General features: G+C 54.4%; 44 protein-coding genes and 1 pseudogene (2 of these 45 running past the window's edge). 19 read left to right on the top strand and 26 right to left on the bottom strand.

Going from position 1 to position 57,671, the window contains the following annotated elements; genetic code table 11:
* The 4 genes from ACUY4Q_RS19390 to ACUY4Q_RS19375 all read right to left on the bottom strand — a co-directional run.
* Positions 1 to 81: the beginning of a (R)-mandelonitrile lyase gene (locus ACUY4Q_RS19390; protein WP_038423563.1), read on the bottom strand. 396 nt of this gene lie to the left of the window's left edge; only the first 81 of its 477 coding nucleotides appear in the window; its start codon is at positions 79 to 81; its stop codon lies beyond the left edge, outside the window.
* Between the two features lie 65 nt (positions 82 to 146).
* Positions 147 to 1,604: a heavy metal sensor histidine kinase gene (locus ACUY4Q_RS19385; RefSeq protein WP_458044331.1), complete on the bottom strand. Its 1,458-nt coding sequence runs from the start codon at positions 1,602 to 1,604 to the stop codon at positions 147 to 149.
* 15 nt (positions 1,605 to 1,619) lie between these two features.
* On the bottom strand, positions 1,620 to 2,300 hold the full coding sequence (locus ACUY4Q_RS19380; protein ID WP_458044330.1) for a heavy metal response regulator transcription factor: 681 nt from the start codon (positions 2,298 to 2,300) through the stop codon (positions 1,620 to 1,622).
* Positions 2,301 to 2,314: 14 nt separating this feature from the next.
* The gene (locus ACUY4Q_RS19375) at positions 2,315 to 3,481 is read right to left on the bottom strand and encodes an aldo/keto reductase (RefSeq protein WP_458044329.1); all 1,167 of its coding nucleotides are present in this window, start codon (positions 3,479 to 3,481) and stop codon (positions 2,315 to 2,317) included.
* 249 nt (positions 3,482 to 3,730) lie between these two features.
* Here ACUY4Q_RS19375 and ACUY4Q_RS19370 point away from each other — a divergent pair, with 249 nt between their 5' ends.
* Positions 3,731 to 4,780, top strand: a complete 1,050-nt coding sequence (locus tag ACUY4Q_RS19370) for an alpha/beta hydrolase (RefSeq protein ID WP_458044328.1) — start codon at positions 3,731 to 3,733, stop codon at positions 4,778 to 4,780.
* Positions 4,781 to 5,039: 259 nt separating this feature from the next.
* Positions 5,040 to 5,720 carry a nitroreductase gene (locus tag ACUY4Q_RS19365; RefSeq protein WP_458044327.1) on the top strand — a complete coding sequence of 227 codons (681 nt, stop codon included), beginning with the start codon at positions 5,040 to 5,042 and terminating at the stop codon, positions 5,718 to 5,720.
* 7 nt (positions 5,721 to 5,727) lie between these two features.
* Here ACUY4Q_RS19365 and ACUY4Q_RS19360 read toward each other — a convergent pair whose 3' ends face one another.
* Positions 5,728 to 6,930, bottom strand: coding sequence for a multidrug effflux MFS transporter (locus ACUY4Q_RS19360; RefSeq protein WP_458044326.1), 1,203 nt, complete (start codon positions 6,928 to 6,930; stop codon positions 5,728 to 5,730).
* Positions 6,931 to 7,864: 934 nt separating this feature from the next.
* Positions 7,865 to 8,245 (bottom strand): hypothetical protein, encoded by a 381-nt coding sequence (locus ACUY4Q_RS19355; RefSeq protein ID WP_458044325.1) that lies wholly within the window; start codon positions 8,243 to 8,245, stop codon positions 7,865 to 7,867.
* Between the two features lie 534 nt (positions 8,246 to 8,779).
* Between ACUY4Q_RS19355 and ACUY4Q_RS19350 the strand changes: the two genes are divergently transcribed.
* The gene (locus tag ACUY4Q_RS19350; protein WP_458044324.1) at positions 8,780 to 10,450 is read left to right on the top strand and encodes a DnaJ-like cysteine-rich domain-containing protein; all 1,671 of its coding nucleotides are present in this window, start codon (positions 8,780 to 8,782) and stop codon (positions 10,448 to 10,450) included.
* Positions 10,451 to 10,606: 156 nt separating this feature from the next.
* Here the strand turns inward: ACUY4Q_RS19350 and ACUY4Q_RS19345 are convergent.
* A pseudogene (locus ACUY4Q_RS19345) lies at positions 10,607 to 10,807 on the bottom strand (type VI secretion system protein TssA); the annotation flags it as partial.
* 838 nt (positions 10,808 to 11,645) lie between these two features.
* Here ACUY4Q_RS19345 and ACUY4Q_RS19340 point away from each other — a divergent pair.
* From ACUY4Q_RS19340 to ACUY4Q_RS19310, 7 genes are all read left to right on the top strand, one after another.
* The gene (locus tag ACUY4Q_RS19340) at positions 11,646 to 12,047 is read left to right on the top strand and encodes a hypothetical protein (protein WP_458044323.1); all 402 of its coding nucleotides are present in this window, start codon (positions 11,646 to 11,648) and stop codon (positions 12,045 to 12,047) included.
* Between the two features lie 246 nt (positions 12,048 to 12,293).
* A complete protein-coding gene (locus ACUY4Q_RS19335; protein WP_458044322.1) occupies positions 12,294 to 12,851 on the top strand; it encodes a histidine phosphatase family protein in 558 nt (185 codons plus the stop codon).
* A gap of 852 nt (positions 12,852 to 13,703) precedes the next feature.
* Complete coding sequence (locus tag ACUY4Q_RS19330) at positions 13,704 to 14,891, top strand: TolC family protein (RefSeq protein WP_458044321.1); 1,188 nt, start codon at positions 13,704 to 13,706, stop codon at positions 14,889 to 14,891.
* The gene (locus ACUY4Q_RS19325) at positions 14,891 to 17,116 is read left to right on the top strand and encodes an ATP-binding cassette domain-containing protein (protein ID WP_458044320.1); all 2,226 of its coding nucleotides are present in this window, start codon (positions 14,891 to 14,893) and stop codon (positions 17,114 to 17,116) included. Before ACUY4Q_RS19330 ends, ACUY4Q_RS19325 begins: the two co-directional genes overlap by 1 nt.
* Positions 17,106 to 18,356 carry a beta-barrel domain-containing protein gene (locus ACUY4Q_RS19320; protein WP_458044319.1) on the top strand — a complete coding sequence of 417 codons (1,251 nt, stop codon included), beginning with the start codon at positions 17,106 to 17,108 and terminating at the stop codon, positions 18,354 to 18,356. Before ACUY4Q_RS19325 ends, ACUY4Q_RS19320 begins: the two co-directional genes overlap by 11 nt.
* Positions 18,357 to 18,416: 60 nt before the next feature.
* On the top strand, positions 18,417 to 28,439 hold the full coding sequence (locus ACUY4Q_RS19315; protein WP_458044318.1) for a beta strand repeat-containing protein: 10,023 nt from the start codon (positions 18,417 to 18,419) through the stop codon (positions 28,437 to 28,439).
* Positions 28,436 to 31,126: a sulfotransferase gene (locus ACUY4Q_RS19310; protein ID WP_458044317.1), complete on the top strand. Its 2,691-nt coding sequence runs from the start codon at positions 28,436 to 28,438 to the stop codon at positions 31,124 to 31,126. The genes ACUY4Q_RS19315 and ACUY4Q_RS19310 overlap by 4 nt, the downstream gene beginning before the upstream one ends.
* 155 nt (positions 31,127 to 31,281) lie before the next feature.
* On the opposite strand, the gene ACUY4Q_RS19305 is transcribed toward ACUY4Q_RS19310, so the two are convergent.
* From ACUY4Q_RS19305 to ACUY4Q_RS19290, 4 genes are all read right to left on the bottom strand, one after another.
* Positions 31,282 to 31,503, bottom strand: a complete 222-nt coding sequence (locus tag ACUY4Q_RS19305) for an acyl carrier protein (protein WP_458044316.1) — start codon at positions 31,501 to 31,503, stop codon at positions 31,282 to 31,284.
* Positions 31,504 to 31,520: 17 nt separating this feature from the next.
* On the bottom strand, positions 31,521 to 32,954 hold the full coding sequence (locus tag ACUY4Q_RS19300; RefSeq protein WP_458044315.1) for an AMP-binding protein: 1,434 nt from the start codon (positions 32,952 to 32,954) through the stop codon (positions 31,521 to 31,523).
* Positions 32,951 to 34,069 (bottom strand): membrane-bound O-acyltransferase family protein, encoded by a 1,119-nt coding sequence (locus ACUY4Q_RS19295; protein WP_458047393.1) that lies wholly within the window; start codon positions 34,067 to 34,069, stop codon positions 32,951 to 32,953. The genes ACUY4Q_RS19300 and ACUY4Q_RS19295 overlap by 4 nt, the downstream gene beginning before the upstream one ends.
* 128 nt (positions 34,070 to 34,197) lie before the next feature.
* A complete protein-coding gene (locus ACUY4Q_RS19290; protein WP_458044314.1) occupies positions 34,198 to 35,334 on the bottom strand; it encodes a D-alanyl-lipoteichoic acid biosynthesis protein DltD in 1,137 nt (378 codons plus the stop codon).
* A gap of 756 nt (positions 35,335 to 36,090) precedes the next feature.
* On the opposite strand from ACUY4Q_RS19290, the gene ACUY4Q_RS19285 reads away from it, so the two are divergent.
* Genes ACUY4Q_RS19285 through ACUY4Q_RS19270 form a run of 4 tightly spaced genes read left to right on the top strand, consistent with a single transcriptional unit; the run spans position 36,091 to position 39,117 of the window.
* Positions 36,091 to 36,651 (top strand): peroxiredoxin, encoded by a 561-nt coding sequence (locus ACUY4Q_RS19285; RefSeq protein ID WP_458044313.1) that lies wholly within the window; start codon positions 36,091 to 36,093, stop codon positions 36,649 to 36,651.
* A gap of 41 nt (positions 36,652 to 36,692) precedes the next feature.
* Positions 36,693 to 37,916 (top strand): protein-disulfide reductase DsbD family protein, encoded by a 1,224-nt coding sequence (locus ACUY4Q_RS19280; protein WP_458044312.1) that lies wholly within the window; start codon positions 36,693 to 36,695, stop codon positions 37,914 to 37,916.
* Between the two features lie 21 nt (positions 37,917 to 37,937).
* Positions 37,938 to 38,495 (top strand): sigma-70 family RNA polymerase sigma factor, encoded by a 558-nt coding sequence (locus ACUY4Q_RS19275; RefSeq protein WP_458044311.1) that lies wholly within the window; start codon positions 37,938 to 37,940, stop codon positions 38,493 to 38,495.
* Positions 38,482 to 39,117 carry a DUF1109 domain-containing protein gene (locus tag ACUY4Q_RS19270; protein ID WP_458044310.1) on the top strand — a complete coding sequence of 212 codons (636 nt, stop codon included), beginning with the start codon at positions 38,482 to 38,484 and terminating at the stop codon, positions 39,115 to 39,117. Before ACUY4Q_RS19275 ends, ACUY4Q_RS19270 begins: the two co-directional genes overlap by 14 nt.
* Positions 39,118 to 39,135: 18 nt before the next feature.
* Here the strand turns inward: ACUY4Q_RS19270 and ACUY4Q_RS19265 are convergent, their stop codons facing one another.
* On the bottom strand, positions 39,136 to 39,657 hold the full coding sequence (locus ACUY4Q_RS19265; protein WP_458044309.1) for a hypothetical protein: 522 nt from the start codon (positions 39,655 to 39,657) through the stop codon (positions 39,136 to 39,138).
* A gap of 132 nt (positions 39,658 to 39,789) precedes the next feature.
* A complete protein-coding gene (locus tag ACUY4Q_RS19260; protein WP_458044308.1) occupies positions 39,790 to 40,446 on the bottom strand; it encodes a hypothetical protein in 657 nt (218 codons plus the stop codon).
* Between the two features lie 272 nt (positions 40,447 to 40,718).
* Here ACUY4Q_RS19260 and ACUY4Q_RS19255 point away from each other — a divergent pair, with 272 nt between their 5' ends.
* A complete protein-coding gene (locus ACUY4Q_RS19255) occupies positions 40,719 to 41,018 on the top strand; it encodes a hypothetical protein (protein ID WP_458044307.1) in 300 nt (99 codons plus the stop codon).
* 161 nt (positions 41,019 to 41,179) lie between these two features.
* Positions 41,180 to 41,392, top strand: coding sequence for a hypothetical protein (locus ACUY4Q_RS19250; RefSeq protein ID WP_458044306.1), 213 nt, complete (start codon positions 41,180 to 41,182; stop codon positions 41,390 to 41,392).
* Between the two features lie 96 nt (positions 41,393 to 41,488).
* On the opposite strand, the gene ACUY4Q_RS19245 is transcribed toward ACUY4Q_RS19250, so the two are convergent.
* Positions 41,489 to 41,734 carry a biofilm development regulator YmgB/AriR family protein gene (locus ACUY4Q_RS19245; RefSeq protein ID WP_458044305.1) on the bottom strand — a complete coding sequence of 82 codons (246 nt, stop codon included), beginning with the start codon at positions 41,732 to 41,734 and terminating at the stop codon, positions 41,489 to 41,491.
* A gap of 423 nt (positions 41,735 to 42,157) precedes the next feature.
* Here ACUY4Q_RS19245 and ACUY4Q_RS19240 point away from each other — a divergent pair, with 423 nt between their 5' ends.
* On the top strand, positions 42,158 to 43,201 hold the full coding sequence (locus ACUY4Q_RS19240) for a sialidase family protein (protein ID WP_458044304.1): 1,044 nt from the start codon (positions 42,158 to 42,160) through the stop codon (positions 43,199 to 43,201).
* 111 nt (positions 43,202 to 43,312) lie between these two features.
* Positions 43,313 to 44,671 carry an MFS transporter gene (locus tag ACUY4Q_RS19235; protein ID WP_458044303.1) on the top strand — a complete coding sequence of 453 codons (1,359 nt, stop codon included), beginning with the start codon at positions 43,313 to 43,315 and terminating at the stop codon, positions 44,669 to 44,671.
* 147 nt (positions 44,672 to 44,818) lie between these two features.
* Here the strand turns inward: ACUY4Q_RS19235 and ACUY4Q_RS19230 are convergent, their stop codons facing one another.
* Both ACUY4Q_RS19230 and ACUY4Q_RS19225 read right to left on the bottom strand, forming a co-directional pair.
* Positions 44,819 to 45,655 (bottom strand): glycosyltransferase family 8 protein, encoded by an 837-nt coding sequence (locus ACUY4Q_RS19230; RefSeq protein ID WP_458044302.1) that lies wholly within the window; start codon positions 45,653 to 45,655, stop codon positions 44,819 to 44,821.
* A complete protein-coding gene (locus ACUY4Q_RS19225) occupies positions 45,652 to 47,034 on the bottom strand; it encodes a D-arabinono-1,4-lactone oxidase (RefSeq protein ID WP_458044301.1) in 1,383 nt (460 codons plus the stop codon). The genes ACUY4Q_RS19230 and ACUY4Q_RS19225 overlap by 4 nt, the downstream gene beginning before the upstream one ends.
* A 418-nt stretch (positions 47,035 to 47,452) precedes the next feature.
* Between ACUY4Q_RS19225 and ACUY4Q_RS19220 the strand changes: the two genes are divergently transcribed.
* A complete protein-coding gene (locus ACUY4Q_RS19220; RefSeq protein ID WP_458044300.1) occupies positions 47,453 to 48,481 on the top strand; it encodes a LacI family DNA-binding transcriptional regulator in 1,029 nt (342 codons plus the stop codon).
* 67 nt (positions 48,482 to 48,548) lie between these two features.
* On the opposite strand, the gene ACUY4Q_RS19215 is transcribed toward ACUY4Q_RS19220, so the two are convergent.
* From ACUY4Q_RS19215 to ACUY4Q_RS19170, 10 genes are all read right to left on the bottom strand, one after another.
* Positions 48,549 to 49,316: an HpcH/HpaI aldolase family protein gene (locus ACUY4Q_RS19215; RefSeq protein WP_458044299.1), complete on the bottom strand. Its 768-nt coding sequence runs from the start codon at positions 49,314 to 49,316 to the stop codon at positions 48,549 to 48,551.
* Between the two features lie 39 nt (positions 49,317 to 49,355).
* The gene (locus ACUY4Q_RS19210; protein WP_458044298.1) at positions 49,356 to 50,057 is read right to left on the bottom strand and encodes a 2-keto-4-pentenoate hydratase; all 702 of its coding nucleotides are present in this window, start codon (positions 50,055 to 50,057) and stop codon (positions 49,356 to 49,358) included.
* A 177-nt stretch (positions 50,058 to 50,234) separates the two neighbouring features.
* On the bottom strand, positions 50,235 to 51,197 hold the full coding sequence (locus tag ACUY4Q_RS19205) for a D-2-hydroxyacid dehydrogenase (protein ID WP_458044297.1): 963 nt from the start codon (positions 51,195 to 51,197) through the stop codon (positions 50,235 to 50,237).
* Positions 51,198 to 51,267: 70 nt separating this feature from the next.
* Complete coding sequence (gene tcuC, locus ACUY4Q_RS19200; protein ID WP_458044296.1) at positions 51,268 to 52,578, bottom strand: tricarballylate/proton symporter TcuC; 1,311 nt, start codon at positions 52,576 to 52,578, stop codon at positions 51,268 to 51,270.
* A 135-nt stretch (positions 52,579 to 52,713) separates the two neighbouring features.
* On the bottom strand, positions 52,714 to 53,985 hold the full coding sequence (gene eno, locus ACUY4Q_RS19195; protein WP_458044295.1) for a phosphopyruvate hydratase: 1,272 nt from the start codon (positions 53,983 to 53,985) through the stop codon (positions 52,714 to 52,716).
* Positions 53,982 to 55,010 (bottom strand): phosphotransferase, encoded by a 1,029-nt coding sequence (locus ACUY4Q_RS19190; RefSeq protein WP_458044294.1) that lies wholly within the window; start codon positions 55,008 to 55,010, stop codon positions 53,982 to 53,984. Before ACUY4Q_RS19190 ends, eno begins: the two co-directional genes overlap by 4 nt.
* Before the next feature lie 478 nt (positions 55,011 to 55,488).
* Positions 55,489 to 55,929 (bottom strand): DUF421 domain-containing protein, encoded by a 441-nt coding sequence (locus ACUY4Q_RS19185; protein ID WP_458044293.1) that lies wholly within the window; start codon positions 55,927 to 55,929, stop codon positions 55,489 to 55,491.
* Positions 55,930 to 55,939: 10 nt separating this feature from the next.
* Positions 55,940 to 56,449, bottom strand: a complete 510-nt coding sequence (locus ACUY4Q_RS19180) for a hypothetical protein (RefSeq protein WP_458044292.1) — start codon at positions 56,447 to 56,449, stop codon at positions 55,940 to 55,942.
* Positions 56,450 to 56,538: 89 nt separating this feature from the next.
* Positions 56,539 to 57,318 carry an ethanolamine ammonia-lyase subunit EutC gene (gene eutC / locus ACUY4Q_RS19175; RefSeq protein WP_458044291.1) on the bottom strand — a complete coding sequence of 260 codons (780 nt, stop codon included), beginning with the start codon at positions 57,316 to 57,318 and terminating at the stop codon, positions 56,539 to 56,541.
* A protein-coding gene (locus tag ACUY4Q_RS19170) for an ethanolamine ammonia-lyase subunit EutB (protein ID WP_458044290.1) crosses the window boundary here: on the bottom strand, positions 57,315 to 57,671 show its end. 1,032 nt of this gene lie beyond the right edge of the window; 357 of the gene's 1,389 nt are visible here — the last part of the coding sequence; the start codon falls outside the window, past its right edge; its stop codon occupies positions 57,315 to 57,317. Before ACUY4Q_RS19170 ends, eutC begins: the two co-directional genes overlap by 4 nt.

Below are 57,671 nucleotides of genomic sequence, written 5' to 3'. Positions count from 1 at the left end.
GACAGCGGGATTTTGCTCCGCTGCCCAGGATGAAAATGTAATAGGCAGTAACAGCCCGAGGTAACGTAAATGTCCGATCATGCAAAGCGTCCTTATCAATGAAGAGGGGGATTGCCTGCGATGATTTTATCGAGGGGGTAATGACGTCAGGCTGACGCCCCCCTGACAATTCTGTCAGTTAACCCGGGTTCCGGCTCAGCGCCGGAGTGAGCATTGCCCGCCGCTTTATCCGCTTGTATCGCAAAGGTGAGGCCAAATGTATTGATGCCACCTTCACTACGCGCAAAGACATCTCCCCGGTGCATAATGGCGACGGCACGCACGATCGACAGGCCCAGTCCATGATGGGTATCACTCCTGGCTCGGGAGGTATCAACGCGATAGAACCGCTCGAAAAGTCGGTGTAAGTGCTCTGGTGTTATCGGATCGCCCGGGTTTGAAACTTCAACACAGGCTTGATGACCGGTTTCGCTTAACCGCACCGTAATCGTGCTGTTGGAGGGTGAGTGTCTTGCGCTATTTTCCAGTAAATTAGCCAGTGAGCGGTGGAACAGTCGTCGGTCGATGTGCGCGGTGACATCGCCCTGAACATCCAGAGAGAGCAGTTTCTCAGCAAAAGAGGGTTCCACATACTCCGCTGTTTTCAGGGTTTCTTCCCGCAGGGAGACCTGCGTAAGCTGGGATGCATGTTCACCCGCATGGGCATGGGAAAGGAACAGCATGTCGTTAACGATAGACGTCATGCGTTCAAGTTCTTCCAGATTGGAGCCCAGTAACTCTTCCAGTTCATCCTGCGAGCGTCGGCGCGAAAGCCCCAGCTGCGTCTGGCCAATCAGGTTAGTCAGCGGAGTCCGGAGTTCATGCGCAACATCGGCGTTAAAGCTGTCGAGCTGACGCCAGGCGATTTCCTGACGTTCTAACACGCCATTAAATGATGACGCCAGTTGCTGCAGTTCTTCTGGCAAAGCGCGGGTATTCAGGCGCTGGCCATGGTCACCCGGTGCAAGATGCCGGGCTTGTTTACTGAGCGCGCCAACGGGACGAAGACCGATCCTTGAAACGACGTATCCCAGTAAGGCGACAATCACGACGCCCAGTGCGGTAATGATCAGTAATGTACGCGTGAACGCATCGAGTGTGCCCATGTACGGCGTGGAGTCGATGGCAACCACATAGCGCAGCTCAGGCCTTTCACCGTTGGCGGGGATGGTTTTGACTAACAGGAACAGCGAGCAGGCACCTTCTGATGCACCTGGCACTTTATTGAAGCCTTCCTGTAGAGAAGACCACTGAACACCCACCGGGGGTGTTCCCCCCATGCTAAAGCGTGGGTTATCGCTCACTATCCAGTAGCGAACGCGCTCACCTTCAGAATTGGTTAATACGGTAAATTTATTGGCCAGCGTCGACCAGCCGTCAGCCGAGGTTCGTGCAGTGATCCACGGACTCATTAATGATTCCCGGAACAACAGCTCGTTGTGCATCTGCTTTTGCAAAGAATCATGCAAGGAGCTTCTGAGCAGGATACCGATAACAGAGACAATCAGCAGCGCGGATAAGGCAAACATCAGCGCCAGATGAACGGAGATGGAACGCTTAGGCATGCTTATCCCCTTCATTTATTCTGACCGGGCTTCAAGAACATACCCCATGCCACGAACGGTATGCAGCAGTTTGATATCGAACGGGGCATCCACTTTGGCCCGAAGTCGTTTAATGGCCACTTCAACCACGTTGGCATCGCTGTCAAAATTCATGTCCCATATCTGCTCCGCAATCATCATTTTTGACAGGATCTCCCCCTGATGCCGGGCCAGAAGGCTCAGCAAGGAAAACTCTTTCGCGGTCAGCTCCAGTCGCGTTCCGGCGCGAAATACGCGGCGAGCCAGTAAGTCGAGATGCAGATCGTGAATTTGCAGTTGGGTGATGTCTGCGCCATCCGTAGCGCGGCGACGTACCAGTGCCTGAATACGCGCCACCAGCTCAATAAGGGAAAAGGGCTTGGGGAGATAATCATCTGCGCCAAGACGCAGTCCTTTAACGCGCTCGTCGACCGAGCCGCGAGCCGAGAGCATCAGCACCGGGGTCTGTTTGACTGCCCGCACACCCTCAAGTACCCGGTAGCCGTCCATCCCCGGCAGCATCACATCCAGTATTATCGCGTCGTAGTCGAACTCCAGCGCGTAATGAAGACCTTCAGCGCCATCTGCAGAGACATCTACCGTAAACCCGGACTCACCCAGCGCACGGGAGAGATAGGTTGACGTTTTTTCTTCATCTTCGACTAACAACAGGCGCATAACGGGACTTCCTCTTAACTTTTCATTGGTGCTTCAACATCGGAATAAACCTGCACGGCATCCGGCAGACGTTGCCCCTGGATAGTGATCGCATCCAGTGAGCGGGTGAGCTCGGTCATCTCAGCGGAAGTCAGCGATACGCCGGTAGCCGCTGTGTTTTGCAGCATATGGTCTTTATTGGTGGTGCCAGGGATGGGAACAATCCAGGGTTTACGCGCCAGGAGCCATGCCAGCGCAATCTGTCCCGGTGCGGCATTTTTTCGTATTGCCCAGGATTTCAGTAGCTCAACCAGCTGTAAGTTGTGTGGCAAGTTTTGAGGCGAGAAACGCGTTTCTGTCGCGCGGAAATCACCGGCAGCGAACCGGGTACTCTCATCAATCCAGCCCGTTAAAAACTGCACACCGAGTGGACTCCATGGCACAAACCCAATGCCCAGCTCTTCACACACCGGCAGTACCTGCTTTTCAGGGCCGCGCCAGAGCATGGAGTATTCACTTTGTACGGCGGTAACGGGTAATGCCGCATGAGCGCGTCTCAACGTGTTGATGCCCATTTCAGACAAACCCCAGTGCAGGACTTTTCCTTGATCCATTAAATCCTTAACCATACCGGCGACATCTTCGATCGGGATCTGTGGATCAACCCGGTGCTGATACAGTAAATCGATACGATCGGTACGCAGGCGTTTGAGCATATTGTCGACGACCTGTCGGATATGCTCAGGTCTGCTGTTAAGGCCCGGCAGACGCTTACCCGTCTGTTGGTCAATGTTCCAGCCAAACTTGGTGGCGATAACGATTTTGTCCCTGAACGGGGCGACGCCTTCTCCGAGAATTTTTTCGACTTCAAACGGGCCGTAGGCTTCAGCAGCGTCAAAGAGCGTTACCCCTTCATCAAATGCCCGGTGGATAACATTGATCATCTCGGGACGCCAGGGAACGGAGGTGTCGTATTTACGACTCATGTTCTGCACGCCCAGACCGACGGCAGAAACTTCCAGCTTCCCGAGTTTACGCTTGCCCGGAGCAGCATTGCGTTGGCTGGGTTGTCTGGATGAATCGACCTGAGAGGATTGGCTCGCCGCTGATATGTGCGGAATCAGCGAGGCGGCGGCAATTCCGGCCCCGGCGACTAATAGCTTGCGCCGCTCTGGCATTGTTGGGGCATCCTGGCTTTTCATTGATCGCTCCGTTTCTCAGAAAATTGAACATGAATCTCATTTAAGCGAGACCATTCTGCCTTTGGATTGCCAACATAAAGCTGACGGCTACCTGACAGCGCTGTCAGAAATGCTTTCCCATCCCAGCCTGTTTCCTGACAAAAATGTTATTTCCCTGTCACGATGCTGACAGCCCTCTCCGCCTAATCTGAGCCTGCAAATTTGATTCCGCGAGCCTGTATACCAGGCCGACATTCATCGGGAGAGATCATGAAATTCACGCTTATCAGTGCAATGCTACTCACGGCAATGGCTGGAGTGACCTCAGTCAATGCGGCTGATTACAAAAAAAATCCATTCACACTCGTCTATGACGGTGCCATCACCGAGAACGTCAAAGGCAAGGTCAACATTCATCCGGTAAAATACGATCTGCATGGCATCCAGATTGCTGCGAATGTTTATACCCCTGCTAACTACGATCCCGCCAAAAAATACCCTGCTGTAGTGGTGGCACATCCTAATGGCGGCGTAAAAGAACAGGTTGCCGGGTTGTATGCCCAGCGTCTCGCCGAACAGGGCTACATCACGATTACCGCCGACGCGGCTTATCAGGGTGCTAGCGGTGGGATGCCGCGCAGCGTGGATAAACCCGCTAATCGCATTGAGGCTATCCATGGCATGGCTGACTACATCAGCCAGTATCCCGGTGTAGATACCGCCCGCCTTGGTCTGCTGGGTATTTGCGGAGGCGGCGGGTATTCACTTGTTGCGGCTGAAACTGACAAGCGGTTCAAATCGATAGCAACCATCAGCATGTTTAATTCAGGCCTTGTGCGCCGCAACGGTATGCAGGATTCACAGCTGGATACTATCCAGCAGCGTCTTGAGCAGGCTTCTGACGCTCGTGCTCAGGAAGCAGCCGGAGGAGAAGTGCTTTACTCCGGCGATGCCAACCTGACTGATGAACAGATTGCTAAATTACCTTTTGCCTTGTATCGCCAGGGCTACGAGTACTACTGGAAAACCCACGCGCACCCGAACTCCACGTTTAAATACACCACCAGCAGTCTTCTGGATTTGATGAGCTTTGACGTAACGGACCATATCAATCTCATCAATAAACCGCTGCTGATGATTGCCGGTACAAAAGCGGATACGCTCTATATGACTGAAGACGCGTTCGCGAAAGCCACCGGTACGAAGGACAAAGAACTCTTCCTGATCGATGGCGCTACCCATATCGAGACGTATTGGGTGCCAAAATACGTTGATGAGGCTTTGCAAAAGTTAGACATCTTCTTCGATAAGAATATTTAGTTAGCCTCCAATGACACCCCAGCCGCGCAGGCTGGGGCGTGTCCATCAGCTGTAGCCACTTTCCGCTTGCGTGTTCACGCGATAGACCCAGATTAACGAAGTTGCGGTTAAAGATAATTACGCTGCTTAAATAGACGCTATGAATGGAATTCATAGACCTAATCTGGAACCGGGAATGAAAACGATGAGCCTGATGTGACAGGATTGTTCGGGAGAGAGTGAATCATTCACTTCAAATTACTTTCAGGCGGAGAAGCAAATGAGTACGCAAGAGCCAACATTTAGTGAGGTAGTAAAAAACAGATACTCGGCTAGAGCCTTTCTTCCATCTCACATCCCCAGCGATATCCTCAAAGACATTTTGCTCGAAGCGCAATGCGCACCATCCAACTGCAATACTCAACCCTGGTCCATGCATATCGTTGCAGGAGACAAACTTAGTGAATTAAGCCACGCACTGACGGAAGATCTGAGGGCGGGAAACTACAGCCTTGATTTTACGTTTGATAAAGAAGCTTATCCCGAGCCATTCAGGCAACGGGCTTCGGAACAGGGGCGCTCGTACTATCAGGCACTGGGCGTTGCGCGGGGGGATAACTTAAGTCGCTCAGAAGTGGTCGAGCGTAATGTGAGATTTTTCGGCGCGCCTCATGTTGCCCTGCTGTTCATTCCTGCTGTAGGGGACAACGTTCGCGTAGCCTCGGACGCCGGTATGTATGCCCAGACATTCCTGCTTTCCCTGGCAGCTCGCGGTTACGCAGGCGTTCCACAGGCAGTGCTGAGTTATTTTGCCCAAACGGTGCGTCGAATATTAAATGTTCCTGAAGGTTTCAGGCTGCTTTACGGTATTTCTTTTGGGAGCCCAGATAAAACGCATCCCTCCCTGAGTTACAGGGAAGGACGGGTATCTCTGGACGAAAGTGTCGTCTGGCATCAATAACGACGTTTTATTTTTTTATCTTAACGGTCAGTGCCATCAGGGCGCTGGCTGCTGTAAACAACGCAATTATCCATCCCATCGTCCATGGTGTGCCATCACTGAACAGGGCAAGAAGCAGTGAAGAGATGATGCCGCTGCCGTATTGTAATGCCCCCATTAGCGCCGATGCGGAGCCAGCCACATTAGGCACTGCGTCCAGAGCGCAAGCCGTGGATGTCGCCGCGATGATGCCATTCATAGAGAAGAACACGAACACAGCGCCGACAATCACGGTAATTCCACCCACACCCAGGCCGGTGGTGACCGCAAGCACTATCGCCGCAATAGTGGCGATGAATACGGCATTCCTGAGCAACGCTTCCAGTGGATAGCGGTGAACCAGACGTCTGTTGACCATGCTCACCGCCATCAGTCCAACAATGTTTACTGCAAACAGCCAACCGTAATGCTGCGGGTCAACACCGAAGTACGTGATGTACACAAACGGGGAACCGGTGATAAAGGCGTAGGCTGCAACGTAGTAGAAGGTCAGGCACAAAGTAAATCGCATGTATCTGGCGTTGGTGAGCAAGGCATAGTAGTTGTGAAAGGCTCTGGTTACGGAGGCTTGTGAGCGTTTTTCGGCAGGTAATGTTTCTGGTAACCAGAATAAAGACATCAGCATTAATGTTCCGATAATCGCCAGCAGCCAGAAAATGGCATGCCATGAGGTGACTTTAATCATCTGCCCGCCAATCAGGGGCCCGGCAATCGGCGCGATGGCCATGATTATCATCAGCGTCGAAAGCATTTGTGCTGCACGAGTACGGCTAAACAGGTCACGGATCATTGCCCGTGCCAGCATCGGCCCGGTACAGGCACCTAACGCCTGAAAAACACGCCAGAAGACAATTTGCACGATATCCGTTGATAACGCGCAGCCCACCGAGCCGATGATGAATAGACCTAAACCGATAAACAGCGGCAGTCGACGCCCATAACGATCGCTAATTGGTCCCCATATCAGTTGTGCGATGCAAAAGCCGATAAGAAACCCTGTGATTGTCAGCTCTGCGTCACCCTGCAAATCTTTGGCCATCATGGGCATAGCCGGAAGATAGATGTCGGTTGATAAAGAGGTAACAGCCATCAGGGCGCTGAGAATGAGTAGAAACGAGAGACCTGTTTTTTTAGCTGTAGCCGACTGTGTACGTGCCTGTTGATTAAGCATGGTGATCCGTTGGACATGAAGAGATAGGGGTATGTTAACGGGTTTGTGCTCGCTGATAATCACAGGGGGGAGGATAGGGACTATGAGTGATATTCATTAATCTTTTACATGGCATTGAGCAACACAGAAATGATGATGAATAAACCAGATAATAGGCTTTCCCTTGTTGCAATAAACTGACTTTGTCCGAACATCCATTAGAAAATATCTTGAGTTTTTACTTAAAGAATTTTCCACATCATTTTTAAGAAAAAAAATAAATCGCTGAAACTTCCTATGCCTCTGGCCAGAAAATATAGAGGTATCTTTACTTTGAAGTATTCTTCCACACCTGACTTATCCTGTGTTTTTTTCGGTAAAGCCCCAAAAAGTGACGAGCTTCCACCAGCGCATGTCTGTAAAAAAATATCTTTATTTTTTTGTTTTGTTCCTGCCCCGCTAGCTGGATGATTTCGGCGATCACTTCAACATAGCTTATTGCACGAACATCGTAGTAATCCGGTCGGTGCGTGATAGAGGTCCTATTGCTGTTATAGATATAGTCCTTAACATCCCATATGCAGAGCTGGCCATTTCTCGCTGCAAGATGAACCGTCCAGATAATGTCTTTATGGCTCTTACCGGACTGGAAGTGCAGTGAGTGTTGTCTGATATAGGCTGACTTGACCATCTGCAACCACAGGTAATGTGGCCATTCACGGCGTGTAACGCACTGTCTAATCCACTCATGACCTGACAGGGTCGCCCCATATGGCTGCTTTCGGTGGACTGCTCTTCGATGTAGGTCAGCACTAGAATGCCAGCCATTAAAGATTATGACGTCGGCTTGCGACGCAGTAGCTGCTTGCCATCGTTTTTCAATGAACCCGTCTGCTATATCATCGTCAGCATCGAGGAAAATTAGCGGTATCCATTAAAAAAGCATCATTCAGTACTATTTTTTTTCCCGGATGTCCTCAGGGTTAAAAATTTGCATGCCATCCAGCAGGCTCGGAACGACCTTTTTTTGATGGTAATAGAAGTTCATTGTGGTGAGTCTTTTAACCATTCTTCCCTGGTAATTCACATAGTTGATCGCGATATCACAAGACCAATTGATAGACTCTCTTTGTTTCTCGCATCCATTACCAAGGATATCTACTGAGATAATGTCAGTTATGCCATACTCATATTGGTCATCTGGACTGGTTTTTGAGGAAATGAATAAATGCTCAAGACCGCTTTTAATCTGTTCTGCAGTAGGCGGTTGCTCATCATCACAACCAGCCAACATAGCAAATGGGAATAGAGGAATAAGCTTAAGGTAACTTTTCATAAGTCTCTTTGATGCGTTGTCCACGGAAGTAGGATCGCTTATGCGCTTACATACGGCAATCGCATTTTTAATGTGTGTTCATCATTCGGATTATCCTCAAAACTGTATCTTTCAATGCCTGATGCACCAGCTGTACATATGTCTTGCGAACTTTGAAGCAATAGCTGAATCAGCATGATGCAGTTACTCCCTTATAGCCCTCCGCACAAAACCATGAAGTGTATTATCTCTTTTCAACTGAACCTATTGTTTACCTGTTCCAGCCTGCACGCGCGGGATAAATAACGTATTCAGAATGAAAAGTGAATGGTATTCTTCTCAAACGTCTTAAATATATTTTATCGAGATGCTAAATTTAACAGGAATAAATTATTGCCATTATTAAATGTGTTATTTAATCCAGCATAAGTCATTTTTTTCATATATGTCCGGTGCTGCATCTTTGTTACTTCTGACTCTGTTTATTAGTAGTTGCCTTAACCAGGCAAAGATATATCATTCTCCTGATTACTAAACTCAATTTAGGGAATGAAGATGAAAGACGCGTGGTTGGAAACGTGTTCTGCAACAATTCAAAACTTCGTTGAACGCTCTACGAGGTTACAGTCCGATAAACTTGATCTGGAATTAGTCGAAAAGATTGATTTTGACTACCGGGTTAACTTAAGTCTCCATTTTCGTGTCGAGACTCAACACCACGTTCAGGTGGGAAGAGTCAGCGCCGGAAACGGCACCCAGGTTTTTAATCATGACGGCCAGTATTCCCAGGCACTGCAAGCTGAAACCAGCGCTGTCTTATCTCGTGTGCAAACCCTTCGTGAAGCCCGCTCGCTGGTACTTTCTCAACCTTACGGCGCCATTAAAAAAGAGAGGGTGATCTACTCTCACCCAACGCGCCTCTGCTTAATCGAAAACTGCGTCCAGTGCGGCGGGCGCGGGCAGGTCAACTGTTCATGGTGCCATGGTTCTGGTCGCTTGACCTGCACCACCTGTGGAGGAAGCGGACAGGTATTGGATCAGCGTAACCATTTCGATCACTATACAAAACAGTATCGCGTAGAGAGTTATTATCGCAGTTGCACCTCCTGCTCCGCAGGTCATGTAAGCTGTAGCCACTGCATCGGCTCGGGTAGACAGCGCTGCTCCCCCTGTGAGGGGACGGGAGAAACGACCCGTATTACCCAGCTTTCCAGCGTGGCAGTGCCTCAGTACCAGTTGGTTTATTATCGCCAGGATGTGCAGACGTTCATCAAAGATGGCCTCTACAAAGCAGGTATCCCCGAACTTGAAAACTATGGCGTCGTCGAACTGGCGGATTCACATATCGATGAGGGGTTGCGTAGCGTTAATTTTACCTACAATGGCAGCCTGCCTTTTGCCAGATTTAACAGCCAGTTACAGCAGGCGCAGCTTACCGATCAGCCCATTCAATGGATTGTTTACGGTCGTCATCCGCACATACTTGACGCGGGACATGTCGTTGAACTGATGCTCAAAAACGATCTCGATAACCTTGTCCACCAAGCCACCTATGGGAAATTGCTCAACCCATTTGTCGCGGCGTTTAGTCGTAAAACCGTCGCCACATTTATGGAATCGGAAGCCCATCAGGAGATGCTGGATGCCAACCGGGCGGGGAAATCCGGGGAGATGCTCCGCGAAGCGATGAATCGCGGGGTGACCACAACCTATATTGATGAAGCACTGACCAGCCTGAAAGCCATCACCCGAGCCATTCAAAACTGGTCGGTGTTGAAGTGGTCAATTTTCAGCGCCATTGTTATCTATCTGCTGATGCCGGTCTATACGGCTTATGGCAAAATCTGGATAGGCGATCCCGCGACGGGACACATCTACCTGACCCCCTTTACCCGCTGGGATAATCAACAAAGACTACTCACCTCCCTTGAAGTATTGGCCCGGTACTGTGGTCCGTTTATCGCCATCGCGGCCATTGTCATCGCTGTTGTGGGTTATTTATGGCGCAAGGGATGGGTCCACTGGCGAATGGATTCCCATCTGGCTGACTGGGCGGTAAATAAGAAGATTTTACGCAGCGGCTGGTTTGTAAGTTTGCTTTTGACGAGCCTCCTCACAACTTGCCTGTTAATGCTTTGCCCGATTTGGGTGACGCATGATGGCGTACTCTTCGGGCAATATCCATTAAAAGAGTTACTGCAATGGATCAAGCAGTCGGTTAATTAAAACAGCATCATCTGGGCTCCCTGAATAGTTCGGGGAGCGCAATCAAGATTAATTACGCTACCGTGGCTGAATATATCTATTCATCTCTGAGCTTTGGTTATGAATATCAGGGGCAGATTCGCAGCAGGTAATGATTCACTCACTTTAATGCCGGGTTTAGTACTCAGGTTGATCCCATTTTTCCAGTAGCTCGACCGGTATTTCGCTAATCACTTGCGAAAAACGTTTTCCCACCAGACGTTCCGCCTGACGTAATAGCGGGATGGTTGGACTGCTGGGTTCATTTTCCTCAAACCAACGGCGAATGCAGCGTAAACGCTCCAGCGCATCGTTACGATCACGAATGATCCCCGTTTCTACGCTGTAAGGGTCCGGTTTCTCCGGGCAGAGGCATGACCATGACCACTTTACCTACGACAGGGCGGGAAACCTGCTGGAGGACGAACCGCTGAGCTGGATTGAACCTTGGGGGCTGTGTAAAACTGGCCCACATACTACTATTCATCTTGGGACTGGACTTCCTGACCCAGACAGAATAGTTTCAGCGGAGGGTACGCGAAGTATGCGTTACGGTAATCATGAAATGAATAGTGGGCCAACCAAACATCATTATCATGAAGAGACCAGGATATACGATCCTCTCAATAATGTAATCAATGTCGATAATAGTGTCATAAGGGTATCTTTCCCAAAATGAAAAATATCACCTTAACTGAATTTAATGGTTCGTTTGTGAGATTTCAATCCAACATAGGCAACGGTATTGCGATATGGTGTGGGGATGAATCGCCTCCAGCATTTTGTTATAACTCGGAGTTGGATATAGATGAGTTGTTCCAATGGGGAGTAAACATATCTCATGTTAATGCAAATAAAGATAGCATTGAAATAGTGGGTGATAACATCATTTTTACTGCAAAGATATTGTCACATGAAAAGGATGGAGTATTAACTATTCACTGGATGAAGATGTGGTTTTCATTGACGTGTCGCAAGCCCCCATTACAGACGGCTATATTTCATTTTTTACGACCTTCAATAAGGTTAAATTGTATCCGATTGCATTATAATTAAATCACAGAAGTGATATCATCACTCCTGTTTTTATAAGATGGCCTCATTGTCTGAGGTGGTCAGCAGCAACGCTGGGTCGGGAAGGCATGGATATTTTTTTCACCATAGAGAATAATGTACTATGAAACAATTATTTAACTGCATGATACAAGGCACGATAAGTGATGTTATAGTTTCTGGTTATATCGATGCTGAAAACCCACCCGTTTTCCACCCAATGTATGAGAGGATATATTTCATTGTGAATGATAATATCTTCGAATTATATATTGATGATGGGGTTGTTCGCCATAATCAATTGAAAAATATAAATCAATGGTTTGATGTTGATGATGATGACAAATTTTCTTTGATGTCTATATATTCACAATTATTTAAGACTGAACAGGAAATACAAATCACTCAAATTGACTATAAAGCAGTCTCGTTTTCTGCCATTAAGATTAATTACAAAGATGGTGAAAATGAAAGGCAATTGTTTTTAGATCCAAATAATTTTTTTGGTTTCACTTACTATAGCTAATATAAAGCCGGGAAAGCTCCTCGAATCTCCCGGTTTTTATTTAACTCTCGTTCAGTACACTAAATACCCCGCCGGTTTCAAATAGCGGATGAAGAGAAACGTGCAGCCTGTTGGCAGCCCACCCCGGAAGGGCGGATGGCGGGATTGTGCCGCGATAAATACAAGGTCTGAGTATCCCCTCAATTCTCAGGATAGAAACCCTGCCCTTCCCATGCTACGGTCTGCCCATAGCAACCAGGGATAGTTATGAAAATCATATTGATAAGGCACGGTAAACCAGATATTGAAACCGACCGCAAATGCACTGCGGATAAAATGGCAGAATGGATTGCCGCGTATGATCACAGTGAAGTCCGTGAAAACCCGCCTGCGGCATTAGTCAATCTACTCTCAATGCATCGCTCTCTTTCAGTCGCCAGTCCCTTACCCAGAGCCATCACCTCATTAAACAAACTGGGAATTGAACCCACGGTTATTGATCCTGATTTCAGGGAAGCGCAATTACCGTTGATCAATCTGCTCGGGCTGGAATTATCACCTTTAACCTACGCGTTCTGGTTACGGATACTTTGGCTTGCAGGATTTTCCGCAAAGGTTGAATCACGCTCGCAGGCGCAAAAGCGTGCTGCACAGGCGGCAGGCAAACTCATTAAGCTTGCAGAAAATAACCAAACCGTACTGCTGATGGGGCACGGCATCTTCAACCGCATGCTGGGAGCGAGATTAGAAAAGGAAGGCTTTAGCGTGACAGGGAAAACGGGCAAAGGCTACTGGCATGCCGTCACCTACGAAAAAAGTCATTAGGCCTGGACAGAGACCAATGAATATCTCTTAGCCCCAGCAAAGACATCGGTTATGCCGGGATGGACAAAGATTACTATGCCGAAAATTACCGGGATCTCGACGGCAAAGTAACGGAAGTGAAGCTCAGTAAATCCTCCGCAGAGGTGAGCAAAAGCGAGCGTGCCATGCTGAAGAGGAAACTGGCATGTTGTGATCGCATGCCCCATGGGGCACATGGTTGAAGGCGCGGAGCACGACCATATCAACGGGGTTCAGTCGCAGGTGGTTGAGCACGTCGTGAACGTGTTCACACATTTCCACTAAGCGCGATGAATCTTCTTTTTGGCTGGGTTGCCTGGGGGCCTCGGGTAACGATGCTTACAATCTGCTATTTTTCCCACCTTTATAATGCCTTATCTAACAGCCCGCCGATGATATATTTTCCTCGTTCTACGCTTATTTGCGTTAAGTAAATCTATCTCCTCAATTGACCCTAAATTACAGCTTTTATTACACGATTACATATCTTGACATAGATGTTGCTAATCGGTAATTATTACGTAAAGCAATAAGTTTATTCTTATTTCCAGCTCGTTATTCCGGCCGCCCCATTTATTAACTCACTGTTATGTCGGGATAACATGAGAAAAATTATGATCAGCGGGTCTTTTAATCTTTCTTAAATAAAGGGCTCTTCAGGAAATGGGGATTCTTTCAGGTCGACACGGTTTTTACATCCTCCCTGCAATTATACTTTCTTTACCCTTTGTCATTTCTGTGACGACGGTTCAGGCGAGGGCGCCTTCGTCCTCCACGCACTCTGTTTCTACCGATACCTCAGCGGGCGGTTTGTTTGCCGCACTGCGAAGCACCATGCTCCGTCACCCTGGTCTCGCCAGTCAGCAGGCGCTTCTGCGTTCCAAAGAGGCCAGCGCCGACAGTGCTCGCGCGGCACGTTTGCCAACGCTTGGCGCCAGCGCGGGAACGGGGCAAATTTCAGGTTACAATGATTCCAGTACGACCACGCTGAGCGTATCGCAACCGTTATGGGCTTTCGGGCGTATCGACAGTGCCATTGACTACGCTGACAACGACACCCTTGCTCAGCAAGCCACGGCCTGGGCAACGCGTCGTCAATTGCTGGAAGAGACCGCAGTGGCCTATGCGAATGTGCAGGGGGTGCGCGAGCGTCTTACCGTTGCTGAGTCTAATGTTAACAACCATCAGTCATTGCAGGAACAGATCCAGCGCCGTGCGCAGGGGGGACTGGCTTCTTCGGCTGATGTCAGCCTGGCGAAGGCCCGACTGTTACAGGCGCGGGCCTCATTCGAACAGGCCAAATCGGACCTGCTTACCGCCGAATCCACGCTGTTGTCCTTAACTCAGGAGCCTGTCGCAAGCGAACTGCCGATTCCTGGCAACATCCTCAAACTGCCTGCCGATAAGTCTATACAGGAACAAATCCTTGCGCAGAGTGCGACCGTGCGCGCACGCGAAGCGGCGGTGACGCTTGCCGAAACCGATGTGGAACGTCAGCGTACCTCATCGCTGCCGACCGTCTCCCTGCAAGCCTCCCGCAATGACTACTCCGGTATTCCCAACCAGAGAAATAACAATACGATCAATATTGTTGTGAGCGGCAGTATGGAGGGGCTGGGGCTGGTGTCTCGCGGCCTCCAGAACGCGGCACTGGAACGCGTGGAGGCGGCACGACAGGATCTGGCCCAACAACGCCACAGTGAAGATATCCAGACCCGCCAGTTGCTTGATCAGCGTGATGCTAACCAGACGCTGCTGGCCGGTTATGAGCAGTCTGTCATTGAACTCAGCGGCACGCTGGCATCGTTCCGCCGCCAGTACGAATCCGGCTACAAGAGCTGGCTGGATGTCCTCAACGCCGTGCGTGAATTAACCGAACAACAACAAGCGCTGGTATCGGTGCGATCGGCATGGCGGGTCGATTGCCTGCGCCTGGCCGCACGCACGGGCCGTATGGACGATATCACTGGCGCCCAGCCCACGGGCACACAATTAGCTAACACGTCTGCGAGCCAACCCTGATGATACCTGTTCCTCTCCCTGAATTACTGGCCTTGCTGGACAAGCTGCACGCCCCGGTGAATAAAGCGGCATTAACGCAGGCATATGCGCGTGCGCAGACCGTACCTCCGGTGAACGATCGCCCACAGGATCATGTGCGCGGTTTACTGTCGGACGCGGGCATGAAAGATGTCCGGCTGGCATTACTTCCCTGGCGGCGTTTTGATCCCCGTCATCTCCCGGCACTGATGTGGCACGACCAGACATGGTGGCTGGCCGAACGACACAGTGAAGGAGGGAAAACCGATACCCTGACGCTGACGCGTGAAGGTGCTGAATCCCGAACGCTGCCGGTCGACGACATTGTGACCGGTGCGCCGGGTTCGGCTGCGGGTGACGAAACGGCTGTACTCTGGTTCAGCCTGGCTTCACCGGTTCAGTCAGAAAATCTCTCTGAGAGCGAAAATCCGGCCATGCGCCTGGTCTGGCGTGAACTGTTGCGCGACCGTAGCTGGGTGTACCGGGTCGTCGCTGCCACGCTGCTGGTGAACATCCTGGCCATTCCTACATCGCTCTTCGCGATGCAGGTCTACGACCGTGTGGTTCCCACCCTGGCCTGGGCGACACTGACCACGCTGGTCGTCGGGATGGTGCTGGTTGTGGGGCTGGACTGGCTGCTCAAAACACTGCGCGCCCACATCATGGACAGCGTTGCCAGCAGTGTGGATAAACGCCTTTCCCAGCATGTCTATGAACACTTGCTGCACCTGCAACTTGACCAGCAGCCCGGCAGTCTGGGCACCCTGGCCGCGCAGGTAGGGGCGCTGGATTCGGTACGGCAGGTTTTCTCTGCCGGTCTGGTCTTCGGCATCGTGGATCTGCCATTTGCATTACTGTTCATCGGGCTTATCGGTTTGATCGGTGGGCCCGTAGGCTGGGTTTACCTCGGGATGCTGCCTGTCGCGCTGGCGCTTGGCCTGTACACCCGCATGCGCTTGCGCCGTCTTACACGCCAACAGATGCTGCGCAGCAATGAGCGTCTGGGCCTGTTAGTGGACAGTATTCGCGGGGCTGAGACTATGCGCGCCAGTCATGCTGGCTGGCGTTTTGCACAAGACTGGCAGACGCTCAGTCACTCCATCGCGGGCTACAGCATTCAGCAAAAATCGCTCAGCCAGTTCTGTACCAACACGACCGGCAGTCTGTCGACGCTGGCCTATGTCATGGGGATTGTGGTGGGCGTCTGGGGCGTAGAGGCCGGATATTTGACCACCGGAGGCATGGTTGCGTGCAGTATTCTGGGCGGGCGCGTCATCGGGCCAGTGAGCCAGGGCGTGCAGTACCTGATGCAGTGGCAGCAGGTCAAAGAAGCGCTGGATATGGTGAACAACCTGCTGCGCAAACCTGGGGAGCGCCGCCCCGGGCAGACCCTGTTGTTGCCCGATCGCCTGCCAGAACATATTGGTGTGGAAAAGCTGCGCTTCGCCTTTCCGCAGTCTCCGGTACAACAACTCAATATTCCCGCACTCAATTTTCACGCCGGTGAACGCGTTCTGCTGTTAGGGCCCGTTGGCGGCGGTAAATCGACGTTGCTGAAGATCCTGGCCGGGCTGTATCGCCCCGGTGAGGGCCGCGTGCGCCTGGGCGATGCCGATTTGTGGGAGATTGACCCCCAACTGGTTAGTGCTCAGATTGGCTATCTGCCACAAGCAGTACAGCTCTTCAAAGGTACGCTCAGAAGCAATTTGATGCTCGCAGGCGCAGTCAGCGACTCCACGCTGACGGAGGTAGCCCGCGATCTGGCGCTGGATCAGGTGGCTGCCAGTAATCCGCTGGGTATGGATATGGCGATCAGCGAAGGGGGGGCGGGTCTCTCTGGCGGTCAGCGCCAACTGGTCGGCCTGGCACGTGTACTGATGGCCCGTCCACGTATCTGGCTTCTGGATGAACCGACGGCCTCGCTTGATGGCGAAGCAGAGAGCCGTGTCTGGAAAGCATTACAAGCCAGGCTGCAGCCAGAAGATATCCTCATCGTCGCCACACACCGTCCAATGGCGGCCATTAATTTTGCTACCCGCGTGCTGGTCGTGCAGGAAGGGAGCGTCGTACGCGATGGCCCTCCAGACAAGGTGATGCCAGGACTGATGGCCCGTGCCGCTAGCCCGAGGCCCACCGTTGACGTCACGAACGTAAAAACACGCATGCCAGAAGCATCACATTCAGCAGGAGTCGTCCATGGCCGTTGAACTGTTTGACGATGAGGTCGCTGATGCCGCGCGCGTGCATCGGCTGGAAAACTACCACCGTAGCCGACTCTCAGCCGGGCTTATCTGGAGCATCGTTGCGCTGGTGCTGGGTTTTGTCATATGGGCGATGTCTTTTCACATTGATGAAGTCGCACGGGCACACGGTGAAGTTATCGCCAGCAGCCGGGTGCAGATAATCCAGACCGTGGACGGTGGCGTCCTTTCCGAGCTGCGTGTCAAAGAGGGTGATCATGTTAAAGCGGGGCAGATTCTGGCTCGCCTCGATCCAACCCGCGTTGAGGCAGCAGCGGGTGAAGTGGACGCGCGCATCGCCGGTCTCAGGGCGCGTATTGCCCGACTTCGCGCAGAATCAACGGGGCAGTCCGCTCCCCAGTTCCCCTCCGATCCCGGCCCGGCATTGCGCGAGCAGGCAGACATTGAACGCGCGCTGTTTGTGCAACGCCGTCAGAGTCTGAAGGAGGATATTACCGCGCTGCAGATCGCCGTGAATTTAGCCAGTCAGAAGCTCAGCCTGGTGAACGGGCTTGAACGTTCTGGCGATGTTAGCGCCAGTGAGCGGCTTAACGCACAGCGCGAGCTTAATGAGGCTCAGGCCCGCCTGCTTGGTCGGCGCAATAAGTTTTTGGATGACGCGCGAGCCGATCTCACCAAGGCAGAAGATGACCTGGGCCAGACCTTGCAACAGATGGCCGGTCGTCGCCAGCAGGTGCACGATACCGTGTTTACGGCCATGGGGCCGGGGATAGTCAAAAACGTCCGCGTCACCACGCTGGGCGGGGTATTGCGTGCCGGTGATGAGATTATGCAGATCGTCCCGTCAGATGATGCCCTCATCATTGAGGCCAAGGTTCTGCCTGCTGATATTGCCCGCGTTCAGGTTGGACTGCCGGCCACTGTGCGCCTCGATCCCTTCGATTACACCATTTATGGCGCATTGCAGGGGGAGGTGATTTATGTGTCGGCCGACACCCTTAAGGAAAACACACAACGTGGTGAGGAAATTTACTACCGCGTCCATGTTCGTTTGAAAAGCCATGCAGAAGGTCTGGCAGGCCGTCAGGAAGAGGGGCAGTTTGTGCGCAGCACGACCGGTCGCCAGCTTGACATCCTGCCGGGCATGACCTCTCAGCTCGATATCCGTACCGGCGATCGCACGCTGATGGACTTTTTACTTAAACCTTTGCGTAAAACACTTAGTGAATCATTCCAGGAGCGATGACACCTCAGGTGGTCGTTGCAACTCGATTTACCTGTTCGCCCCAAATGGAGATAACACATAATGAAACCCGAGACCCAAATGACGCCACGCCAATATACGCTCAGTACCGGTAAAAGCCGCATCTCTCTGCAGGCCGGGCAGAATAATATTCACAAGGCCGCACCGGGTGAAACGTACCGGGTGCTCAAACGCAAGGGCGAAAACGATCAGGAAAAACTGGCCGATGACGTTGTGGCTTCGCGTCACGGGCAGGATCTGCAACTGGATTATGCCGATGGCACCACGTTGACCCTGCAAGACTGGTATACGCAAAGCGATACCAGCGTAACCCTGCCTGCTGATGGCACCTCTACCCAGGTGATGACCCCCGGTAGCACCGAAGGGGCGGCGTTAGCCGATGGCAGCCATGTTATTTATGCGCACGGTTCTCCGGACGCGCTGGCCAGCATGACCTCAGGCCACCCTGGGCTGGAAGGTATCTTAGCTGGCCTGCAGGATGGCTCGGTAGTGACTGGCCATCCGGTAACCTATCTCCCGCAATCACACTCTTACGCGGGCTACCTCGCCGGCGCCCTCGGACTGGGTGGCGTGGTCGGGGTTGCAGTGGCAAGTGCCAACAAAGGCCATGACAATGGCGGCAAGCACGATAACGGTGGGGGAGAAGCCACTGTAGAGAATTCCGTCCAGCTTAACTTTGTCGGTGGCCCGGCGCTCAGCAGTAACGATTTGAAAGTAGAGATTTATCAGGCCGACGGTAAAACGCTGATTGGCACGGGGAGTTTGGGGGCCGATGGCTCGGTCACCCTGTCCGCTGGCAGTTACAGCGGCGTGGTTATTGTGAAACTGGTCAACAGCGGCGGCGCCGCTGATTACATGGACGAAGCCACAGGCGCGGGTAAAGACCTCTCCGCTCAGCTCTGGAGCATGGGGGTTATCTCTGGAAACAACAGTACCCTTGTGCTCAATATCAACGTGTTGACCACGCTCGCTTATACCAAGGCTCAGGAAGCCCTCGGCGGCACGGCTGACAATCCCGCCACCCTGAGTGCTGCGCAGGTGGCCGATACGGCCGCTGCCATCAGCAGCCTGTTTGGTGTGGATAACATTCTGAACACGACGGTCACCGCCACCAACGGCGGCAGTTTTAATGCTGCCGATGGCCTGAGTGCCGGTGAAAAATACGGTCTCCTGCTGGCTGCCTTCTCCGGTGCGGAAGCCAACGCCGGTGCGACCACCCAGACAATTCTGGACACCGTGGCTGCCGGGATCACACTCGGCAGCAGTAACAATCTGTCTGAGGGGGCGCAGTCGATACTGATTAAGGGCGCCGCGACCGCCAGTGATGCATCCGGCGGCCTCAGCCTTATTATTGATACGCACGCGCCTGTCTTTAGCAGCGTCACGACGGCCAGTGTGAATGAGAACATCGGCGCAGGCAAGGTGGTCTGGACGGCTGTCGCTACCGACCCTAGCCAATTCAGCTATAGCCTGGGCACGAATGGTGACAGCGCACTGTTCAGCATTAATCCCTCCACCGGTGCGGTCACGCTGACCGGTAACCCGGATTTTGAAACTAAAGCCAGCTACAGCTTTACCGTTGTGGCCACCGATGCAGCGGGCAATGCCAGCAGCCAGACGGTCACCCTGGCGGTTAATAACCTCGACGAGGTTGCCCCGACCATCACCAGCGGCGCCACGGCCACGGCAATCAATGAAAACAGCGGCGCGGGCCAGGTGATTTACACCGCGAAGGCGACCGACACCGCGGATATCAGCGGGGGCGTGACCTTCTCACTGAAAGCGGGCAGCGACGCGGGGCTGACGATTGACCCGATCACCGGCGCGGTCACGCTGACCGGCAACCCGGATTATGAAACTAAAGCCAGCTACAGCTTTACCGTTGTGGCCACCGATGCCGCAGGCAATGCCAGCAGCCAGACGGTCACGCTGGGCATCAACAACCTTGATGATGTCGCCCCGACCATCACCAGCGGCACCACGGCCACGCCAATCAACGAAAACAGCGGCGCAGGTCAGGTGATTTACACCGCCACGGCCACCGACACCGCGGATATCAGCGGCGGGGTGACCTTCTCGCTTGAAGCGGGCAGCGATGCGGGTCTGACAATTGATCCGATCACCGGCGCGGTCACGCTGACCGGCAACCCGGATTATGAAGCTAAACATAGCTACAGCTTCACCGTTGTGGCTACCGATGCAGCCGGCAATGCCAGCAGCCAGACGGTCACGCTGGGCATCAATAACCTCGATGAGGTCGCCCCGACCATCACCAGCGGCACCACGGCCACGGCAATCAATGAAAACAGCGGCGCGGGCCAGGTGATTTACACCGCGAAAGCCACCGACACTGCGGATATCAGCGGCGGGGTGACCTTCTCACTGAAAGCGGGCAGCGACGCGGGGCTGACCATCAACCCGACCACCGGCGCGGTGACGCTGACCGGCAACCCGGATTATGAAACTAAATCCAGCTACAGCTTCACCGTTGTGGCTACCGATGCAGCCGGTAATGCCAGCAGCCAGGCGGTCACGCTGGGAATCAACAACCTCGATGAAGTAGCCCCGACCATCACCAGCGGCGCCACGGCCACGGCGATCAATGAAAACAGCGGCGCGGGCCAGGTGATTTACACCGCGAAGGCGATCGACACTGCTGATATCAGCGGCGGGGTGACCTTCTCGCTGAAAGCGGGCAGCGACGCGGGGCTGACGATTGACCCGACCACTGGTGCGGTGACGCTGACCGGCAACCCGGATTATGAAGCTAAATCCAGCTACAGCTTCACCGTTGTGGCGACCGATGCAGCAGGTAATGCCAGCGACCGCACGGTCACTCTGGCGGTTAATAACCTCGACGAGGTGGCCCCGACCATCACCAGCGGCACCACGGCCACGCCAATCAACGAAAACAGCGGCGCGGGCCAGGTGATTTACACCGCGAAGGTGACCGACACTGCGGATATCAGCGGCGGGGTGACCTTCTCGCTGAAAGCGGGCAGCGATGCGGGTCTGACCATCAACCCGCTCACCGGTGCGGTCACGCTGACCGGCAACCCGGATTTTGAAACTAAACATAGCTACAGTTTCACCGTTGTGGCCACCGATGCAGCCGGTAATGCCAGCAGCCAGACGGTGACCCTGGCGGTTAATAACCTCGACGAGGTTGCCCCGACGATCACCAGCGGCACGACAGCCACGGCGATCAATGAAAACAGCGGCGCGGGCCAGGTGATTTACACCGCGAAGGCCACCGACATCGCGGATATCAGCGGCGGGGTGACCTTCTCGCTGAAAGCGGGCAGCGACGCGGGTCTGACCATCAACCCGACCACCGGTGCGGTGACGCTGACCGGCAACCCGGATTATGAAACTAAACATAGCTACAGCTTCACCGTTGTGGCCACCGATGCAGCGGGCAATGCCAGCAGCCAGACAGTCACGCTGGCGGTTAATAACCTCGACGAAGTAGCACCGACCATCATCAGCGGCACGACAGCCACGGCAATCAACGAAAACAGCGGCGCGGGTCAGGTGATTTACACCGCGAAGGCCACCGACACTGCGGATATCAGCGGCGGGGTGACCTTCTCGCTGAAAGCGGGCAGCGACGCGGGTCTGACCATCAACCCGACCACCGGTGCGGTGACGCTGACCGGCAACCCGGATTATGAAGCTAAATCCAGCTACAGCTTCACCGTTGTGGCGACCGATGCAGCGGGTAATGCCAGCAGCCAGGCGGTCACGCTGGCGGTTAATAACCTCGACGAGGTCGCCCCGACCATCACCAGCGGCACCACGGCCACGGCGATCAACGAAAACAGCGGCGCGGGTCAGGTGATTTACACCGCCACCGCGACCGACACCGCGGATATCAGCGGCGGGGTGACCTTCTCGCTGAAAGCGGGCAGCGACGCGGGGCTGACCATCAACCCGACCACCGGTGCGGTGACGCTGACCGGCAACCCGGATTATGAGAGCAAAGCCAGCTACAGCTTCACCGTTGTGGCTACCGATGCGACCGGTAATGCCAGCGACCGCACGGTCACCCTGGGCATCAGCAACCTCGATGAGGTTGCCCCCAGCTTCACCACCGGCAACAGCAGCGACAGCTTCGCCAGCGCCACGGTGAGCGTTGCCGAGAATACTGCCGCCAGCACCGCCATCTATACCGCGCAGGCCAAAGATAATGACGCCGCCGATGGTGGCGAGCACGTCACCTACAGCCTGATCGATGCGGATAATGGCGCAGATGCCCAGTATTTCACTATCGACGCGGCAACGGGTGCGGTCACCTTCAATGCCAGCCCCGATTATGAAAGCACCCACGCGCCTGCATACACCTTTATCGTCGCCGCCACTGACGCGGCAGGCCATGTGACCACGCAGACCGTCACCGTTAATGTCACCGACGTGGACGAAATCGCACCGACTGTCACCCTCGACGGCAGCTCGACGGGGCCAGTGATGCTGAGCCCGGCGACCAGCTACATTTACCCCAACGGTTTTGACACCACCGCACTGGGCGACGGCAGCTTCCTGGTGACATGGGCTGGCAGCAACAACGGCAGCTACGGGATCTATGCGCAGCGCCTTAGCGCTCAGGGTGTGGCGATGGGTGATCCCGTACAGCTCGCATCAGGCGCGACCAACACTTACTCCAACGCGTCAGACAGTGTCATCAGTGTGACGGCAATTAATAGTGCAGGGGCTTACGCCGTGGCCTGGGTCGGCAAGGAGGGCTCCAGCAATGACAGCAGCATCTATGCGCAGCTGTTCAACGCTGACGGCACCCCACTTTCCGCAGCCGCGCAGCTTGATGGGACCGCTTCCGTGCAGGATATCGCCCCGCAGATCGCAACGCTTACCGATGGCGGCTTTATCGTGACCTGGTCCATCAGCGGCGGCGGCATTTACGTGCAGCGCTTTGACGACGCCGGTGTTGCCGTGGGTAACACCGTGCCGCTGGCAGTGTCCAACTCTAATGCCAACGCCAGCCCGCAGGTGACCGTGTTGGACAACGGCGGCTACGTGATAACCTGGCAGGGTTATACCTCCGGCGACTATCACATCTACGTGCAGCAGTTCGACGCCAGCGGCAACGGGACGACTCCGGTGGTGCTGGACGGCACGACGGGAAGCGGTAGCAGCTACGAAACCCAGCCGCAGATCACGACGCTGGCTAACGGCGGCTATGTCGTCACCTGGTCGGGTCTCAACTACAGCAGCTCGAACTACAACAGCAGCACCTTTGTGCAGCAGTTTGATGCCAACGGTGGCAAAGTCGGCAGCATTGTCGAGCTGGACGGCGCGAATAACGGCGGCAATTTCGGTGGCAACTATACCTATCCGTATGTCGCCGCGTTGGCCGACGGTGGCTACGCCATCACCTGGATGGAATACGAGAACAACAACAATTCTTATAATTACACTGTCTACGTACAACAGTTCTCTGCTGGCGGCAGCAAAGTGGGCACTATGGTGCAACTGGACGCACCGGATAACACGAGCATCGACCGTGACCAATACCCGCGCATCACGGCGCTGGGCGACGGCGGCTACGCCGTCACCTGGATGGGCTTGGGCAACTCGGGCTGGGATGTCTATGTGCAGAAGTTCAATGCCAGCGGTGTCGCGGTGGGCGATATCGTGCAACTGGGCGCTTCCGGTGGCGCGACTGACTACTACCCACAGGTCACCGCCGCCGGTGCAGACGGCGAGTACATGGTGACCTGGTACGGTTATGCCAGCGGCATCTCTGGCTACCACCTCTACGTGCAGAAATTTAACGCCGACGGCAGTACCTACGAAAATCTCGTCGTGCTGAACCATGACGGCCACGCTAACGTGCAAAGCAGCGAAAGCGGCACCGTCTACCTGGTCAACGATAACGTCGTGGTCAGCCAGCTCAGCGACATTACCGGTGCGGCCAGCGATAAGTGGGCCAGCACGACCGTCACTGCCAATACCCCGGCAGCGATCTCCGCCGCCAACCTCGCTGAAGGCACCTATCATGCCTGGGCGGTGGATGCGGCAGGCAATCTTTCCGTCATTTCCGGCAGCAGCGTGATGGTGGACAACACCGTGCCTGTCTTTACCAGCGCGACCACTGCCGTTGACATTACGGACAGCACCCACGCCGGCGACACCGTCTACACTGCGGCCGCCACCGATGCGCACGGGGTCACTTATAGCCTGAACGACACCGTGCACTTCCGGATCAACGCCAGCACCGGCGTTGTGACGTTGCTCTCCAGTCCGGCCAACGCCACCGGCGCGCAATTCATTGTCACCGCCACCGACGCCGCCGGTAACCAGACCACCCAGACCGTGACCTACAACGTCGTCGATACCACACCGCCTGGCGTCACGCTTATTGGTGATGCGGATGGCGTGGAGAACGGCAATGAGCTCGTTAGCGTGCAGAGCACTGAAGCTGGCACGGTGTACCTGGTCCGCGACAGCGTGACGGTGACGGATCTGAACAGCCTCACCAGCGCCGCCGACAACCTGGTGAACAGCGTTAGCGTTACGGCGAACGCCGGCGCCGCGCTGGCGCTGACCGGCCTCGCTGACGGCACATATCACGCTTACGCCGTGGACGCCTCCGGCAATGTCTCCGCTATCTCAGGCAGCAGCGTGGTAGTGGACAACACCGCGCCTGTCTTTACCAGCGCAGCCATAGCCGCCGATATTACGGACAGCACAGCCGTTGGCGATACCGTCTACGCCGCAGCGGCCACCGATGCGCACGGGGTCACCTGGAGCCTGAGCGACACCCAGCATTTCAGCATCAACGCCAGCACCGGCGTTGTGACGCTGCTCTCCAGCCCGGCTAAGGCTACCGGCGCGCAATTCGTTGTCACCGCCACCGACGCCGCCGGTAACCAGACCACCCAGACCGTGACCTACAACGTCGTCGATACCACACCGCCTGGCGTCACGCTTATTGGTGATGCGGATGGCGTGGAGAACGGCAATGAGCTCGTTAGCGTGCAGAGCACTGAAGCTGGCACGGTGTACCTGGTCAGCGACAGCGTGACGGTGACGGATCTGAACAGCCTCACCAGCGCCGCCGACAACCTGGTGAACAGCGTTAGCGTTACGGCGAACGCCGGCACCGCACTGGCGCTGACTGGACTTGCCGAAGGCACTTACCACGCTTATGCCGTGGACGCCTCCGGCAATGTCTCTGCTATCTCTGGCAGCAGCGTGATTGTGGACAACACCGCGCCCGTTATCGCAGGTGGCGCTACCGCCACCGGCTCCACCCTCACCAGCGGCGCAGCGGCTGGCACCCAGGTGTACGATGCCAACGCCAGCGATGCCCATGCCATCACCTATAGCCTGGACACGGACAGTCTCGCCAATTTCGCCATTAACCCCACCACCGGCGTCGTCACACTGAACAACGCCGCTATCGAGGGCAGCTATAACTTCATCGTTACCGCGACCGATGCCGCTGGCAACCACAGCAGCCAGACTGTCACCCTTAACGTCAGTGCTGGCCTTAATGGCAGCGCGTTGGTCTCGGGCAGTACCACCGATACGGCCACCGAGATGACGGTTAACGTCGGCCTCGAAAAACTGAGCAACGGCTACACGGTCATAGAGTACATGAGGCAGACCGGCGGCGACTATATTACCTGGGATCCGACCGGCGCGCTGTATGACGGCGTCGTCAGGGTGCTGGACGCGAATAACAACGTCGTCAAGACCCTGGACATCAGCATCCCCGCTGGCTACACCATGTTGGATACGCAGATCAAGGCGCTGGCCAACGGCGGCTTTGTCGTGGCCTGGTCGCAGGTGGATGCCCTCAATTACGCTGACTACAGCGTTCACTACGCTATCTACGACAATAGCGGCAACCTGCAATCCAGCAACACCCTGGCAGCACCTGGCACCGGCGTCACCATTGCGGCGCAGAGCAGCGCGAATGGCGGTGATTTCGCGATCGCCTACCAGACGATGGGGACCGGGACCGACCAGCAGGAAGCGGTTTCTGTCTTCCACTACAACGGCACGGGATCCAACTTCACTGCGGGCACGCAGACCCTGATTGGCGGCAACAGCTCGAGCGCCAATTTTGGCGGCGTCGCCAGCCCGGCAGTGCAGTTGATGAAATTCCAGTTGACGCCAGGTGTGCTGACGGCACTGAGCGATGGCAGCTATGTGCTGGCGTCCGAGGTCTACGACTGGATAGGCACGCCTGGTCAGTCGGCGACAAGTACGCCTATCGGCGCCTTCATCTTCAAGCTCGACGCCACCGGTTCGCTGGCCAACTTCGACAGCGGCAAGACCTGGCAGCGCGTTAACTGGAATGACGAGCAGGGGTCGCCGACTAACGCCATTGCTTTCGATGGGGGTTTTGCTGTCTTTAGTCAGGAATATCGCACTGCGACCTGGCAGGTCACGCTCTATAACAACAACGGTACGCTGATCACCACCAACGTACAGAGCAATACTGTTTATAACATGGGAACCCAGAGCTACCACGCCGTTGACGTTGGCGCGATGGATAAAACGCTCCATGACGAGTTGGCGTGGACCAGTAACGGCTCCGTGGCGGCATCGGCGACGGTCTATGACAACGGCACGGATCTGGTGTTTGTCTTCCCTGACGGTAACGGCGGCTTTAGCCAGGTTACGATCTCCAAAACCACCGGCGAGCTGACCAGTGCCGTCACCGACAGCGGTATTACGGTGCCCCAGGGCGGGCAGTTGTATAACCCGCGGATCGTCTCCGATGGTGCGGGCGGCTATGACATCACCTATTCCGTCCTGTTTGATTCCAACACCAGCGATGGCGTCAAGAGCGGCTACTCCGTCGGTGATATCTACCAGATTGGACTGACTGCTCCAGCGTTACCGACAGTGACCGATGCCCATATCGCCATCACCTCCATGCCAGGTGGCGAAGACGGCAGTACCTACATAATCGGCGATACTGTTACCGCCGTGTGGGATAACTCGGCCAGCGGAGACGCCAATACCAGGGCCGTGTCCAGCGTTACCATGGACTTCAGCCAGTTTGGCGCCAGCACGCCGGCGGCAGCTTACGACGACGGCACCCACGGGGACGCCATCGCGGGCGATGGCAAATACACGGCGCAATATATCCTCACCGCCGGGGCCATTAACCACGTAGATAGTCGTAACGTCGCCGTCACGGTCACCACGGCCAACCACGGCACGGCGACTGCGGCGGACAGCACCGGCCTGACGGTAGACAACACCGCACCCTTGCTCACCAGCAGCACGCCGCAGGACAACGTCGGCAGCGTCGCCGCAGGCGCTAACCTCACGCTGACCTTCAGCGAGAATGTACTGGCCGGCAGCGGTCATATCACGCTCGTCAACGACAGCAACAGCAGTCTGAACAAGGTCATCGATATCACCGACAGTTCGCAGGTCAGCATCAGCGGTAACACGGTGACGGTTAACCCGACAACGGATCTGGCGGCTGGCGCAAACTATCATGTCCAAATCGACAGCACCGCGCTGCACGACACGGCGGGGAATGACTATGCCGGTATCAGCACGTCGACGGGGTTGAACTTCACGACCGCTTCCGCCTCGATCGGGGATCCTTCCATCGTGGTGTTCGACCTGACGACGGGGCAAAGCTCCGAGCATAACGGGCGTGTCTTTGACGCCAATACCGCGTACACCATCTATATCAAGGTCAGCAGCAATTACGGCCCGCTGACTGGGCTGGACAGCAACGAGATGTGGTCGGGTGCGCAGAATCTGGGCACCGACGACAAGATTGTGTTGGTGGGCACGGGCACTGATGTTCGGGGACAGTATGGTGACCCAGTGATGAATATGAATCACGGTGGGAACTCTGTTAACTGGATGGCAGGGTTCTCTTCTACGCTTTCTTCTTATAACGTCGCTGGCGTTGCCGCAAACGGCCAATTCTCTCGTGGTGGTAATAACGCAGATCTTTGGAGCGGTACCTGGGCCGCAAACCCGAATACGGACAATGCGTTTGCTCAGGCGTACCTGCAGGCGATGCCTGGCGGCGTCCTCACCTCGCAAGGGCTGGCGATGCCATGACAGGTTCACTGATTCTGCTACGCCGTCTGGTCGATATGCGGCAGTTTGAGGCGCTGTATGAGGCAGGCTTCAGCCTGCCGACGCTCTCACCAGCAGAACAGGTGCTTTTGGCCCTGGCTCAGGCCCATTTGGGCCAGCCAGAGGCGGCCCGCCAGACATTGGGGGGGCTGACCCCCGCTGAACTGGAGGTCGATGCTCGTGTCGACCTGGCTGCCGTACACCTGCTTCTTGGGGAATCTGGCGCGGCGCAGGCGCTGCTGGAAGCCACCCGCGCCGAGGCACCAGACCACTCGCTTCTGCTGGCGCGTCTGGCTGCCTGTTATGTGCAGCATCAACGGGGGGAGGAGGCTGTCCCCCTGTATGAATGCAGTCTGCGCCTGCAACCACGTATCGACGTCTATCAGCAACTGCTGCGTCTCTACCTGCAAAGTGAGGCGTTGCATCAGGCCGAGGAGACACTGGCCGCCGCAGACCGCTTCTGGGCAGGCGAGCGGGAGCACTGGCCCGCACCGCAGGTAGCTCTGCACGACCAGCAATTGCGCGGCCTGCGTCTGGAGCTGTGGCTGGCCCGTGGCGACCACGCCCGCGCTGATGCCTGGCTGGACGCACGCCATACCGAACTGGCTGAGGACGATTACTGCGGCCTGCTGACCGGTTATGTTCAGCGTCTGGCCGAGCGTGGACGCCATGCCCAGGCCGAGGATGCGCTGCGCCGTGGTCTGCGTCATTACCCGGACCATCCTGACCTGTACCAGCAGCATGCGGAACTGGCGGAGCTTCAGGGGCGGATGCCTCAGGCCATGATGTTGCTGCACCGCGCCATTACTCTGGCCGGGCAGCAGCAAAAAATGACGCTTCCTCTGCGCCTGAAGCTGGCCAGCGTCGCTACCCATGGGCATCCTGCGTTGGCGCGTGACATGGCTAAGCAGGCGATTGAAGAGGCCGGGGCGCTGACGCCTTCACCCGATATGGACGCCGCGCAAATCGGCCACTGGCAGGCGCAAGCGCAGGTGGCTCTGGCCGGGGTGGATGCGCAGGAGCAGCAGTACACCGGCGCGGAGGCGCGATATGTCGAGGTCCTGCAAACACATCCGCATCTGGTACCCGCACTGCAGGGGTTGGGGCAGTTGTATATGCAGTTGGGGCGCATCGACGAGGCCGTCGCGCTGTTTGAGCAGGTACTGGCTGTCGACCCGGCACGCGGTCATGCGGCACTGATCAACGCCCGACGTTTTCCACAAGACGAAGAGACGTTGATTCGCCTGGAAGCGCTGGCCCGGCAACCCGGCCTGATCGGCCCGGTGCAGCCTGGACTGCTGCTGCAACTGGCTGCGGCCTGGGAAAAGCGCAAGGACTACGCCAAAGCCTTCACCCTGGCCAATGAAGCCAATGCGGCCATGCGTGCTTTTCTGAGCTATGACCCGGTTGCGCATCGGCAAGGCAGCGCGCGTATCCGTCATGCTTTTAGCCGTTCGCTATACGAACACCGACGCGGCATCGGCAACGCGTCAACGCTGCCGGTGTTCGTGCTGGGTATGCCGCGTTCCGGTACGACGCTGATTGAACAGATTCTGGCGGGACACAGCCAAATCCACGGCGCGGGCGAACTCGGGGTGATTCCCAGCACGATCGCCAGGCTGGAGCGTTGGGAACGTCATACCGGGTCAGGACGCCATTACCCGGACTGTGTGGACGATCTGTCGGCCGATGTTGTGGCGGGCATTACCGCCAGCCTGCTTAAGGAGCTGCGGGAAAGCGTGCCAGAAAACGCGTCTGAGGTCCGGCATGTGGTGGATAAGCTGCCGCACAATTTCGAGAACATTGGTCTTATCAAGCTATTGTTCCCGAACGCGCGGATAATCTCAGTGCGACGCGACCCACGAGATATCGCTATCTCCAATTACTTCACCGACTATGCGGCGAAACATGGCGGTATGGGCTTCGCCTATGATCTGCAATGGATTGGTGAACAACTGGCCGACCACAACCTCATGATGCACCACTGGAACCAGCTGTTCCCCGGCGAGATTCTCGACGTGCGCTACGAGGACGTGGTATCTGAACCGGAGCGCGAGGCGCGTCGCATGCTGGATTATCTGGGCGTGCAATGGGAGCCGCAGGTGCTCGACACCTCTGAACTGAACAGGCCGGTCAAGACCGCCAGTGTGTGGCAGGTGCGTCAGCCTATCTATCAGACCGCCCGCGAACGCTGGCGCCGTTACGCGGACTTTTTGACGCCGCTTATCGCCGGTACGAACGCCAAGATCGTGCATGAGCCTATTGAAATGGTGAGCTTGCCCGTACCCGGCATGCAGACCGATGGCATAGCGCACTATCGTCAGGGGAGGCTTGATGACGCAGAGATGCTCTTCAAACGCCTGCTGCACCACGTGCCTGAACACGCGACCGCGCATTTCATGTTGGGTCTGATTTGCGTGCGTAAAGGGCATCTGGCTGAGGGCATTACGCACATGGAAAAGGCACACCAGACATGCCCATGGAATACCCACTGGCGGGGCGATCTGGCGCAGGCATACGAATTAGCGGAGCAACCGGAAAAAGCACAGAGATTAAGGGCGCACCACGTCGGTACCGGTGACAGCGTGGTGAGCGCAATGAATGAAGGCCGGTATGAGGCGATTGCTCTGGGCTTTTCCATTCGCACCTCCGCGACGGGGCCGTATTAGAACACCGCTATGGCCCTTAGCCAGAAAAGGGGCAAAGGCGACCGGTACATTAAAATGGACGAAAAACGGTAAAAAGCAGACAGCATAAAAAAGCCCCTGAATGCCAGCGCACGCAGGGGCTTTACTCTTTTTCAGACTCGGTCACCGCGTAGGGATTAGCCGCGGTTCTCTTCAATATACTGCGCCAGGTCTGCCGGGGTTTTCAGCACGGTGGCGACTTCGGTAGGTGGGATCATGCAGCCGTAAACGTCCTGCACTTCCAGCACCAGATCCACGGCCAGAATCGAGTCGAGAATATCAGACTCAATCAGTTCATCGTGGAAACCCACTTTGCGGGATAACACTTTTTCAAACAGCGCGAGAATGTCTTGTTCCATCTTTTTTTCCTGGGTAATTAATGTGTGCGGGCGTGAGTGTCCAGCAACTTACGATCGATTTTGCCGTTCGGGTTCAGCGGCAGCGCATCTTTAATGATGATTTGAGACGGCACCATGTAGTGCGGAATCACCTCAGACAGCGATGACCTGATCGCCTCCGGGGCGAGGTCCGTCACGCAGAAGGCCGCAATGCGCAGCACGCCGCCGCCGGATTTCATCAGCGGTAATACCACGGCTTCGTTGATACCGGACAGCGCCAGCAGGCGGTTTTCAATTTCGTTAATCTCAATGCGATAGCCGTTCAGCTTAATCTGGCTGTCGTTGCGGCCCTGGCAGTACAAGAGGCCGTCCTGGTAACCGAGATCGCCGGTACGGTAGCCACGGTACTGTTCGCTCTCACGATGCAGCAGTTTTTCGGCATTCTCCTGCGCCAGGCCCAGGTAGCCACGCATCACGTTTTTCCCCCAGATGATGAGCTCACCGTCGGCAGCGATCTCCATATGGGACTCCGGCATCATCGCGCCGACGGGCAGCAGATCGATGTCGTTGTTGAGGATCTCGTCGGTAATCTCGATGACCGTGGTGGCGATAGTGGCTTCCGTCGGGCCGTAGGAGTTGAGGATTTTGGCGTGGGGGAAGCGGCGGCGTAACTGTTTCACCAGCGCCTTGTTCAGCACCTCGCCAATAAACACAAACACCTCAAGCGCAGGCAAATAGTCGCTATTGAACTGCGGGGAGAGCAGCCGCTGGTAGGCAAATGAGGGCGTCGATACCCACACGGAAACATCATTCTCTTTCAGGCGATCCAGCCAGTGTTCAGCGGCGATCGTCTCTTTGGCGTTGAGGACGATGTGCCCTCCGGTCGCCAGGTTCGCCAGCAAGGGGATCAGCGACAGGTCAAAACTGAACACCGCGTGGTTCATCAGCACCGGTTTTTCAGGCAGAGAGAAGTCCTCGCGCACCCACTTCATAAAGTGCCACACGCTCTCACGGCCAATCTGTACCCCTTTCGGCTTGCCGGTGCTGCCGGAGGTGAACATGATGTACGCCAGATCCTGTTCGGCGAGCACCTGTCCTGCCTCGGCGGTGTTAATAAATTGCTTTGTCGCCACATCGTAGTAATACGGAGCGTGGGCAAGGTGGCAGATCTCTTTCAGGCGCTCCTGCGGGTAGATGCAATCCACCGGAATGTACGGAATGTTGTGCAGCAGGCAACTGTAAATGGCGACGGCAAATTCCGCCTGTTGGTGGCCGTATAACACGACCGGCGTACCGGCGGGTTGCTGGCAGGCTTTATAACGCTGTTCCCAGTCAACCACCGCGTCGGAGAGTTGAAGCCAGGTCAGGGCATCATCACTGCCGCTGATAGCGAGCTGCTGCGGGTTGGCCGGGTCACGTAAAGCCGCCCGCAGGAAGTCTTGTAATTCAACGAGTTCAGTTTGATTTTTCATAGGGGAGACATTCCACTAAAGATGTAAAGGGAGGCCGCGGCGCTTCCCAGCGTCAGAATTCGTCCCAAAAATGCGATAACCGGAAGCTGAAGCCAGTTGCTCAATGCCGGGCTGCGTTTGGCAGACCACAGCAGCATGTTGTGAGCAACAGAAATGGCGCCAAAGAGCGCGCCGCTGATGACGTAATGCCGTTCCAGCCCGTTCCATGCCCCCATACAAAACAGGGTGCAGAAGATGCCAATATTCTGCGCGAGTGTTTTGTTCTGACGGAAAAAGTCGAGCTTCATCAGATTCATATAAATCGGCATAAAGACCACGTCACGCAGCCACTCAGAGAGGCTAACGTGGAATCGACGCCAGAAATCCTGCGGGTTTTTTGCCAGAATCGGCAGGTTAAAGTTGGCCGGAATATTCAGGCCAAACAGGCGACCGGCACCTATGGCCATGTTGCTGTAACCCGCAAAATCAAAGTAGAGGTAGGTGCTGTAGGCCACCGACATCACCACGCCCACGGTCCAGTCAAACGGGCGATGGCTCCAGGACTGAATCACCAGGTTGTCGATCAGCATTGCTAACAGGAATTTCTGAATGATGCCGGTGAAAATCTGCTCCATCGCCGTTAAAAACTGTTCGCGGTTGATGGCGAACACCGGCTTGCTGATGTCAGTCACCCAGGTGCGCCAGCGGTACATCGGGCCGGCGAGGATAATAAACGGCATAAACAGATAGCAGAAATAGTGCAGGAAATGGCGGCTGTCTTTTTTGCTGCGATACAGCAGCACGTCAATGGCGCGAAACGTCATAAACGAAAGGCCAATCATGCCCCAGTGGTGGTTAAGATGGAGTTTTACCAGCAGCAGTGGCAGCAGCGTTAAGGTGACCGCCTGCCAGGTTTTTAGCCAGCCTTTCTCTTTTAAGGTGACGAGGCCATAAAAGACGAAAAATACGGCCACCGGGATCAGGTAATCATCCTGGAAAATAAACCCCCAGCCTACCGCCGCCATTACGGAAAACGCCGACAAATAGGTCAGGCGATAACTGAGGATGCGATTCACCAGCGCAAAGATCAGCGCGGAGGAAAACAGGCAGAAAAAGAATGTGCCGGAGCTGTACATCATTCACCCTCAGAATTTTTGGTATTCAAAATGGACTTTAATATTTTTGCTGTCGTCCACCGTGGACCACGCAACGACCGTCACTGCCAGAAAGAGATAAAGGAAAAAAAGGCGCACCGCATATTTCATCATTTAAAATTCTCCGCAATAAAACGGTCCATCGGCACCCATGCCAGCTCAGAAGGGTGCAGGCGATCCCAGTTCCAGCCGTTCTGGTAAGGTTGGTCATACATATCCAGATAAGGCACCTGGTTTTCGGTCAAAATCGCCTGGATCTGTTTATCCGTGGGTTGAAACGTATTGGTGTTGTAGAGCGCCCACGGGTTGATGGGATCGATAATCGCAATCACCTGTACGTGGCGTGATTTCAGCAACTGGATGGTCTGGCGGAAGACCGCAATTTGCTTCGGTACGACCGGGGTGTCATCCCACTGTTCTGGGGTATCGCCTGTTTCATAAATGGATTTATCCATCCACATGGTGGCGGCACTTTGCTGGCGTCTGGCGTTCAGTTCGCGTGCGTGGGCCAGTTCCTTATCCCAGTCAGGTGCGGCGCTGGCAGCATGCGGCGCTGGCCACGAGGGGGCGCTATGGGTCTCAATATTGAGCAGGGCGTACCAGTCGTTTTTCACAAGCGTACAGAAGTTTGCAAACTGGAAGCTCACCTCCTCCCAGAGCATGTTGACATCCCAACCTGAGACTTTCAGCTGAGCGAAGGTCAAATGGCTGGCCTCTTCTTTATCGATATTGTGTAAGTAATCCACCAGCAGCGGACGCGCCTGCGGATCCTTCATCAGCGGATCAAATATGGGCGAGGGGAAATGGTCGGCAAAAATGGCCGGCGGAATACCTTTGGAATAAAAGCTGTCAGGGGCTAACAACAAGACCACCTTACTGTTTTCATTCAGGTCGTCTTTAAAGCGGGTAAACATTAAGAACTGGGTAATGTCATCAACAAATGCATCACCGTAGGCCACGACCGGTTTATGCAACTGGTTATTAAGGTAATTATAAACGGCGTAATGTTCATTACGTGAGGTGGCAACTTCAGAAGCACCAATAAAGAAAATCGCATCGCCTTTTAAGGCATGAGAAATAGTGGCGATTTTATCGGCTTGCTCTTTTTGTGTGCCTTCCATTGAGGTAATCAACGGGTGAAACTTGAGCTGTCCGGAAAAGCGCGTCATCAGCGGATGCGCGCACAGGAACAGGATTGCCAGCGTTGCCATCAGGATATGCAGGCACAGAGTGTTTTTTATTTTCATTATAAATGTAAAACGACCTGGTAATAATTTGTTTAAAAATTGTGAGTATTAAATTCACAATAAAACGACTTTCTGCTATCGGACACTATATACCAGGAGAATCCGTGGGCAGGAGTGATTCCGTGTAACGGTTTGTACAGTCTTAGCGGGGTAATAATATGCCGGTATGCAATGCGGAAAGAGGCACGATCGGTCCTCTCCCTTTGCGGGCTGAAGGATCCCCATAAAATAATACGAACACGGACAGTTCCCTCTCCCTTGAGGGAGAGGGTTAGGGTGAGGGGGAAAATGCGGCTCTGATGGTTATTCCGTTCACCTTATGTTCCTTGCTTTTCTATCGCTCCAGAACCCGTGAACGTGCCAGGGTGGTTCACCGCCACCACCCTGGCGACCCGGGCTCCCGGCCAGGAAAATCGCCGCTGGCGCGGTGCACTACGCATATTCCTTCAGGCTTATCGGGGACGGGCGAAGGTAACGTCCGTGTAAAGTCGCCCTCGCCGCGCATCCCTGCGCGTCGCCCCGGCCTTGCGGATACGCTTCGTCGATTTTCAGCCGGACCCAGTCATCGCTTTAACTGTTGTGTTCTCATGGCGCAATGTTATCGCTGTAAAACGTAATAGTGCTGGGGTGAGGGAAAATTACGGCAGCCTGCTGCGTAAAAAATTTTTCCGGCACAGCGAAACTTTTGCCTCTCTTCTGGCGAACTGTCTATGAACGTTAACCTCTTTGCCCGAGATAAACCCTGTGGAGCGCAACATGACCTCATTCAAAAAGACTTTTCTGAGCCTCACCTCTGCCGTACTGCTTAGCGTCTCAATGCTGTCTAATGTGCAGGCGGCGTTGCCGGTTGGCGCACAGGCACCGGACTTCCAGTTGCAGGGGGCACTGGCAGGTAAGCCGCTGACCTTCTCGCTCAAACAAGAACTGCAAAAAGGGCCGGTAGTGCTCTACTTCTTCCCGGCGGCCTTCAGCCAGGGGTGCACTATTGAAGCGCATGCCTTTGCCGAAGCGACCGATGATTTTAAAAAGCTGGGGGCAACCGTGGTGGGGGTGACCGCCGGGAACGTTGAGCAGGTGGATGCTTTCTCAAAAGTGGAGTGCCGGGATAAATTTACCGTGGCTGCCGATCCCGGTGCCAAAGTGGCAGGCGAATATAAAACGCTAATGGAGATGAAGGGCAAAACCCTTTCCGATCGCACTTCTTACGTTATCGCGCCGGATGGCAAAATCCTGCTGAGCTACACTGACAGGAACCCGGAAGCTCATATCCAAAAAACGATGGACGCGGTGAAGGAATATAAAAACTCGCATTCCTGAAACGCTGTTGTTATTCACTCACTCGCCATTCGGGAATCGCTATGTTGACCGCCATGCTCGCCGCCTTTGCTGGCGGCATTATTCTTAACTTTATGCCCTGCGTTTTCCCCATCATATCGCTCAAGGCGCTGGGGCTGATTCGCCATGCCCAACGCCCGGCACAGACCCGAAAAGAGGGGCTCGGTTTCCTGCTGGGTTGCGTCATCACCATGATGGCGCTGGCAGGGGTGCTGCTGGCACTGCGTGCGGGGGGAACGGCGGTGGGGTGGGGGTTCCAGCTTCAGTCGCCGCTGGTGATTGCGTTTCTGGCGCTGGTGATCCTCGGTGCGGCGCTTAACCTGCTGGGTGTGTTTGAAGTCGGACTGTCGATGCAGCGGGCAGGGGAGATTACCGTTGAACGCGGTGCTTTTGTGCGCTCCGCGCTGACAGGCGCGCTCTCCATTATTGTGGCAACACCCTGTGCCGCGCCCTTTATGGCCGGTGCGATAGGCTATGCGCTGGTGCAGCCGCCTGCCGTGGCGCTGGCTATTTTCTTCTCTCTCTCGCTGGGTTTTGCCGCACCGTTCAGCCTGATTTCGCTGTTCCCGGCGCTCGGTAAAGCGTTACCGCGACCGGGAGCGTGGATGAGCACCCTTAAACACGGCCTGGCGTTCCCGATGTTCGGTGCGTTTGGCTGGCTGGTGTGGGTGCTTGCCGAACAGGCGGGAACCACGGCGCTGGCGGCGATTCTGGCAGCGGCCGTGGTGCTGAGTTTTGCCGCCTGGCTGTACGGCATGGCCCAGCGGCGACGCATTGCCGGAAAGCGACATGCGGTGCTGTTTGCCGTAACGGCGGCGCTGACGCTGGCGGTTGTCATCCCCCTGCCTGCAGTTATCAACAATGGCGCGCCGTTGCAGACCATGGCGAAAGTTGAAGAGGTGAAATGGTCGCCGCAAACCGTGGCGCAGTATCGGGGGCACGGCAAAGCGATCTTCGTAAACTTCACCGCCTCATGGTGTATTACCTGCCAGGTGAACGAGCGCACTTCGCTCTCCACCCAAACGGTCAGGGAGGCGCTGGCCCGCACGGGCACGCTCTACCTGGTGGCGGACTCCACCAAATTTAACGCCGACATTGATGATGCGATGGGTGAACTGGGCGGCGGCAGCCTGCCGTTGTATGTGGTTTACCCGGCAGATGGCAGCGCGCCACAGATCCTGCCGCAGGTGCTGACGCCCACTATCGTGGTTAATGCCCTGGCGCAGGCGAGCGGGAAAAAAACGTGAGTCCGCAGATGAAGGCGGACTATGGATAACGGTGCGGCAGCGCGGGACGAATGGCCACAGCTAATGGCGCTTGCGCAGTCCGGGGATGCGGCTGCCTATACGCGGCTCCTGACCGCGCTGGTGCCGGTGATTCGTTCGCTGGTCTGTAAGCAGATTGTGGATGATGTGCTGGTGGAGGACGTCATTCAGGATGTCCTGCTGACCGTCCACCGGGTGCGGCATACCTACAATCCCGATGCCCCTTTTTTACCCTGGCTGATAGCGATAACCCAGGCCCGCGCCGTGGATGCTTTGCGCAAACGCGGTCGGCATCAACAGCGGGAAGTGCGCGATGAGGTGATGCCCGAGCAGGCCGCAGCCAGCGGTGCGGAGTGGCACAGCTCAAGTGATGAGCTTGCGCTGTTGCTTGAGCAACTTCCAGCCAGACAACGTGATGTCATTGAACAGATTCATCTGCGGGAAATGAGTCTTTCGGAAACCGCGGCGCGCAATAATCTGACGGTCTCAGCCGTTAAATCCTTGCTGCATCGCGCGTTGAGTAACCTTCGCCGGTTAGGAGCCCACCATGGCCGATCATAACCTGTTAATTGAGCAGTTAAGCCGCACCATAACGCCGGTCAGGCGACCCTATTCCCCTGGCTGGCGCGTGGTGACATGGGTGGCAATGTCGCTGCCCGCCGGTGCACTAGCCAGCCTGCTGGTGCAGCGTACCTTCACCGACTGGACCCAGAGCGGGGCCGGGTGGGTGGTATTACAGCTGTTGCTGACCTTTGTGGTCGGCGTGCTTGCCGTTCGGAATGCCTTTTTGATGAGTATTGCCGGTCAGCGTCCGCTTGGCTGGACGATTTTCGCACCGCTGATCGTTGTCTGGTTTGGCATCGCTGTCGCCAATATGCATCTGCATCATACCGTTCCGGCCACGGGGCAGAGGGAAGGGGCCAACTGCTATCTGTTTATGATGGTGGTCAGCCTGCCGATGATTGCCATCGTGATGGGCTATTTGCGTCGTACCCGAAGCCTGGTTCCTGCCCGTAGCCTGAGCGTTGCGGGGGCGGGCGTCGCCTGTATGGCCTTAACGCTGCTGGCGCTGTGCCATCCGGCTCATGTCAGCGTGGCGGATTTTGTTCTGCATATTGCCGCGACGGCGACCATCGTCCTCGCGACTATCGCCTTCGGCTATAAATGGATTTCCCTGCCGTAAATCAGTAACCGGGGGCGGTCAGGGCAGCACGCGCCCATCCATCATCACCGCCCCCAGCGTGTTTGTGCGTTTATGCACCACCAGCGTTCCCTCATCGTAATAGTCGCCAATCGGGTGGCAGACCCGAACCTCTTTTTGCAGGTCAGGGTCATACACTTCTGCGCCCGAGCAATCATTCCTTCCGCCGCCAACGTAGGTAAAGGTAGCGGAGTAATAAGACTCCTCTCCCGGCACCGCCCAGGCCAGTACGCTGACTACGAAGTACAGAGTGGCAGTGGTCAGAAAGAGGGAGACCATGATGCTCGCGGCAATGCGTTTCAGGCGCATCCATACATCGTCTCTGTTGCCTTTCATTCTGCGTATTAACCCGTATGCGGCAGGAAGGGCAACCAGCAAGGCCGTCAACAAAACAGCGTTCAGTATCTGAGTGCGTAGAAAGGTCACCCGAACGATATGCACCTGCCAGTAGATAAAAGCGAAAAACAGGGCGAGGAAGAAAAGGGTGGCGGGAATTAAAAATGACCAGGAATAGCGTTTCATGGTGTAGCTCTCCTTGCGACCAGACAGCAGCCTAACGCCTAAAACCACTTTTCACCAGCGGGGACACGGTCAAAATCCTGGGGGGAACAGAGCCAGAGGGCTCTGTTTATCTTATCGACATCTCACCCACGGTCAGGCTTTAACCGTGTGCCGGAAATCGGAGCAGATGTTGCTGAACGACTCAAGGAAGTCGGTTTCCACCAGGGTTTCTTCCGGGGTTTTTTGTTCTACGTTATAAATCTGCGCATGCAGCCAGCATTTCACGTTGCCGATGGAAAATTCAAAGGTGTTGTCATCAATGCGCCCATCTTTAGCAATGTTCGTTCGCTGCATGCGATAAAAGGTCATCACGATGGAGAGCATCAGTGAGGTGTCTTTGATAGGCAGGCTTTGGTAAGAGCGGGAGACATCTGCTGCGGAAAAATTATGGTTACGGCCCTGCCTGAGCAATTGCGCATTGCTTATTTCACTCTCGACATAGGGATGAGAGTGAAAATCGCCGAGCCAGGTAAAGTGGTCTTCAAAAAGTTGCGCCACTTTCATTTTCAGGTTCACACTTTCGGCATCATCAAGCACCCAGCCTCTGTTCATTCGCGCTGAGGTGTCGATAGTCAGGCTTTTTACCAACAGCTTACTGGTGCGCGATGTGCGCGTGTAGTGACCCCATAACTGCCCTATACACTCAATGCCGACCTCACGCTTATTCGGGTGTTTCACGCAATAGGCTTCAAGACCGGCGGTAATCATTTGAAAAAGCACGTCTTCGGAAATAACGACTCTATGCTTCATGGTTTTTCCTTGTGAGAGTACACGTGATGATTAATTATCGGCGAAGCGATCGTTTTCATTAATATTTATAGGGGAAAAGGATTTTTTAATGGCCGCAAAGGTCAGCTGAAAATTAAATAATGCTTCATTGCGTTGCTGCTCTGGCTGCGCTACTGTTCTGCCCCTTTGTGTCGCTACGCTGGCACATAAATTAAAAATTCGGCAAAAACGCGAGATGTGTGCATACTGATTAAGTCTTATCCAGACCCGTGCCGTAAACCCAGAGAGGCGAAATGAGTAAGAATGATAAGGAAAAACTGGTAGATACCGTGATGGGAGAGGCCGTTCTTTCGATTTTAGAATCCGATGACGATGTCTCTTTTGATGCGCTGATTGGGCAATTACAAGAAAGCCTGAGCGCAGAACATGATGGTGAACGGCAGGAAGCCTTAAGAACAGCAATTGGGGGTGTACATAATTTTCGTGCACGTCCGGCAGGAAAGGCGGTACCAGGTCGTTTACAGGTTAACCAGCGTAAGAGTCGGCTTCAGCATGCCAGCCTTATCATGAATGTGAACACCGTTAAGCACTAATGATGTTCCCTCCTGTTTAATCGGACTGATTAACAGGCTTAGCTTTCCCATAAAATCCCTTCTAATCAGAATTGCTCCGGCATGTTCTCACGAATGCTAAATGTGAATTTGGTCGAGTCTTCGGGCTCCAGAAGATTTTCACCCAGCAGCATGGAGTGTCATTGAACGAAGATGAGCAAGTACGGCTTGAAGAAATCCACGAGACAATTGGCCAGTCGGCAACTTATTTGATGAATTCTCGCCTGCCCGTTAATGCAGGCAACCTCATCATGGTGCTTCGGGCGCAATTAATCATTACGACGGATGCGAGGCAAAAGGTTGTCCTTGAGGCGACCCGGCAGCATCTTGCGCAAAAAATGTTAAAAACCGCCTGAAGACGCCCATTATGCGCATTTAGAAAACAGGTATGGTGCCTTCGCAGAGTTGGCGAAGGCATCACCTTGTGGAGACGTATTGCCCATACAGGCGTCTTAGAGATCGTCCGGTGTTTTTTGGACGATAATTTCCAGCGCATTTCGGTACACATCCAGTTTTACTACATCTTCTTCCGTTTCAAGCAGTTGTATCAGAGCCAGAATGAGATCTTTGTTTTGCACATCTGGTTTTATGCGACCGATACTTTTCCTGAGGTCGGCAATCAACTTCAACTCCACCTCAAAGGCATGCTGATTGCTTTCAAAGTGGGCGTTTAACTGTTCCTCGGCTGTCATGCGCATAATCGTTCCTGTAAAAATGAAAAAATGGCCTCTCACTCAAGGGTGGAGAACCAAACCCTGAATAAAATTAGTCACCCTTTTTTAAGCCTGCAATGTTCATCACAAAAAATATTTTGTCGACGGAACCGCTGGGAATGCGGGCGGGCCTATACGTACCACCCATCCATTTCATCCGCGAAAGCCCCCACCCGTTGCGATAAATAAACTGCATTTTTGGTTAACAGCGGTACTGCGCTGTAATACCATACTCGGCGCATTCTTACCGGATGCGGATAATGCCCCCTGAAAAGACTAACGAAAAATATATTTTCTTTTGATTGCTCACGCGAATTGCAGCAAGCAGGGGTATTTAACTGCGCCAGTATCTCGTCATCAGGTGCAGCGGGAAGAAGGTACAGCTGCTATGCATAATCGGAAAACGCGATGTCTTTAACGCTAATAACAAAACACAACCTCATACCCGAAAGTGTTTCCGGGTTTAAGCAATGCCACGCCTCGACGTTAGTCATATTACCCGGTGGCGATGTGCTGGTGGCCTGGTTTGCTGGTGAGAAAGAGGGCAGTGGCGATACGGCAATTTGGTTAGCTCGCCGTCAGCAGGGCGTCTGGCAAACCCCGCAACGCACCGTCGCCAAAGACGGCCTTGCACACTGGAACCCGGTGCTGTTCAACAGCGACGAAATGTTGTGGCTGTTTTATAAAGTGGGCTCAGGCGTTCATGTCTGGGAAACCCGGTTTGTTACCTCAACCGACGGTGGAATAACCTGGAGTGAACCCAGAGAACTCGTGGCGGGTGATAACATGCCACGTGGCCCTGTTAAAAATAAAATGCTGGTGACGTCTGATGGAACATGGCTTGCGCCCGGCTCTATCGAAGATGAATGCCATTGGGATGCCTTTATCGATCGCTCAACGGATAAAGGTCAAAGCTGGCAAATTATTCCTGTCCCCTTGCAGCATAAAAGTCACTCCCCTGCTCAGGATACCCATTTATGGCAGGGGTTAAAGGACGAAGCATTATGGGAAAATGATCTTAGCCGCGTTATGCGTTGGGATGGCGTTATCCAGCCTTCTCTGTGGGAGTCCGCGCCGGGTCAACTTCATATGTTAATGCGCAGCACGCGGGGATTTATTTACCGCAGTGATTCTTCAGATAACGGTGAAACATGGTGCGCGGCCTATGCGACCTCACTGCCCAATAACAACAGTGGCATTGACCTGGTCAGCACCGAACAGGGCAAATTGATATTGGCATCCAATCCGATTGCCGGTAATTGGGGGCAACGGTTCCCATTGTCACTGACGTTGTCTGAAGATAACGGTCAGAGCTGGTCAACGCTGTTGGATCTCGAAAGTGAAGAGGGGGAGTTTTCTTATCCTGCCATTATCTCAGAAGGTGACCGGTTACATGTGACATGGACATGGAACCGCAAGAATATCGTCTATTGCGAGTTTCAGATTTCCTGACGCGATAGCAATGCAGTCAATTATTTTCTCACTACAATACTGTCCTGCTGTAATACAGACAGGCGGCGTCAGGCAGTGGCAACGCGCTGGCGAAACTGAAAAGGTCAAGTCATGTCAATTTCTCTGGAGATGCCGATAGCACCACAGGCGAATGCCAATAAAGCCAATATTCGCCGGGTGGTTATCTCAAGCTGGGTGGGTAATACCATTGAGTATTACGACTTTCTGTTATATGGGCTGGCAAGTGCGCTGGTATTCAGCAAAATCTTTTTCCCCAACGTCAGTCCACTCGCTGCGCTGTTGGCTTCATTTGCTACCTTTGGCGTTGGTTTTATTGCTCGTCCGCTGGGCGGCATTTTCTTTGGTCATATGGGAGACACCCTGGGCCGAAAAATAACGCTGTTGATTACCCTGGGCGGGATGGGGGCAGCGACCTTTCTGATTGGTTGTTTACCTTCTTATGACACCATCGGCATCTGGGCGCCGATTTTGCTTGTCGTTTTGCGCTTTGTTCAAGGGTTCCTGGTCGGCGGTGAATGGGGCGGTGCCATGCTAATGGTGGTCGAAACTGCGCCCGCTAACCGTCGCGGTGTACTGGGTGCCATTCCGCAAACCGGCGGTTTTTCCGGGCAACTGCTGGCGACCGGTATCTTTGCATTGGTCATGTTGCTGCCTGAAGAACAACTGCTTTCATGGGGCTGGCGAGTTCCCTTCATGTTAAGTGTGGTGCTGGTTCTGGTTGGGCTCTACATGCGTCGTAAACTGGACGAAACCCCGGTTTTCCAGGAAGTGCAGCGTAAGCAAGAGGAAGAGAAGAAGAACAAGCACATCGCCCATGATGAAAGTCCGGTAGTGCAGGTTGTGCGTCACCAATGGCGTACTATTCTGCTCATTATGGTGCTGCGATTTGCGGAAAGCGTCCCTTTCTTTATGTGTACCGTTTTTGCCGTTTCCTATGCCACAGGCACGTTGGGTGTCGATAAGCAGACTATGCTGAGCGTAGTGATGGCGACCTGCGTGCTGGCCTTCCCGATGCATGCCATCTTTGGCGCTATCTCAGATAAAGTGGGACGCCGCCCTGTCTATATTTTCGGTGCACTGTGCGCCGCCGCCATGGCCTTCCCCTTCTTTTGGTTGCTGGAGAGCGGTTCATTTGTGCTGATGGTAACGGGTTACGTCTTGCTTATTAACATCGCGCATAACTCAATCAATGCCGTACAGCCTTCTTTCTTTACCGAACTTTTTGGGCCAAAAGTCCGTTACAGCGGGGCATCTATTGGTGCGCAGCTCGGCGCAATTGTCGCGGGAGGATTTACGCCGTTTATTGCTAAGGGGCTGACCACCCTCGATAACAACAACTGGACCCTTGTCGCGACCTATGTTGTTGTTGCCGCGCTGGTCGCAGCCTATGCCGCATGGCGTGCGCCGGAAACCTCCCAGCGAGACTTAACGAAAGACACCCTGTCGTAATTGTCACGTCTTAATAACCCGAGTCTTAATAACCCGGAAGCAAAAACGGCAACCCACAAGAGGTTGCCGTTTTGCTATGTCATCAGGCTCTCTTTATTCTGCGGCTCTACCCATCACAACAGGCAGGGGCACGGTAGCGCCTGACATTCAGTGCGGATAATACTCCCACCATAGCTGGTGGAGCTGATACCACTTATCGCCCGGCTCTGGCTGCTTATCCCAGGGCTTGTCGATAATGTAATGGATGTTTTTCACCCGGCTCATCTCCCACATTCTGGGGTGCTGAAGTTCGAGCGTTTTCAGCGCATTGTAGCCGTAATGTAACGGCAGCCAGCGCCCCTGGAAAACGTCGTTGAGGAAATCCTGCTCTGCGAACACATAGGTGCTGATGTCGGCCATCGCCACGATTTTGGTCAGCATCAGGTTATACAGTGCCTGGTCGGGGGTGAGCACCAGAAAACCGGCGTTGAAATAATTATCGACGGTGGTTGGGGGGCGAGCGGTCATCTCCTCATCTTCACACCAGCTGTAATAACAGTTATCCGGCTGCCAGCTTGCGGGGTAGCTTTCGATGCGATTAGGGTTGCAGCGACAGGCGTGGCAGGCGGCGATAAATCCCTCTTGTAGGGGCAGCTCGAACACCTCATCCATGTTCTTGATGACCAGCATGTCGGCGTCAAGGAAAGCCACACGGGCATATTCGGTTAAGGTCCATACCGCCAGTTTGCTCCACACGTCGGCAAAGCGCGCATTGGCATAGCGATGGGCTAACTGCGGGTCAGGGCCAATCCTCGGTACCTCGCGAACGCCACATCCCAACGCCTGTAAGCGCGCCCGAACGGATGCGTCAATGTCCGGCGTCACCATCACCTCCAGTGGCCAGGCGGAACCGCTTCTGACTAATGAATGGTACAAAGCCTCGACGCCGGGCAGATAACCGGGTTTGGTTAACAACGTGACCCATGCGAAAGTGGTCGTACTCATGACATCACCTCCGCCAGAAAATCATTAAGGAAAATACCGCGCGGATCGAATGCCTGCCGAACCTCCTGGAACGCAGACCATTGCGGATAGCAGGCCGACCAGTCATACAAACGGGGATCAAAATATTTGCCCCAGTGCGGTTTACCCCCTTCCTCTGCCAGCAGAGGCTCGACGGCGCGTAAAAATTCGAGCCCCTCTTCCGACAGCGACCCATCTTCGGCGTAGTAGACCACAAAGCCAAAGTAACAGGTCGGCGTCTGCCATGACGGGCTAAGCCAGGCGTCAGAAGGGCCCGTGCAGCGTAAGATAATCGGGTAGTGCATATGAGGGTGGGTCTTCGCATACCAGGCTTTGATACGGGCAATCGCCGCCGGCGCGTTGGCCAGCGGCACGCCGATTTCGATATTGATTTGTGGCGTCGCAATGCCGCGGCAGAAGACCTGGTAGACGTCACCAATCACGTCCGAAAAATCTTTAAAACGGGTGACGGTGCGGAAGGGTTTGCCGTTCTCATCGACGATACGAGTGTCATTACGCATATGCTGTAATGTCTTATCCACCGCCTGGTTCATCTCATCGCGGGTGTCGTCGAGCGTGACCAGATCGCCATGGTTCTGCTCCCAGGCGCTGCGCTCCTCTTCATTGGCTTCACGGGCGTTCCAGGTGTGGACTTTATTCTCTTCAAGAAACCACCAGGCTTTACTGAAGGTCCATGTCTGGTTCCACTGGGCTAAATCCTCTGCCAGGGTATCGGCACTGACGGCATCTTTAAAACAGGTGTATAAGGCAGACGGGCGGGTGCGTAGCGTGACGGCGGTAATCGCCCCCAGCGTACCCAGGCCCAGTTGGACGGCGCCAAACCAGGGGTGACTGCGGTCCATGTTATGCAGGTGACCATTGCCATCAACAAAACGAATGTTCAGCGCGTCATCGGCGATAGCGCTTTGTTGCAGACCTTGCCCGTGCGTGCCTGTGGAAAGCGCGCCCGCCAGCGTCTGCGAGGCAATGACCCCAGGAGAGGCATTCAGCATGCGGTTCATTGAGGTCAGGACCTCATACACTTCGTGCATTGGCGTACCGCCAGCAAAGGTCACGCTGTCATCGTCCACCGCCAGCACGCCGCGCATGCGCGACAGATCCACCAGCACATCATCCGGGTTCGATACGGCCAGCATTCTCCCCGGCGACATCCGGCTCCCCATAATACGGATTTTCCCCCGACAATTTACAATCACCGCCTGCAACTGCGCTTCGGTCTCCGGCACCGTGACCGCACTCGCCTCAGCAAGGGTGGTGTTTTTCGCCCAGTTCAATACGCGTGCATCTGTTGGGCTCGCGTCCGGCTGGCGACGCGGAAAAAGCGGGTGGAAAATAGTCATCAACTGCTCCTCTGACAAAAACTGATCCAGTTTACAGCATAGTCCCTGATGCAAAAGCGTGACGGCTGTCGCATTGATTTTCAGGGCAAGGGATGAGAAAAAGGGCTACGGGGCTTATGAGATAGCGTAACAAAGGAAGCACGGATAGACCGGAATATCCGTCATCCCGGATGCTCGCGTAATAATAAAAAAGCGTTACAGGCAAGATAAAATATTTATAAGTTTGCACACTGTCTAATTAATTTGAGTGAATATGGCGCTTGCAAATAAATAGTGCCAGAAATAAGAACCTGTTATTATGACTTTTGCATAATATATCTCATGCATTATCACAAAAAAGAGTCAGGATTATCATTACCTTCTCCGGCTTTATCCACAAACAGGAAAAGCCTGGTCAGGACGACAATAAGGTGACGCAGTGACAATAAAAAAATTGGCTGCCATTTTAGGCCTATCACACACCACGGTCTCGCGTGCATTAAACGGTCATCCTGCCATCAGTCAGGCCACCAAAGAGAGCGTTTTGCAGGCCGCCCGAGAGTATGGCTACATCCCGAATAGCGCCGCCCGCGCGCTGCGCAACGCCAGCACCGGTGCGTTTGGGCTGGTGATCCCTGACATCCAGAACGACTTCTTTATTACCATCACCAACGCCATTGCCCATGTGGCGGCAGAGCGTTCCTGGCAGATGATGCTTAGCATCAGCGGCGATAAACCGGAGATGGAGCACGCCGCGCTGCTGCGCCTGATGACGGCACGGGTCGACGGCATTATCTTCGCCCCGACCGCTAACCCGTTACCGGAAACTCAGGAGCTGGTGATGCGCACCAATGCCGTCCAGCTTCTGCGCCACCACGACCATCTCGCCACGCCGGTGATTGCCATTGACGAGCGCTACGGCATTACCCAGGCGGTGAAGCATCTGCGCGAGTTGGGGCATACGCGCATTGGCTATATCGGTTCTGCCCAGCAGCTCAGTACCGGCGCTGAGCGCTTGCAGGGATTTTTGCAAAACTTTTCCGCCGAACAGCAGCAGGCGCTTGAAGATATTATCTATGTGGGGCCGCCCCAGGCTGAATTTGGCGGCGATGCCTTCCGGCGCATTATGCGCTCGGTGCAGCCTCCCAGCGCGCTGGTGCTCGGCAGCCCACGCTATGCCATGAGCATCCTGCTTGCCGCCAAAGAGCTGAATATCGCCATTCCTGACGATCTCTCGCTGGTGGCCTACGGTGACGTCTCCTGGGGAAGCCTGCTGGAGGTCAAATTGACCTCTATCTCTCTGCCAGAAAAGCAGATCTCCGACGCCTGCATCAACATCATCGACAGGCTGTTGAATCAGGAAACCCCGCTCTCGCCTGAGGTGTTTTACGCCAGCACCGAAAGCCAGCTTTTTACGCCGCAGCTGGTGCTCGGCGGCTCGACGAAAGCGCTTAATCACGCAAGCTAAAAAACCGGATGGGCCATCAGGCGCATCCGGAAACGTCTATCCAATGTTACTACCCAGCTTCGAGAAACTATCTGAACGTTGCCAGCAGCTGTTCCGCGCCTTTCGTCAGTAACCCCTGATCGGAGCCAATGGCAATCATCTGGAAACCCCGTTCGATATAACGGCGGGTTTGCGCCTCATCAGTACACAAAATGCCAACGGCTTTACCGGCCGCGTTGACGCGTCTGCCGGTCTCTTCAATGACCTTAATCACCTCCGGGTGCATCGGTTGCCCAATGTAGCCGAGGCTTGCCGCGAGATCGCCGGGGCCGATAAAGAACGCATCAATGCCGTCAATCGCTGCCATGGCGTCGATATTTTCCAGCGCCTGGGTGGTCTCTGGCATCACAATCAGGCAGATCTCTTCCTCGCAGGTCGTGGCGTAATTTTTAATGCGGCCAAATCCGGAGGCGCGCGGAGCACCGCAGTAGCCACGCACGCCGTTGGGCGGGTAGCGTACCGCGGCAACCAGCGCTTTTGCCTGCTCGACGGTATCCACCTGCGGCACCATCAGGGTATTCACGCCGGCATCGAGGTAACGCTTGATCAGCGAAATATCGTGGTTAGGCATGCGTACGATAGGCTGCGTAGGGCCGCCTGCCGCACAGGCCTGCAACTGGGCGTAAATCTCTATGTATTCGCTTGGACCATGCTCAGCGTCGAGGCCAATAAAGTCGTAGCCGCAGCCGGAGAGCATCTCGGCAGCAATGTAGCTCCCGAGTTGGGTCCACAGCCCAAGCTGTAGGGTGTTGTTTTTTATCGCATATTTAAAATGATTTTTTGGCAGTTCCATCATTTTTCCTTTAAGTGTGAGGGTACTTAACAGGAGAGGTTCTTATAAGGCGAAGCGGGTGCTGATAAGCCCTATACCGGTGATTTCTGCGTCGAATGCATCACCCGGTTTAGCGGAGACCGCCGGGCCAATCGCGCCAGTGATGACAAACTCACCGGCCCGCAGCGGCTTGCCGATGCGTACCAGGTCATCCGCCAGCCACTTCAGCGCATGCAGCGGATGGCCGAGGATGGCGGTCGCTTTACCTTGCGACACCACCTCGTCGCCGCGTTTGGTAACCATCTCGCTGCGGGTGATATCGCAGTCGGAGAGGAAGACCGGCTTCGTGCCCAGAACCACCAGGCAGGCGGCGGCGTTGTCGGCCACGAAGTCGCAGGACTTCACGTTCCAGCCGGTCACGCGGCTGTCGCAAATTTCGAAGGCGGGCAGGATGTAGTCAACGGCATTGATGATATCGAGAAGGGTGTGCTCGGTCTGCGTGAGGTCTTTTTTCAGCACCACGGCAATTTCGGTCTCGACACGCTGGTCGCTCACCACCGGTTTGGTTACCTCGGCCCCGTCGATCAGTACCATATCGGCGTAGATGTTGCCGTAGCACGGGTCAGAAATGCCGAACTGCTGCTGCACCGCTTTGTTGGTCAGCCCCAGCTTGCGGCCCACCAGGCGGCGCCCCTGCGCCTGCCAGATCTTGTCGTTGTAATCCTGAATCATGTAGGCGGTGGTCAGGTTTTCGCTGTCTACCATGTCGCGAATCGGCTCGCCCGCTTCGTTGTTATCCCAGGCCTAGCGCAGCAAGTCGGCCGCTTTGATTATGTTGTTTTCCATCGTTTTTCTCTTTTCTTACCCGTCATACTTCACGTTGTATATGCGCTTGCCGCCTTCCTGAAACGTGAATTATTTAGGGTAATGTTGTGCAGATTATCAGTGACCGACGCGGTTCTGTGGCGCTCCATCAATAAACGCTTTAACGTTATCGACCGTGGTCGCCAGGATGCGTCCACGTGCCTCGACTGAGGCCCAGGCAATGTGCGGCGTGATGATGCAGTTTTTCGCCGTCAGCATCGGGTTCTCGGGCACCGGCGGCTCTTTGGAGAGCACGTCAACGGCGGCACCGGCAATGACGCCATTATTCAGTGCATCGGCGAGATCGGCTTCGTTTACCAGATCGCCACGCGAAGCATTCAGCAGCAGGGCGGATTTCTTCATTTTGCGCAGGGCATCGGCGTTGATCATGCCCTGCGTTTTAGGCGTCAACAGGCAGTGCAGGCTGATGACATCCGCTTCGGCATAGAGGGTATCAAGGTCGACATAGCGAACGCGGTCGTTTTCCAGCGCTTTGTTTTGGTATTCGTCATAGGCCAGCACGTTCATGCCCAGCGCCTGGGCCACCGCGCCAAACGCCTGACCGATGCGCCCGTAGCCGATAATGCCGACGTTTTTGCCTGCCACTTCCAGCATGGGTTTCAGCCAGTAACAGAAGTCGGGTTTTTTACCCCAGCCACCTGCATGCACATCCGCGTCATGCAGGCCGACCTGGTTGCAGAGTTCCAGCATCAGTGCGGTGGTAAACTGGGCAACGGTGGAGGTGCCGTAAGTGGGGACGTTGGAGATCACCACGCCGTGGTTTTTGGCCGCCTCTAAATCAATCACGTTATAGCCCGTTGCCGTCACGCCAATAAATTTCAGGTTCGGACACTGGCTAAATTCTTTTTCGGTTAATACCACTTTGTTAATTATTGCGACATCGGCATCAGCCAGTCTTTCAACAACCTGATGGGGTTCAGATGTGTCGTATACGGTTATTTCTCCCAGTTGCTGAAGTTTGTCCCATGAAAGATCGCCAGGGTTAAGTACACCACCATCTAAAATAACAATTTTCATCATTTACCTGTTCCAGTTTAATTGCAGCAGTACACCAACTTAATCGATGTACTGCTGTTTGGTCAGCAATTAATTAATGCAATTCTTTCGTCTGATTAATGGCTGTCTGTTTATGGTCGAGGGTTAATACCGCCAGCAAGCTGAGTACGGCGTTAAAGCCAAGCCACACGCCCACCATCGCATTACTGCTAAAGGTGTGGTTAAGCCAGGTACATATTGCCGGAGTCAGGCCACCGAGGACGGCAGCGGCCACGGCCTGAGCAAACGAGTAGCCCGCCGTTCGCGCATGGGCCGGTACCAGTTCCACCATCGCCGCCACCTGAACGGAGCTGTAGCAGGCGTACATAAACGAGAACCACAGCTCAAACACCACAAATTTGAACACGGTAGGGTCTGCCGCGAGCCAGGAGAGCAGCGGCCAGGCGGTGATGGCGCCGGTCAGGGTCACCACAATCAGCATGGTTCTTCTGTTTACACGGTCGGCAATCATTGCCGTGACCGGTAACCACAACAGAATCGACAGGCCCACGAAGAACAGGGTGATGAAGCCGACGTGTTCACCAAGGTTCAGACTTTTGATAAAGGTAGGGGCATAGGTAGTGACGGTCTGGGCGGTCACGGTGGCCATTGCCACCATACCCATGCAGGTCAGGATGATGCGCCAGCCAGAGACGAGGCTTGAGCAGATCTCTTTCACGCTTGGCGTGGTTTTCTTTTTCGCAAAGACCTCGGTTTCCTGCAAATTAGAACGCAGCCAGAACATGAGTGGAATAACCGCACAGCCTATCAGCAGCGGAATACGCCAGCCCCAGTCGTGCAGCTCTTCAGTGCTCAGAGTGTACAGCAGCACCAGGCCGATTAGGGACGCTGCCATCACCGCGAACTGTTGAGAACCCACCTGCCAGCAGGTGTAGAACGCACGGCGGTTTGGCGGCGAAATCTCTGCCAGATAAACCACCACGCCGCCCAGTTCGGCACCCGCCGAGAAGCCCTGTAGCAAACGGCCCAGGATGACGATAACTGGCGCAGCCATGCCAATGGAGGCATAGGTGGGCGTCAACGCCACGCAGAGAATACCCACGGACATCAGAGCCAGTGCCATAATCAGCCCTTTTCTGCGCCCGTGACGGTCGGTATAGGCCCCGAGAATAATCGCCCCAAACGGTCGGGCGAAGAAACCTAAGGCGAATGTCATCAGAGTGAGCATTAACGAAACATATTCATTATCTGACGGGAAGTAAGCCTGAGAAATATAACGTGCATAATAGCCGTAAACCATAAAGTCATATATTTCCAGGGCATTACCCGCACCCACCTGAACGATGGGTTTGACCTGCATTTTATGTTTGGCCGCAGGCAAAACCTGGGCACTGGACTCGGTCATTTGAATCTCCTTCAATTATGTATTGAATAATTTTTGAAAAAACTCATACAACCAGAACAGACATTTAAAATTCAGGTGTAGGGCCCGGAGATAACGCCTGCTCCGCTAAGCGGAAAAACACAAATCTTTAAATCGTTATTTATGAGTCAGGGCTTTCACGCCAAAATATTCCAGGGCATTGCTGTCTTCCAGACGAATAGCTTCATTCCATTTTGATGTTCGCTCGGAACGGGTCATTGAACCTACCTTTAGTTGCCCGGCGTTTAATCCTAAGGCGAGATGCACAATAATATTGTCTTCGGTTTCACCGGAGCGGGCGGAAACAATCGAGCCATAACCGGCTTTTTGTGCTTCGGCAAAGGCGGTGCGTAATTGGGTAATCGTCCCGGCCTGGTTGGCTTTTAATAACACGGCGTTACAGGCACCCAATTGCGCTGCCGCTTTGACGCGATCGCCATTGGTCACGAAATAATCGTCACCGACAATTTGCACTTTCGAACCGGCGGCTTTAGTGAAAGCAATGAGTCCGGCCTCGTCATCTTCCGCTAACGGATCTTCAATCGAGAGAATGGGGTAGCGATCCAGCCAGCCGAGCAGCAGTTCGCACATGCCGTCTGAATCATATTCTGAGGATTCCAGCGCCAGCCGGTAACGGCCCGCTTTCCCAAATTCAGAGGAGGCAATATCCAGCGCAATAGAAACATCCTGACCCGGAATGTAGCCTGCGCCTTCAATGGCTTTTACCAGGGTATCTAGCGCCTGTTCGTTGCTGTTGAACTCAGGCCACCAGCCGCCTTCATCCGCCACACCGCTCAAATGCCCGCGCTGTTTCATGATGCGCCCGGCGCTATGATAGACCTCGGCGGTCATGACCAGCGCTTCCTCAAAAGAGGTTGCGCCGTTGGCAATGACCATCAAATCCTGAATATCGATGCGACGACCGGCATGCGCGCCCCCGCCGAAAATCTGGATCTGCGGTAGCGGCATCGCCACTTTTTTATCCCCTGCCAGGTACTTCCACAGCGGCAGATGGGCATGGTTGGCCGCAGCATAAATCGCCGCCATTGAGCAGGCGACCGAAGCGTTCCCCCCCAGACGGGAGAAAGTACCGGTGCCATCGAGTTCAATCAGAATGCTGTCGATCAACTGCTGATCGTTAATCTCGGTGCCAATAAGCGCAGGGGCGATTTCGTTTTTAATATTGAGCAGCGCTTTCTGCACATCTTTGCCTGACAGCGCTTTACCGCCATCACGCAGTTCCACCGCTTCGTGCATCCCGCAGGAGGCGCCAGCCGGTGCGATGCCACGGCCAAATACGCCGTTCTCCAGATGCACTTCCACTTCAACCGTTGGCCAGCCGCGGGAATCCCACACGCGACGACCACGTACATTTTTAATTCGACTCATAACCCGCTCTCCTTCCTCCAGAATAATGTGATGTCTTTCAATGTCGTAAATTGACGTTCCAACAAGGCGCAACTGATGCGGCGTACGTTTTGCGCCTGACCTTCAGTCAAATATTCAACCGGTGATTTGCCGTCGACACGTGCCAGCGTCAGGCACGGCAATAACGTGGCGACGCGATTTTCAAACCCATCGATAGATTCCCAGCGAATGCAGTTGAAATAGCGTTGATATAAATTTTCAAAGCAGAGCATTAATTGCTGCCGGGCCACACATGTGTTGGCGGCAATGGTTTTTAATAAGAAATGGTTTAAACAAAAGGCGAGATCAAAGGCCGGGTCTCCGTACCATGCGCATTCGGCATCCAGAATGACCGGCCCCGTTGGGCCACGTAATATGTTTTTCGGGCTGATATCACCGTGAACCAGCGCCAGCTTTGTTGATTGCGTTCTCTCTAATACCGCCTGAATAAAAACGCTATATTTCGGGTGAACCCGAGAAGTTTCCCCCAGATAGGGATCAAGGCGCAGCGAAAAGAAATTGTCGTCATACGCAAATACTTTTGCCAGTTCACTGTTGTTCGCGGTTTGCTGATGAATTTTTCCTAATACCTCACCCATCTCCCCGGCAAAATTCACGTCGATGACGCCCTGCAAAAGTTGCGATTTCCAGTTAGCAAAATGTTCGGCGGGTAGATAATCCATCACAAAACAGAGCGCCTCTCTGTCTACACCCTGAATATGCGGTACGGCATCAGGCGCGATGTGCGACACGGTTTTCATCCAGTCAATTTCTGCAAAGACCCGCTCAAGCGGAGCATGCCACTCTTTTGCCACTTTCAGTTTTGGCAGCGCTTGTTTCAGGCAAAAATGTTTTTCACCCATGCTGACTTTCAAAATGTTGGAGGAAACGCCGCCCGTTAACGGCTTCACGAGCAGCGTTTCGTTGTCATGAATTAATCCCATCGTGTGCAACACATCACGTATGGCATCCTGATTGGCTGAAAGATCGTTAAAACGCGTTTCCATGCATACACCTGTTATTAACTTGTTTTTTCATAGGATTCAAACACGTCATAAATATGCGGCAATAGTATTCCAGCGGAAACGTAATCCGCGACGTATCATACCTGTCGGTATATCTTTCATTCTCAAATGTTAGCCATGTTAATAATCATGAATAACATTTTCTGACTCGGTTTTTTAACGGTTATCTGAATTGACATAATTTATGCACACGTGTGCATTGGCGTCAATCAATCTGCGGGAAAAATATGTTGATGAGAGTCTCATTTAAAATCAACTTGATGTATCTTATTGATATTAAATGTCTTATTTAAGTGTGATCAAAGTCTTGTTTCAGGAAATAACGCTTTTGGATAAGGTTTGTAGTGGATGTTTTGTGAGGAATTAAACGCTTTCGACGCGGGGGCATGGCCATAGTGGGAATGCGTCAAAAAACAAGGCTGACGCCCGTAAATATGACCGAGAGTTATAAAAGCACAAATTATTTAGTAATGATCGAAATATGGCCGTTTCGCTCGAGGATGGCATATTTAATATCATCAAGTTTATCGACGCCCTGGTTGTTGCGGGCTGACACCATAATGTCGTCATAAGTGATGTCCGCCTCTTTCATCTTTTTCAGCAGCAACTGTCCGTTTTCCACCAGCACCACCGGGGCACCGTCGATCGCGTCTTCAGCATTATTAATGTACTTTTTGACGAGGCCGAACAGGATATCGACCACCACCAGGGTAATGATGGTCAGCGCCGCCCCGGTGACGGAAAAATCACTCCCGAGCAGCGCCTGTTGGGTGGCTTCACTGATAATTAACAGCAAAATCAGGTCAAAAGAGGTCATCTGCAACAGGGCTCTGCGCCCGGCAATTTTAAACACCACCATCAGAACCAGATACACCGCGACAGCACGCAAGACCATTTCCATGACGCCATCCTTAAGGGTAGATAAACTGCCAAAGTGTGATGCCGGGTAGGCTTTCAACCTCGATTTGTGAGCTGATACTGCCGGGAGAAAGCGGAGTCAGGCCCAGCCAGAGCGTAAACGTACTGCCGGGATAAAGGCCCCGGTATTCCAGCCGTAGCGCGCCGTTCTGGCTGGTCATACTGCTGGGTTGGGGCTGTAACGTGCGAATTTCGTAACGCTGCATAAAGTCACCGCCGAGGGTGACAGTTAGTCGCCCCTGTTGAGGCACGTTACTGTTCACCACCATGTTCATGTCACTTTGCAGGCGGCCGAAGCGCTGATAATCCACGGTCAGTTGCCCGTTGTGATTGTGTGCCGTTTTGTCGCTTAAGTATCCCTCGGAAAACAGGCCGCCAAGCGCTGCAATCACAATCAACAGCAGTGCAAGGGCACCGTACTTTTGGGTACGCGCTTCAAAACGAAGCCAGAAAGGATTTTCTTTGACGGGATGATGGTGCATGGGCGGTTCACTCTCTTTCACCTTGCTCTCTCCATCGGACAAGAAGTTAAGAGTATGGAACACAATGCCGCGTTTTGCCGTCAGGCTGAATCACGCGGCGAAGACCAGGATTAACGGGGCAGGGCGATACGTGGTTTAACCCGGTCATGCAGCGCCGGATTGTCACTCTCATCTTTCAGTTTCACACCGGTGAGCCTGCGCAAAAAAGCCTGCTCCAGCAGCCAGGCGAGCTTAAACGCGGCGGCCTCAAACTGCAGCCCCTCCGGGCGAATGTTGGAGATACAGTTACGTTCAGACTCCAGCCGCTTGCGCGCCGGTTTCCACGTCAGATAAACCCCTAAGCTGTCCGGTGAGGATAAACCGGGACGTTCACCAATCAGGATCGCCACCGCTTTGCTGTTGAGGGTTTCGCCGATGTCATCACCCAGCGCAACGCGGGACTGATGCGCCAGCACCACCGGGCCGAGCGAAAGCCCGAGGGTTTGCAAATAGGGCAGCAGGGCGGTGATGAGGCCCACTGACTGGCGATGAACGGCATGAGAAGAGAGGCCGTCGCCAATCACCAGCAGCAGATCGTGAGGTGACGTGCGGCTGGCGGTCAGCTCTGCGCGGCTTTGATCGCTGAGCTGGCGCCCCAAATCCGGGCGATTGAGATAGACGTGCCTGTCGGTTGCCGCACTGTGCGCTTCCAGGGTTTTCAGGCCCAGTGCCTGAAGCTGTCGGGCAAGGCTTTCGCTGTCGAAGGGCTGGTGGATGGCATCCCGGGCCTGCGCATGGGCCAGCCCAAAGTTGAGCACCTCGCGGGTTGGCAGGCTGGCGCCGCTACGGCCCAGGGCAATGCGGGCATCGGTAAATTCCCGCAGCAGGGTCCAGGCATCAGGGGGATTCATGCGGGTGCTCCTTGTGGCAGGGCGCTGAGTAGCGGATGGTTGGCCCCCGTCAGGCGGAGCTGCCCGTGAGCGTCAATGATCTGCATGCGGGTTAACCAGTCGGCAAATTCCGGGGCATGTTGCAGCCCGAGCAGGCGGCGAGCATAGAGCGCATCGTGGAATGACGTGCTCTGGTAGTTGAGCATAATATCGTCTGCGCCCGGCACGCCAATCAGGAAGGTCAGTCCGGCGTTACACAACAGCGTAAGCAGCGTGTCCATGTCATCCTGGTCGGCTTCTGCATGGTTGGTGTAACAGACGTCGCAGCCAATCGGCAGCCCCATCAGCTTGCCGCAGAAATGATCCTCCAGCCC

Source organism: Phytobacter cepae (genome assembly GCF_054165735.1).
This window is presented reverse-complemented; position numbering and strand designations above follow the sequence as displayed.

What these genes read in the sequence shown, in the direction of transcription:
- ACUY4Q_RS19315 (WP_458044318.1), top strand. Translation starts at nt 18,417, where the DNA reads ATGAAACCCGAGACCCAAATGACGCCACGCCAATATACGCTCAGTACC.
- ACUY4Q_RS19230 (WP_458044302.1), bottom strand. Translation starts at nt 45,655, where the DNA reads ATGAGTACGACCACTTTCGCATGGGTCACGTTGTTAACCAAACCCGGT.
- ACUY4Q_RS19360 (WP_458044326.1), bottom strand. Translation starts at nt 6,930, where the DNA reads ATGCTTAATCAACAGGCACGTACACAGTCGGCTACAGCTAAAAAAACA.
- ACUY4Q_RS19190 (WP_458044294.1), bottom strand. Translation starts at nt 55,010, where the DNA reads ATGGAAACGCGTTTTAACGATCTTTCAGCCAATCAGGATGCCATACGT.
- ACUY4Q_RS19365 (WP_458044327.1), top strand. Translation starts at nt 5,040, where the DNA reads ATGAGTACGCAAGAGCCAACATTTAGTGAGGTAGTAAAAAACAGATAC.
- ACUY4Q_RS19240 (WP_458044304.1), top strand. Translation starts at nt 42,158, where the DNA reads ATGTCTTTAACGCTAATAACAAAACACAACCTCATACCCGAAAGTGTT.
- ACUY4Q_RS19205 (WP_458044297.1), bottom strand. Translation starts at nt 51,197, where the DNA reads ATGATGAAAATTGTTATTTTAGATGGTGGTGTACTTAACCCTGGCGAT.
- ACUY4Q_RS19370 (WP_458044328.1), top strand. Translation starts at nt 3,731, where the DNA reads ATGAAATTCACGCTTATCAGTGCAATGCTACTCACGGCAATGGCTGGA.
- ACUY4Q_RS19350 (WP_458044324.1), top strand. Translation starts at nt 8,780, where the DNA reads ATGAAAGACGCGTGGTTGGAAACGTGTTCTGCAACAATTCAAAACTTC.
- ACUY4Q_RS19330 (WP_458044321.1), top strand. Translation starts at nt 13,704, where the DNA reads ATGCTCCGTCACCCTGGTCTCGCCAGTCAGCAGGCGCTTCTGCGTTCC.
- ACUY4Q_RS19325 (WP_458044320.1), top strand. Translation starts at nt 14,891, where the DNA reads ATGATACCTGTTCCTCTCCCTGAATTACTGGCCTTGCTGGACAAGCTG.
- ACUY4Q_RS19185 (WP_458044293.1), bottom strand. Translation starts at nt 55,929, where the DNA reads ATGGAAATGGTCTTGCGTGCTGTCGCGGTGTATCTGGTTCTGATGGTG.
- ACUY4Q_RS19375 (WP_458044329.1), bottom strand. Translation starts at nt 3,481, where the DNA reads ATGAAAAGCCAGGATGCCCCAACAATGCCAGAGCGGCGCAAGCTATTA.
- eno (WP_458044295.1), bottom strand. Translation starts at nt 53,985, where the DNA reads ATGAGTCGAATTAAAAATGTACGTGGTCGTCGCGTGTGGGATTCCCGC.
- tcuC (WP_458044296.1), bottom strand. Translation starts at nt 52,578, where the DNA reads ATGACCGAGTCCAGTGCCCAGGTTTTGCCTGCGGCCAAACATAAAATG.
- ACUY4Q_RS19340 (WP_458044323.1), top strand. Translation starts at nt 11,646, where the DNA reads ATGAAACAATTATTTAACTGCATGATACAAGGCACGATAAGTGATGTT.
- ACUY4Q_RS19300 (WP_458044315.1), bottom strand. Translation starts at nt 32,954, where the DNA reads ATGAAAAATCAAACTGAACTCGTTGAATTACAAGACTTCCTGCGGGCG.
- ACUY4Q_RS19320 (WP_458044319.1), top strand. Translation starts at nt 17,106, where the DNA reads ATGGCCGTTGAACTGTTTGACGATGAGGTCGCTGATGCCGCGCGCGTG.
- ACUY4Q_RS19305 (WP_458044316.1), bottom strand. Translation starts at nt 31,503, where the DNA reads ATGGAACAAGACATTCTCGCGCTGTTTGAAAAAGTGTTATCCCGCAAA.
- ACUY4Q_RS19385 (WP_458044331.1), bottom strand. Translation starts at nt 1,604, where the DNA reads ATGCCTAAGCGTTCCATCTCCGTTCATCTGGCGCTGATGTTTGCCTTA.
- ACUY4Q_RS19235 (WP_458044303.1), top strand. Translation starts at nt 43,313, where the DNA reads ATGTCAATTTCTCTGGAGATGCCGATAGCACCACAGGCGAATGCCAAT.
- ACUY4Q_RS19270 (WP_458044310.1), top strand. Translation starts at nt 38,482, where the DNA reads ATGGCCGATCATAACCTGTTAATTGAGCAGTTAAGCCGCACCATAACG.
- ACUY4Q_RS19245 (WP_458044305.1), bottom strand. Translation starts at nt 41,734, where the DNA reads ATGCGCATGACAGCCGAGGAACAGTTAAACGCCCACTTTGAAAGCAAT.
- ACUY4Q_RS19225 (WP_458044301.1), bottom strand. Translation starts at nt 47,034, where the DNA reads ATGACTATTTTCCACCCGCTTTTTCCGCGTCGCCAGCCGGACGCGAGC.
- ACUY4Q_RS19335 (WP_458044322.1), top strand. Translation starts at nt 12,294, where the DNA reads ATGAAAATCATATTGATAAGGCACGGTAAACCAGATATTGAAACCGAC.
- ACUY4Q_RS19355 (WP_458044325.1), bottom strand. Translation starts at nt 8,245, where the DNA reads ATGAAAAGTTACCTTAAGCTTATTCCTCTATTCCCATTTGCTATGTTG.
- ACUY4Q_RS19380 (WP_458044330.1), bottom strand. Translation starts at nt 2,300, where the DNA reads ATGCGCCTGTTGTTAGTCGAAGATGAAGAAAAAACGTCAACCTATCTC.
- ACUY4Q_RS19280 (WP_458044312.1), top strand. Translation starts at nt 36,693, where the DNA reads ATGTTGACCGCCATGCTCGCCGCCTTTGCTGGCGGCATTATTCTTAAC.
- ACUY4Q_RS19290 (WP_458044314.1), bottom strand. Translation starts at nt 35,334, where the DNA reads ATGAAAATAAAAAACACTCTGTGCCTGCATATCCTGATGGCAACGCTG.
- ACUY4Q_RS19265 (WP_458044309.1), bottom strand. Translation starts at nt 39,657, where the DNA reads ATGAAACGCTATTCCTGGTCATTTTTAATTCCCGCCACCCTTTTCTTC.
- eutC (WP_458044291.1), bottom strand. Translation starts at nt 57,318, where the DNA reads ATGAATCCCCCTGATGCCTGGACCCTGCTGCGGGAATTTACCGATGCC.
- ACUY4Q_RS19215 (WP_458044299.1), bottom strand. Translation starts at nt 49,316, where the DNA reads ATGATGGAACTGCCAAAAAATCATTTTAAATATGCGATAAAAAACAAC.
- ACUY4Q_RS19260 (WP_458044308.1), bottom strand. Translation starts at nt 40,446, where the DNA reads ATGAAGCATAGAGTCGTTATTTCCGAAGACGTGCTTTTTCAAATGATT.
- ACUY4Q_RS19295 (WP_458047393.1), bottom strand. Translation starts at nt 34,069, where the DNA reads ATGTACAGCTCCGGCACATTCTTTTTCTGCCTGTTTTCCTCCGCGCTG.
- ACUY4Q_RS19275 (WP_458044311.1), top strand. Translation starts at nt 37,938, where the DNA reads ATGGATAACGGTGCGGCAGCGCGGGACGAATGGCCACAGCTAATGGCG.
- ACUY4Q_RS19310 (WP_458044317.1), top strand. Translation starts at nt 28,436, where the DNA reads ATGACAGGTTCACTGATTCTGCTACGCCGTCTGGTCGATATGCGGCAG.
- ACUY4Q_RS19255 (WP_458044307.1), top strand. Translation starts at nt 40,719, where the DNA reads ATGAGTAAGAATGATAAGGAAAAACTGGTAGATACCGTGATGGGAGAG.
- ACUY4Q_RS19210 (WP_458044298.1), bottom strand. Translation starts at nt 50,057, where the DNA reads ATGGTAGACAGCGAAAACCTGACCACCGCCTACATGATTCAGGATTAC.
- ACUY4Q_RS19285 (WP_458044313.1), top strand. Translation starts at nt 36,091, where the DNA reads ATGACCTCATTCAAAAAGACTTTTCTGAGCCTCACCTCTGCCGTACTG.